A 53,258-nucleotide genomic window follows, 5' to 3' on the forward strand; every position below is an offset into this window, starting at 1 on the left:
GTGCTAAACTAACCTGTGCTGTACAGGCGCCTGTAGCTCAGGGGATAGAGCAACCGCCTTCTAAGCGGTTGGCCGCAGGTTCGAATCCTGCCAGGCGCACCACGGTTTTTTCGCTTGCAGGTTGGTCACACACGCTGACCGTAGCTCAGCTGGTTAGAGCGCCAGATTGTGGCTCTGGAGGTCACCGGTTCGAATCCGGTCGGTCAGCCCATACACTGGGGCGTAGCCAAGTTGGTAAGGCACGGGACTTTGACTCCCGGATTCGTAGGTTCGAGTCCTGCCGCCCCAGCCATAGCGGGAGGCTCCCGCCCTGGCGGGGGTCTTGCCCTGTCGGGCCATTAGCTCAGTGGCAGAGCACCCGCCTTTTAAGCGGGGTGTCGTTGGTTCGAATCCAACATGGCCCACCAAATCGCACCCTCCGCACCCGGCGGAGGGTGCGACTTCATTGTCGGGTACAGGTGTGATCCCATCACCTTGCTGCCGGCTGAAAAACTGTACGGCCCTGCAGCTGGCCCGGTCAGACGGAGACTGAGGAGACGCAGCGGATGTCCCCAAGCAGCCGCTTCAGGGCGGCCCTTCGATGCCACATGGTGAATAGAGCGTGCCATCGCCTGCACACCCTATGTGCGAGCAAAGGAGCGGTGGCGACGTGTTCATTGCGAGACTACTGGTGATCATCGGCGCCCTCAACTGGGGCCTGATCGGACTCTTCGGGTTCGACCTGGTTGCCTTTCTGTTCGGCGGCCAGATGTCGGTGGTATCCCGGATTGTCTACACGGCCGTGGGGATCGCCGGCGCCGTGCTCATCGGCGACCTGGTCGCGACCCGCCAGCGGACGTGACCCAACCGGGCTGCGCGCACCTCCGGTTCTCACCGGAGGTGCGCCTTGTCTTTGCTCACGGTACCGCCGCCCCTGTCGCTCCTCCCGCAGGCGCAGCGTTCCCGGGACCGGCCCCGGTGGCAGGGCAACGCCGAAAGAGAGAGAATTATATCAGTAATTCAACGCGCTTCGGGGAGGACAGCCCGCATGTCCGGTGGTCGTGCGCAGGTGATGGTTGTTGGAACCTATCACATGGACAACCCCAACCTTGACTACGTGAAAAGCAACTATAAGGACGTTTTGGATGAGAGGGTGCAGGAACAGATCCGGGACGTGGTGGCGCGGCTCTTGCGCTACCGGCCCACGCACGTGGCGGTGGAGGTCGAGCCCGGTCGGGTACAGGCGTTGCAGGCGCGCTACGAGGCGTACCGCGCCGGCCGCCTGGAACTGGGCCGCAACGAGATCGACCAGCTGGGCTTTCGCCTGGCCGAACGAATGGGCCACTCTCGCATCTACGGGATCGACTACAGCCTTGACCTGGACTTCGAGGCCGTTCTGTCAACGGCAGCCAGGCAGGGCATGACCCGATTTCTGGCCTCGTTCGAGCGCCTCACCGGCGAGGTGCGGGAGGCACAGGAGAGGGCGGAGTTGGAGGGAGGGGTTCTGGGGCTGCTCCGTTACCTCAACTCCGCCGATCACGACGCCCTGCACGGGGTGTACATGCAGATCGCCGCCGTGGGGGCGGGCGAGTCCTACGTGGGCGCACAGCTGGTTGCGGATTGGTACAGGCGGAACCTGTTCATGTTCAGCCATATCGCGGGCCTGCCCCAGCGCGACTCGGACCGGGTCCTGGTGCTGGTCGGTGCGGGTCACCGGCCGCTGCTCCGGCAGTTCATCATGCACTCGCCCGACCTGGAGTACGTGGACCCGCTTCCGTACCTGAGTTAGGGGGCCCGGAACCGCACCCGTGCCCGGGCCTGGCTTGCCGGTGACTGCCGGCCGGCGACAAGACCGCGAACAGCATGCAAATGGGCTGCAGGGATCGAACCCTGCAGCCCTTGTCTCTCCACGTGGTGCGAGAGAGGGGACTTGAACCCCTACGCCTTGCGGCACAAGATCCTAAGTCTTGCGCGTCTGCCAGTTCCGCCACTCTCGCAGGAAACAGACCGCAACTGTAATGTTACTGCACGGTCCGCAGCCCTGTAAAGGCCCACCCATGAGTAGTGCGAGTGGTGGAGACTGGCATGGCGTGGCGGCGGGATGGCGCAAGCTGCGCGGGCGACGCGGCTCACGGGTTAGATCGTCGCGTCCTTGTCCAGAATGGGCAACTGGGGCTTCAGGACGTCAGGATACTTGATGCCGGCGCCAGTGTTCAGCAGCACCACCCGGTCTTCGGGCTGCAGCCAGCCCTGCCGGCGGAGGATGCGGGCGGCGCCCACCAGCGATGCGCCCTCGGGGCAGATGAAGAGGCCTTCGCAACGGCTGATCTGCCGCAGGCCCCAGAGGGTGTCCTCGTCGGGAACGGCGACGCAGGTGCCGCCGGTCGCCCGGACGGCCTCCAGCACGAGGAAGTCGCCCAGCGCCTTGGGCACGCGGATGCCCTGGGCCACGGTGTGCGCGTCCTCCCACTTCTCCGAGACGTCTTTGCCCTCCTGATAGGCCTTGACGATCGGGGCGCACCCGGCCGCCTGGACGGCCACCAGGCGCGGCATCTTCACGTTCTCCGGCAGCCAGCCCATCTGGACCATCTCGCGGATGGCCTTGTAGATGCCGATGATGCCGACGCCGCCGCCGGTGGGATACAGGATCACGTCCGGCAGCGTCCAGCCCAGCTGCTCGGCGATCTCGTAGCCCATGGTCTTCTTGCCCTCGATGCGGTACGGCTCCTTGAGGGTGGCGGCCTCGAACCAGCCGTGGGCCCCGGCCGACCGGGCGATGATCGCGCCGGCGTCGGTGATCTGGCCGCGCACCATGTACGCGTCGGCGCCCACTGCGGCGGCTTCCAGTACGCTCATGGCCGGGGCGTCGACCGGCATGATGAGGGTGACCTCGACCCCGGCGCGGGCGCCGTAGGCGGCCCAGGCGCCGCCGGCGTTGCCGTTGGTCGGCATGGCGACCTTCCGGATGCCCAGCTCCTTCGCCCGGCTCATCCCGACGGCGGCGCCGCGCGCCTTGAAGGTGCCGGTGGGGTTCACCCCCTCGTCCTTCAGCATCAGGTTCGGCAGGCCCAGGGCCTCGCCCAGCCGGGGTACGGGAAGCAGCGGCGTCATGCCCTCGCCCAGGGTGACGATGTTCTCCGCGCTTCGGACGGGAAGGACTTCCCGGTAGCGCCACAGGCTGGAGACCCGGCCTGTGAGATTCTCGGGACGCACCGCAGCTCCGGCATTCTTCAGGTCGTAGCGGACCAGCAGGGGCCCCCCGCACTCGCAGAGGTTGATCACCTGGTCCGGATCGTAGGTCTTGTGGCAGCGGGAGCATTCCAGGTGCGTCATGTACGTCATGCCACTCGCCTCCAGTTTGGTGATTGGGCAGCTTTTCGCCCCTCATGCACACGCCTGTCTTCGCCGTCTGCCGTTTCCATACCTATGAACCTGAACGAATACCCACGGCGGTGCGACCTTCGCGTCGCCCCACCGAGTGGACCGGAGCGGCGGCAAGATCGCGGTCTGATGCGTCTGCACGACAGTTTTCGCCGCAAGCGACGCGGAGCCGGGCCAGAGGCGCACCGTCGCCCCGGCCGGAGGCGGTGGTGCAGCTCGTCCACCGGTTCCCGCCGGCCCGCGCGAGGACCTGCCGAACCTCGTCGCGGCCTGGGTGCGTCTTATAGTAGGCAGACGAGGTTCGTTGTCCCTGCGGCGGGCGCATGGTATAATAACCAAGTTGCAACCGTGCAACCTGACTGAAGACGAAGTATGTGGCCGACGGGGCCACGTACTGGATAATCGAGGGGGAAACCAGATGAAGGCGACCTGGGACAAGTTAGAAAACAACTGGATGCAGTTTGAAGTCGAGGTGGATGCCTCCGAATTCTCCAAGTCGATCGAGGCTGCGTTCAGGAAGCTGAACCAGCAGGTCACCATCCCCGGCTTCCGCCGTGGGAAGGCGCCACGGTTCATCTTCGAGCGCATGTACGGCAAGGAGGCGCTTGTCCAGGAAGCGGTCGAGCGGCTTCTCCCCCGGGCGTACAGCGAGGCGGTGGAGCAGGGGCAGATCGAGCCGATTGACCAGCCGGAGATCGAGGTGGTCCAGGCCGAGGAGGGCCAGCCCTTCATCTTCAGGGGGAAGGTGCAGGTCACCCCGGAGGTCACCCTGGGCCGGCTCTCAGGCTTCGGCATTGAGAAAACCGTGCCCGCAGTCACCGACGAGCAGGTAGAGGAGCAGATCAACGCCCTGCGGGAGCGCCTGGCCACCCTCGTTACCGATGAGGCCGGCGAGGTGGTTCAGGGCAGCTTCGCCGTCATCGACTTCGAGGGCTTCGTGGACGGCGAGCCCCTGGAGGGCGGCAAGGGCGAGGGCTATACCCTCGAGGTGGGCTCGAAGACGTTCATCCCCGGTTTCGAGGAGGGGCTGCTGGGGGCGAAGGTCGGCGAGACCCGCGAGGTGAACGTCACCTTCCCGGAGGACTACCGGCCGGAGCATCTGGCCGGCAAGCCGGCCGTCTTCAAGGTGACGGTGCACGAGGTCAAGAAGAAGGAACTGCCCGAGGTAAACGACGAGTTCGCCCAGCAGGTGAGCCCGTTCAAGACCGTGGAGGAACTTCGGGCTGACATCAAGAATCGTCTCACTGAGGCAGCGGAGGCCAGCGCGGAACAGGAGTTCCGGCAGCAGATCGTGGATGCCGTCACCGACGAAGCGGCGGTGGATGTGCCCGACGTGCTCGTGCACGACAAGATCCACGAGATGATCCGGGACTTCGAGATCCAGCTGGCGCAGCAGGGCTTCACGCTGGAGCAGTGGCATGCAGTGACGGGCAAGTCCCACGAAGACCTGCACACCGAGCTCCGGCCCCGGGCGGAGCGGTCCGTGAAGACCGCCCTCGTGCTGGCGGCCGTGGCGAAGAAGGAAGGGCTGACGGTCGCCGACGCCGAGATCGAGGCCGAGTTCGACCGGCTGCTGGCCCTCTACCCGAACCAGAAGGCCGAGGTGCAGAAGCTCCGCCGGAACGAGGCATACCGGGCCCGCGTGCGTGAGGACCTGCTGACCCAGAAGGCCATCGACCACCTGGTAGCGCTTAACACCGCTGCCTGATCCGGCCAGTTCCGGTATAGATGGTGGGTAGAGGAGGTCAGACTATGAGCTACCTGATTCCGTACGTGATCGAGCAGACCAATCGCGGCGAGCGGGCCTACGACATCTACAGCCGTCTGCTGAAGGATCGCATCATCTTCCTGGGTACGCCGATCGACGATCAGGTGGCCAACGTCGTGATCGCCCAGCTCCTCTTCCTGGAAAGCGACGATCCCGACAAGGACATCAACCTGTACATCAATTCGCCCGGCGGCTCGGTCAGCGCGGGCATGGGCATCTACGATGCAATGCAGCACATCAAGTCGCCGGTGAATACGACTGTCGTGGGGATGGCGGCATCCATGGGCGCACTGCTCCTGGCGGCCGGCACGGGGAAGCGTTACGCTCTGCCCAACGCCCGGGTGATGATCCATCAGCCTCACCTGGAAGGTGTGGGCGGACAGGTTACCGACATCGAGATTACCGCTCGGGAGGCTATCAAGACCAAGCAGATGATGGCCGAGATCCTCGCCTAGCACACGGGCCAGTCGGTGGAACGCATTCTGGCGGACACCGAGCGCGACCGGTGGATGTCGGCGCAGGAGGCGAAGGCCTACGGCCTGGTCGATGAGGTGCTACACCCCAGGGATAAGGCGAGCCGCTCCGCACGCTAACGAAAAGGGGTGGGGTAATGTTCAAGTTCACCGGTGAGGACAAGGGCCAGCTCAAGTGCTCGTTCTGCGGCAAGTTCCAGGACCAGGTGAAGCGGCTTGTCGCAGGGCCGGGTGTCTATATCTGCGACGAGTGCATTGAGCTCTGCAACGAGATCATCGAGGAAGAGCTCAGCGAAGAAGTCGATTTCGAACTCAAGGACGTTCCAAAGCCGGCCGAGATCAAAGCGATTCTCGACGAGTACGTCATCGGGCAGGAGCGCGCGAAGCGGACGCTGGCGGTTGCAGTGTACAACCACTACAAGCGCATCAACCTGGGGAACAAGCTGGACGACGTGGAACTGCAGAAGTCCAACATCGTCATGCTCGGCCCCACGGGCTCCGGCAAGACGCTGCTTGCGCAGACCCTGGCCAAGATCCTGAACGTGCCCTTCGCCATCGCCGATGCGACGTCACTCACCGAGGCAGGCTATGTGGGTGAGGATGTGGAGAACATCCTGCTCAAGCTGATCCAGGCCGCCGACTACGACATCGAGAAGGCCGAGCGGGGCATCGTCTATATCGACGAGGTCGACAAGATTGCCCGCAAGTCGGAGAACCCGTCGATCACCCGTGATGTGTCCGGCGAGGGTGTACAGCAGGCGCTGCTCAAGATCCTGGAGGGCACGATCGCCTCGGTGCCACCCCAGGGTGGCCGGAAGCACCCGCACCAGGAGTTCATCCAGATCAACACCACCAACATCCTCTTCATCTGCGGCGGCGCCTTCGAGGGCATCGAGAAGATCATCGCCAACCGCATCGGCAAGCGGGGCATGGGCTTCGGCGCCGATATCCGCTCCAAGAAAGAGGAGAACGTCGGCGAACTGCTGAAGCAGATTCTGCCCGAAGACCTCCTCAAGTTCGGGCTGATTCCGGAGTTCGTCGGCCGGCTGCCGGTTATCGTCACGCTGGATGCTCTGGACGAGGACGCACTGGTGCGCATCCTCCTCGAGCCGAAGAACGCCCTGGTCAAGCAGTATCAGAAGCTGCTGGCGATGGACAACATCGAGCTCGAGTTCAAGGAAGACGCCGTGCGGGCGATCGCCAAGGAGGCGCTGCGCCGGAACACCGGCGCCCGCGGCCTGAGGGCGATCATCGAGGACATCATGATGGACGTGATGTACGAGGTGCCCTCCCGCACCGACGTCACGAAGTGCATCATCACCAAGGACGTGGTGCTGAAGAAGGAGGAACCGCTCCTCGTCACCACCACCGAAGGCAAGGCGCGGCGCACGAAGAAGGAAGAGTCCGCCTGACGTTCAGCAAGACAGCGCCCCGGCGGTTGCACGGCCGGGGCGCTTTGCTGTCTGCCGCCCGGGGAGAATCCCCATGCCTGTCGCTCACCTCCTTCAAGTGCGGAACGTTCATCCAGCATTCTGACCCGCCGGCGGGCGGAATACTAGCCAGAGCAGCGGCAGCGCGCTGCGGCGAGATGCGGCTGAACGCGCCAAGACGGTGTAGGAGGAGGTTTCGCAGCATGGCCCTGGGCGGCATTCTCACGCTGATTCACCTGCTCTTCGCCATCGTGATCGGCCTCTACTTCTGGAACCTGCTCCGGAGCCAGCAGGGCAGCCGGCTCGCGGTGGAGCGCGAGTCCCGCAAGGAGCTGGAGAGGCTCAGGCGGATGAGGGCCATTCGGCTGACGGAGCCCCTGTCCGAACTGACCCGCCCCGCCAGCTTCGACGAGATCGTCGGCCAGCAGGAGGGGCTGAAGGCCCTGCGTGCGGCCCTCTGCGGGCCCAACCCGCAACACGTCATCATCTACGGGCCCCCTGGCGTGGGCAAGACGGCCGCCGCCCGGCTGGTGCTGGAGGAGGCCAAGCGTAACCCCGCGTCGCCCTTCCGGCCCGACGCGGCCTTCGTGGAGATCGACGCCACCTGTGCGCGCTTCGACGAGCGGGGAATCGCAGACCCGCTGATCGGTTCCGTGCATGACCCCATCTACCAGGGCGCGGGGCCGCTGGGGTTGGCGGGCATCCCGCAGCCCAAGCCCGGCGCCGTGACCCGGGCCCACGGGGGCGTGCTGTTCATCGACGAGATCGGGGAGCTCCACCCCGTGCAGCTCAACAAGCTCCTGAAGGTGCTGGAGGACCGCAAGGTCCACCTGGAGTCGGCCTACTTCAGCCCGGAGGACCCCAACATGCCCTCGCACATCAAGGACATCTTCGAGCACGGCCTGCCCGCGGACTTCCGCCTGGTGGGCGCGACCACCCGCCTGCCCCACGAGATCCCGGCGGCGATCCGCTCTCGCTGCATGGAGATCTTCTTCCGCCCGTTGCTTCCCGATGAGGTGGCCGAGGTGGCCCGGCGGGCGGCGGCCAAAATCGGGTTCAGCCTGGAGCCCGGCGCCGTGGACGTGATTCAGCGCTACGCCACCAACGGGCGGGAAGCGGTGAACATCGTGCAGATCGCCGCAGGCGTCCTGTGGGGCACGGGCCAGTTCACCATCCCCCGGTCCGAGGTGGAGTGGGTGATCAACTCCGGGCAACTCCAGCCCCGGCCCGACAGGCGGGTTCCTGCCAGGCCGCTGGTGGGCTGCGTGAACGGCCTCGCAGTGAGCGGTCCGAACATGGGGCACCTGCTCGAACTGGAGGCGGCCGTGCGCCCGGCCAAATCGCCCGGTCAGGGCGTGGTCACCGTGACCGGTGTGGTGGACGAGGAGGAGGTGGGCGGATACGGCCGCACCATCCGGCGCAAGTCGATGGCCAAGGGCTCGGTGGAGAACGTACTCACCGTGCTGAAGCAGTACCTGGACGTGGATCCCCGCGACTACGATATCCACGTGAACTTCCCGGGCGGGGTGCCGGTGGACGGGCCGAGCGCCGGCGTGGCCATCGCGACCGCAATCTACAGCGCGTTTATCGGCCGCCCGGTGGACAACCGCGTCGCCATGACGGGCGAGGTCTCCATCCGGGGCCTGGTGAAGCCGGTAGGCTCCGTGGTGGCCAAGGTGGAGGCGGCCCGCCAGGCCGGGTGCACCCGGGTGCTGATCCCGCAGGAAAACTGGCAGGAGGCATTCCGGGACCTGCCCGGCATCCGCGTGGTGCCGGTGTCGCACCTGGACGAGGTGTTCGCCCTCGCCTTCGCTGTTCAGGCCGAGCCCGAGGTGGCCGAGGCGGCGAAAGCGCTGCCGGAACCCCTGCCGGCGCCTGCGCTGGAACTTCCCATCCCGCAACCGGCCGTCTCGCTGTCGGGCGGCGAGTGCTGACGCAGCAGGGCCGCCGACCGGCTCACACCTGCGCATGCTCCGCCCTGTGCGGGTGAAAGCTAAGTCCCGTTCGGCTTCCGCCCCGAGAGGCGCACCTTTGGTGCGGAATGATCGTCTTAATATAGCATTACACTGACGCACGGGTGCCGCTACAGGGCGGAAGCCGGTGGCCGGCGTGGTTTGATATGATAGAATCGGAACGCGAGCTACTGCCAGGAGGTGAGACCGGTGGCCCAGAAACGCTCGGAGCAGCTGCTGAGCCTGCCCTTGCTGCCGCTCAAGGGGCAGATCGTCTTCCCGACCATGATCGTTCCGCTCGAGGTCGGCCGCGAGAAGTCCATGCGTGCGGTGGAGCAGGCGATGAACGAGGGCCGGCGGATGGTCCTCGCGATGCAGAAAGACGCCAAGAACGAGACGCCGACGCCCGACGACATCTACCTGGTGGGCACGCTTGTGGAGATCAAGCAGGTGGTCAAGGTTCCCGGCGGTACGTTCAAGGTCGTGTTCGAGGGCCTTTCCCGGGCGCGCATCGACCACTACGTCTTCGAAGATCCCTACTTCCGGGTGGCCGTGGTTGAGGTGCCCGACGAGGTCAGCCGGAGCGCAGAGGCCGAAGTGCTGATGCGCATGGTGATAAACCAGTATGAGCGATATGTGAAGTCCTCCAAGAAGGTGCCGCCGGAGTCGCTGGTGACGGCGGTCCAGATCGAGGAACCCGGCCGGCTGGCGGACACGGTGGCGGCTTACCTCACGACCCTGGACCTGAAGGACAAGCAGGCCGTGCTCGAGGCCTTCGACGTGGTGGAGCGGCTCGAGCGCGTCTCCGACATCCTCACCCGCGAGATGGAGGTCCTGGACCTCGAGCGGAAGATCAACGTGCGCGTGCGCAAGCAGATGGAGAAGTCGCAGCGCGAGTACTACCTGCGCGAGCAGATCAAGGCCATCCAGAAGGAGCTGGGCGAGCGCGACGACCGGGGCACCGAGGCGGAGATCTTCCGGCAGAAAATCGAGGAGCTGGGCCTGCCCGACGAGGTGAAGGAGAAGGCCCTCCGCGAGGTCGACCGGCTCGAGAAGATGCCTCCCATGGCCGCCGAGGCCGTGGTGGTGCGCAACTACCTCGAGTGGATCACCAGCCTGCCCTGGTCCGTCACCACCGAGGACCAGGTGGACCTGAAGAAGGCAGAGGAGATTCTCGAGAGCGAGCACTACGGCCTGAAGAAGCCGAAGGACCGCATCCTCGAGTACCTGGCCGTGCGCAAGCTGGTTTCCAAGATGAAGGGACCCATCCTCTGCCTGGCGGGACCGCCGGGCGTGGGCAAGACCTCCCTGGCCAAGAGCGTGGCCAACGCCCTGGGCCGCAAGTTCGTGCGAATGTCCCTGGGCGGCGTGCGCGACGAAGCCGAGATCCGGGGCCACCGGCGCACGTACGTGGGGGCGCTGCCCGGCCGCATCATCCAGGGTATGCGGCAGGCGGGCACGCGCAACCCGGTCTTCCTCCTGGACGAGATCGACAAGATGTCCTCCGACTTCCGGGGCGACCCCGCCTCGGCGCTCCTGGAGGTGCTCGATCCGGAGCAGAACCACGCCTTCGTGGACCACTACATGGAGGTTCCCTTCGACCTCTCCGACGTGCTCTTCATCACCACGGCCAACGTGGTCTGGAACATCCCCCGTCCGCTGCTCGACCGCATGGAACTGATCCAGCTTTCGGGCTATACCGAGGACGAGAAGGTGGAGATCGCCAAGCGGCACCTCCTGCCCAAGCAACGGCGTGACCACGGTCTCACCGAGGAGAACCTGGAGGTCTCCGAAAACGTGCTCCGCACCATCGTGCGGGAGTACACCCGGGAGGCCGGCGTGCGCAACCTGGAGCGGCAGCTGGCCACCATCTGCCGGAAGGTGGCCAGGGAGATCGCCACGGGCGATGCGCAGACGGTGCGGGTGACCACGCAGAACCTCCACTCCTTCCTGGGTGCCCCGCGCTACCAGTGGGGCCGCCGGGAGAAGGAGGACCAGGTCGGCGTGGCCACCGGGATGGTCTACACCGAGGTGGGCGGTGACATCCTGCCCATCGAGGTCTCGCTGATGAAGGGCAAGGGCCAGCTGATCCTCACCGGGAAGCTGGGCGAGGTGATGAAGGAGTCGGCCCAGGCGGGGCTCTCCTACATCCGCAGCCGGGCCCGCGACCTGGGGCTGGATGAGGACTTCCACTCGCAGTACGACATCCACATCCACGTGCCCGAGGGCGCGGTGCCGAAGGAAGGGCCGTCGGCCGGCATCGCCATGGCCACGGCCGTGGTCTCGGCGCTCACGCGGCGGCCGGTGCGGGCCGACGTGGCCATGACCGGCGAGATCACCCTGCGGGGGCGGGTGCTGCCCATTGGCGGCGTGAAGGAGAAGCTGCTCGGCGCCCACCGGGCCGGCATCACACACATCATCCTGCCGCGGGAGAATGAGAAGGATCTGGAGGAGGTCCCCGGCAACGTGCGCAAGAAGCTGCAGGTGCACCTGGTGGACCACATGGACGAGGTGCTGCGGCTGGCCCTGCTGGACGTGAAGGAGGGCGAGGAGCAGATCCTCCCGCCGCCCGACGCGCTGGGCATGGAGGACGCACATCCGAACAGCCCCGTGGTGTAAGAAGAGGCGGGAGGAACCGCGGCGTTCCTCCCGCTCCTTTGCGCTGATGGGGGCTCGCAAGGAGGGTTAGCGTGGCTGTCTTCGCTGAGTTTGTGCTGAGCGCCGCGTCGCCGGGGCAGTTTCCTGCGGACGGTCTGCCCGAGATCGCGCTGGTCGGCCGGTCCAACGTGGGTAAGTCGTCGCTCATCAACACCCTGGCGCAGAACCGCAAGCTGGCCCGCACGTCCAACACCCCGGGCCGCACGCAGACGCTCAACTACTACCGCATCTGGCCCGAGGGGAGGCAACGGGGCGGTGCCTTCTACCTGGTGGACATGCCGGGGTACGGGTACGCGCGCGTATCTGAGGCGCAGCGGCGCCAGTGGGCCAGGCTGATCGAAGGCTACCTGCTCACGCGGGAGACGCTGCGCGGGGTGGTCCAGGTGGTCGACATCCGCCACCCCCCCAGCAGGGACGACATCGCGATGCGGGAATGGCTGCGCCATCACGGCCGCGCGGCGCTCTGCGTCGCCACCAAGGCGGACAAGGTGGGACGCTCGGCCTGGCCGCGGCACCTGCAGGTGATCGCGCAGGACCTCACCCTGGCCCCGGAGGTCGAGCCGCTCGTTCTCTTCTCGGCCGAGACCGGGGCGGGGCGTGATGAGGTCTGGCGCTGGATCATGACGTGTGCCCGGTAGGCCCGGGCCCGGACAGGCGCATGTACTCCAATAAACTTCTTGGACATGGTACAATTAAACAGTGTTCGAAGGATCGGCAGAGTAGAGGAGTCTGGAGGAGAATAGCATGCGCCTGTCCCACCTCGTAAATCCCCTGCAGTGGAAATTCGGTATCCGGACCATCGCCACCCTCGTGACGTGGGCGTTCCTTCCGGTGGTGCTGGTCGTTTTTGTCGGGCTGCGCAGGCTCCAGGCCACCGCAGCGGCGGCGGGGTTGAGTGAGGCTCAGCTGAGCCTGCTGCAGTCGGAAGTGATCACCACCCTTCTCTGGGTTATGATCCCGGTGTTCGTCGTCGTCATCGGCGCGTCGATCCTGTTCGCCTGGGTCGTGGTCAGGCCCCTGAAACGCCTGCAGGACGCGATGGTCCGCATTGCGGCCGGCGACCTGTCGGTGACCGCCCTCCCCGTTACCAGCCGGGACGAGCTGGGGCAGGCTACGAAGGCGTTCAACACCATGGTCTCACAGCTGGCCGGCGTGGTGCGCACGATCGCTCAGGCGGCCGCCGACCTGGACGACGCGGCCCGGGGGCTCGATGAGAGCGCGCACCAGACCGGTGAGGCCACCGAGTCTTCCACCAAGGAAATCGAGGCCGTGCGGGCCATCGCGGCGAAGCAGGCTCAGTACGCCACCGACGGTGCGCAGGCCATCCGCGAGGTGGAAGAAGCGGCCACCCAGGTGGCTACCGCCGCTCAGTCGCAGGCCGGGGAGGTCGATCGGGCCGCCAACACGGTCCGGCAGATGGCAGAAGCCATCGAGCAGGTGGCCGAGAGCGCCGGGGTCGTGGCCGAGGCCGCCAGCCGGACCCGCGAGGCTGCGGAGCAGGGCGGGCAGGCGGTGCGCCTTTCCGCCGAGGGCATGAGCCAGGTGCGCGACCGCGTGCTGGACGCGTCCAATCAGGTGCGGGAGTTGAGCCAGTCGCTGCAGCAGGTGGATGAGATCCTGCAGCTCATCACGGAAATCGCCGGCCAGACCGACCTCCTGGCCCTGAACGCGGCCATCGAGGCGGCCCGCGTCGGCGAGCACGGCAAGGGCTTCGCTGTCGTCGCCGGCGAGGTGCGCCGCCTGGCCGAGCGGGTGCGCACGGCCGCCGGTGAGATTGCCGGCCGGGTGGAGGGCCTCCGGCAGAGCGCAGCGGCCGTCGTGGGTACGATGGAGGCCGGCACCCGGGAGGTCGAGCGGGGCGTGCAGCTCTCGGCGGAGGCCGGCGCCGCCCTGGAGCGGATCCTCGCCGCCGTGGCCGAGACCCTTAAGGAGGCGCAGTCCATCTCGGCCTCGGCCGAGGAGATCGCCGCAGCCAGCCAGGACGTGGTGAACGCCACCGTCCAGCTCTCGGCCATCGCCCAGGAGAATGCCGCCACCTCCGAGCAGATGCTGGCTAGCGCCCGGGCGGTCACCAACATCATCAGCGATCTGGAGGAGCAGTCGAAGGCCAGCCAGTCGGCCACGGAGTCGATGGCCGCCTCGGCGACGCAGGTCCGGTCCGAGGTGGAGAGGTTGGTCGGCTTGGCGGCGCGCACGGCGGAGATGGCGACCGTCCTGCGCAAGCAGGCGCAGCAGTTCCGGTTCTAGGCCAGCTGGCGCCGGCGACCGACGGGCAACTCGGCCAGGAGCATGCCGGCCAGCATCAGCGCCGCCCCGGCGTATCCGCGGGGCTCCAGCACCTCGCCGGCCAGCAGGTAGGCGAACACCGCTCCCCACACGGGTTCGGCGGCGTAGATGAGCGCCGCGTGGGTGGCGGTGGTGTAGGGCTGCAGCAGGTTCTGGAGCAGGAAGGCGGCGGCTGTGGCCAGCAGGCCGCAGACCACGATGGCGGGCACGACCCACGCGGGCGGCGCCCACCAGGAGACGCCCGGCACGCCCGGGCCGAGGGAGGCCCGCTCCCACAGGTGGAGCGCCGCGGCGAGGACGCCGGACGTACCCAGCTGGATCACGGCCAGTGCGATGGGATCGTGTCGGCCGGCAAAGCGGCTGACGCCCGCGACCTGCAGGCCGAAGGCGACGGCGCCCATGAGCACCAGCAGGTCGCCCCGGGAGGGCACCAGGCTGTCGTCCAGGGAAAGCAGGGCCAGCCCCGCCAGGGCGGTGACGACGCCGAGCCAGGCGCCCGGAGACGGCGGCTGCCGGAGCCAGATGACGGAGAGCACCGGGACGACGATCATTGAGAGACCGGTGATGAAGGCCGCCTTGGCGCTGGTGGTGTAGGCGAGGCCGAAGGTCTGGAACGCGTACCCGGCGAAGAGGAAGGCCCCCAGCAGGATTCCCGCCCACCAGGTGGATGCCGGCAGTCCGCGCAGCCGCCTCCGGAAGACGAGACCCAGCAGCGCCGTGGCCATCACGAAACGCACGGCGAGGAACCAATAAGTGGGCACGCCACCAACCGCCAGGTTGGTGGCGTTCTTGACCATCGGGAAAGTCGCCCCCCAGACGGCGGTGACTGCCAGAAGGATCAGATCGGCCTGCCACGAGTGGATGCGCAACCTGGTCAATCCTCCATTACACTGGATAGTTATCGTTCATATTAGCAAATACCGCGGTCCCAGTCCATCGACCGCAGCACGGCAGCCGGGCGCCACAGCACATTTTCCCTGGAGGGAGGCCGCCGTCGCCTGTCGAAGACCTGTGCCCTGAGACACCGAAACAGTTTAGATAGCAAGGGCGTGCGACAAACACCGATGGCGACGACGGACGGCTACCTGCCGGGTCCGTCCGCGGTGCGGCTGAGGCCCGTGGAGGCGGATGACCTGAGCCTGCTGCGCCGCTGGGACGAGGACCCGGTCATCGCGGCCCTGATGGGCAGGCGATTCGTGAACGTGGACCCCGCCGACTGGCTGCGCAACCTGCGTGGTGATCGGTCCGGCCGGATGTGGATGATCGAGTGGCAGGGCCAGCCGGTGGGGGAGGTGGAACTGGCGCAGGCCAACTACCGGGCGCGCACGGCAGAGATCCGCATCTGCGTGGGCGAGCGGGAGCTGTGGGGAAAGGGGATCGGCACGGCGGCGATGGCGTGCTCGCTGGACCACGCCTTCGGCCCGATGGCGCTGGAGATTGTCTACCTGCGTGTCTTCGCCACCAACCAGCGGGCGATCCGCCTGTACGAGCGGCTGGGGTTCCGCCCGGAAGGCGTGCTGGCGCCGAGCCGCCGGAGAGGTGACCCGGCCCCGGTCGTGCTGATGAAGCTTACCCGCCGGTGCTGGCAGCAGCGCCGCGAGCAGATCCTGGCTGGCTGAGCCGCCCCGGGCGAACGGAGTTGACAAGCGCTCCGCACAAACATATCATGGGCGTGTACCCACTGCTACCAGGCAAAGGCATTGACGCGGAGGAGTAACCGGCAGACCGCCCCCAGCGAGGGAACCCCGTCGGGTGCAAGGGTTCCCGGGTCAGGTTCCGGTGAAGTCGCCGCCGAAGCCGCATCCCCGAACCGGGCCGGGTGTCATCCCCGCCCGCTCAAGGGATGCCGGGTCCAGCCCGTTACAGCGCAAGAGCGCCCCCGCGTGCGGGGGAAGTAAGGTGGTACCGCGAGCCCCGGCTCGTCCTTATGGGACGGGCCGGGGCCTTTCACTTTGAGGAGGGAGATTTGGATGTCCAACCCGCAGACACCGGCCGCCGGCGAGTTGTCGCCGCGGTACGACCCCAAACAGGTGGAAGATGAGTACTACCGGTACTGGGAGGAGGGCGGTTTCTACCACGCACCGGTCGTGGAGGGGAGGCGGCCGTTCACCATCGTCATCCCGCCGCCCAACGTCACGGGCACCCTGCACCTGGGCCACGCCCTCAACAACACCATGATCGACATCTCCATCCGCTGGAAGCGGATGCAGGGGTACCCCACCCTGTACCTGCCCGGCACCGACCACGCCGGACTGGCCACGCAGATCCGGGTGGAGGAGGACCTGCGCAAGTCCGGGGGCCCCACCCGGCATGAGCTGGGCCGCGACGCCTTCGTGGCGAAGGTCTGGGACTGGAAGGAGCGGTACCACAACACCATCGTCACCCAGCTGCGCAAACTGGGCGTGTCGGTGGACTGGGACCGCGAGGCCTTCACCATGGACGAGCGGCTCTCCCGGGCGGTGCGCGCTTTCTTCGTGCAGCTCTACAAGAAGGGGCTGATCTACCAGGGTACCCGCATCACCCACTGGTGCCCGAAGGACCAGACCGCGCTTTCGGACATCGAGGTGGACTACCAGGAGCAGAACGGCCACATGTGGTACTTCCGCTACCCGCTGGCGGACGGCAGCGGCCACATCGTGGTCGCCACCACCCGGCCCGAGACGATGCTGGGCGACACCGCCGTGGCCGTGAACCCCGACGACGAGCGCTACCAGCACCTGGTGGGCAAGATGCTGCGGCACCCGGCCACCGGGCGTGAGATCCCCATCATCGCCGACAGCTACGTGGACAAGGAGTTCGGCACCGGCTGCGTCAAGATCACCCCCTTCCACGACCCCAACGACTTCGAGATCGGCCTGCGCCACGGCCTCGAGATGCCGCAGGTGATCGGCCCCCGGGGCGAGATGACCGAGGCCGCCGGCAAGTACGCGGGGCTCGACCGCTACGAGTGTCGGAAGCGCATCGTGGCCGACGCCGAGGCCGAGGGCTGGCTGGTAAAGGTGGAGGATCACCGTCACGCGGTGGGCTGCTGCGCCCGGTGCGGCACCGTCATCGAGCCGCTGATCTCCCGCCAGTGGTACGTGAAGATGAAGCCCCTCGCCGAACCCGCGATCCGCGCGGTGGAGAGCGGCGCGATCAAGATCGTGCCCGAGCGGTTTACCAAGGTCTACCTGCACTGGATGGAGAACATCCAGGACTGGTGCATTTCACGGCAGATCTGGTGGGGCCACCGCATCCCGGTCTGGTACTGCGACGACTGCGGCCACCTCACGGTGGCGGAGACCGACCCCACCCAGTGTGAAAAGTGCGGCTCGTCCCACATCCACCAGGACGAGGACGCCCTGGACACCTGGTTCTCGTCGGCCCTGTGGCCCTTCTCCACGCTGGGCTGGCCCGACGAGACGAAGGATCTGGCCTACTTCTTCCCCACCGACGTGCTGATCACGGGGTACGACATCCTGTTCTTCTGGGTCGCCCGGATGATCTTCAGCAGCCTCGAGCTCACGGGGAAGATTCCGTTCCACACGGTGGTGCTGCACGGCCTGGTCCGCGATGCCCAGGGGCGGAAGATGTCCAAGTCGCTGGGCAACGGCGTCGATCCGATTGATGTGATCAACCAGTACGGCACCGATGCGCTCCGGTTCATGCTGGTGACCGGCTCCAGCCCCGGCAACGACATCCGCTTCCACACCGAGCGGGTGGAGAACGCCCGGAACTTCGCCAACAAGCTCTGGAACGCCAGTCGGTTCGTGCTGATGAACCTGGCCGACTGGGATCCGCACGCCGACCGGTCCGGCCTCCAGTATGACATCGCCGACCGCTGGATCCGCCACCGCTTCAACGCGGCCGCACGGGCGGTGAACGAGCTTCTGGGCGAGTACCAGTACGGCGAGGCGGCCCGCACGATCTACGACTTCATCTGGAGCGAGTTCTGCGACTGGTACATCGAGCTGGTGAAGCCCCGGCTCTACAGCAAGGAGGACCCGACCCGGGCGGCGGCGCAGGAGACCCTCGCCCTCGTGCTCGAGGCCACGCTGCGGCTGCTCCACCCGTTCATGCCCTACATCACCGAGGCGATCTGGCAGCGGCTGCCGCTCCAGACGCAGCCCGTGGAGATCGCGTCCGAAATCGCCCGCCAGGCCGGCAAGGCGGCGCTGGGCCCGTCCATCTCCATCACCTCCTACCCGACTCCGCTGGAGGCCTGGGAGGACGCCGAGGCCGCAGCCCGCATGCAGCTCATCATCGACGCGATCCGGGCCCTGCGCTCGATCCGGGCCGAGTTCCGCCTGGGCGAGCACACGAAGATCGACGCCATCCTCATGGCCACATCGCCCGAGTCGCAGGCCATCCTGGAGGAGGGGCGCGCCTTCATCGCCAACCTGGCCAAGACGGCTGCGCTCACCATCCAGCCCGTGGCCGAGGAGAAGCCGCACCACGCCGCGACGGCGGTGCTGGCCGGCGCCGAGGTCTACGTCCCCGTCGGCGGCCTGATCGACGTGCCAAAGGAAATCGAGCGCATCACCAAGGAGCTGAAGACCACCGAGGCGGACCTCACCAAGCTGCAGAACAAGCTGAGCAACCCCGGCTTCCTGGCCAAGGCCCGGCCCGAGATCGTCGAGAAGACGCGGGAGGAGGCGGCCGCCCTGGCTGAGGTGAAGGCCGCCCTGGAGGCCCGCCTCGAGTTCCTGCACAAGCTGGAGGCGTAACGCGATGACCTACGGGGAGGCCATGGCCTTTCTCGAGGGGCTCCGGCGCTTTGGCATGAAGCCCGGACTGGAGCGGACGGCGGCCCTGCTCGAGCGGCTGGGCCGCCCCGACCGCCGGGTCGGCCGGGTGGTGCACATCACGGGCACCAGCGGCAAGGGTTCGGTCGCGGCCATGGTCGAGGCCGGCCTCCGGGCTGCCGGGCGCCGGGTGGGGCTCTTCACCTCCCCGCCGCTGGAGCGGTTCACGGAGCGCATGCAGGTGAACCGGCGCGAGATTGGCGCGGAGGATGTGGGCCGGCTGGGTGCAGCCGTGGCCGGGCACGTGAAAGCCATGGTGAATGCGGGGCTGGAGCCGCCCACCGAGTTCGAGGCGATCACCGCGCTGGCGCTGGCCTGGTTTGCCGAGCAGGGCGTGGACGACCTGGTGCTCGAGGCGGGAATGGGCGGAAGGTTTGATGCCACCACGGCGGTGGGGCAGGTCGCCGTCACGGCGATCACCAACGTGGGCCTCGACCATACCCGGTGGCTGGGCGACACCCATGAGCAGATCGCCTGGGACAAGGCCGGCGTGATCCGGCCCGGCGTACCCTGCGTCACCGCCACCGATCACCCCGGCGCCCTCGCGGTGATCGAGCGGGTGGCGCGGGAACAGGGCGCCCCGCTCATCCGGGTGCTGCCCGCAGACAGCCGGGTCGTGGCGGCCGGTCCCGAGGGCCAGGAGGTGGACCTGCGGGGAGGCCGCGGGTGGTATGGCGGCATCAGGCTCCGCCTGCTGGGGGCCCACCAGGCCGCCAACGCCGCTGTCGCCCTGCGGATTCTGGAGCTGCTTGGCGTGGATGAGGCGGCCATCCGGCAGGGGTTTGCCACGGTCGAGTGGCCCGGGCGGATGGAGCTGATCCAGCCGGATCAGGGACCGCAGGTGCTGCTGGACGGGGCGCACAACCCGGCCAAGGCCGCTGCCCTCGCCCGGGCGGTGCGGGAGATCTTCCCGAGCCGGCACCTTCACCTGTTCCTGGGCGTCCTGGCCGACAAGGACGTGGCCGACGTGGTGGCGCCCCTGCTGCCGCTGGCGGAACAGGTCTGGGCGACCACGCCCGAGAGCCCCCGCGCCCTGCCGGCTTCCGACCTGGCCGCGGTCTGCGCCGCACAGGGCCGGCCTGCCCGGGCCATTGCCGCACTCCCCGAGGCGCTCGCGTCCGCTCTGGCGGCCGCCGGGCCCGACGACCTTCTGCTCGTCACCGGCTCTTTCTACGTGATCGGACCCGTCCGGCGGATTCTTGTCCGGCGGTAGGTTATACAAGCTTTCCCCCCCGCATAGGCATGGTGGGGAAACGACCCGCACAGGCGAGCGGTCAGGGGCCGACACCATGGGCCGCCCCGAACCGTAAGCTCCACCGGCGGGCGAACCACCCAAGCGGGAGGGGACACCATGCATCGGTTTGGGCGATCCGTGCAGAAGAAAGCGAATGACCGGTGGGGCGGCGTGTTTATCCTGGCCGTCGTGCTGGCCGTGGTGGGTGCCTGGCAGCTCGGCGGCGTCCTGGGGAACCTCCTGGGCGAGGAGAGGCAGGCCGCCACTGAACCGGTGCCGGGGATGGAGGAAGTGACCAACCTGCCCAAGTCGCCGGCGCCGGTGAATCTGACGCCCAAGACGTTCCAGGTTCACTTCGTGCAGGTCGGTGCCTTCCGGTCCGAGGGGGCCGCCCGCAGCTTCGTGCAGGAGCTCGCCCGGCAGAACGTGGTGGCCGCGACGACCCAGCGGAACGCGCAGGGCCTGGTCAAGGTCTACGTCGGGCCGTTCATGTCGGGTGAGGAGGCCACCGAGGCCCAGGCCATGCTGGCGGAGGCCGGCACTGCCCCCAACTCCTTCACCGTGGCTATGGAGGTCGCCTACGCGCCGGATGCGGTGATGGCGATGACCGGCTCGGTCAACCCCGACCTCCAGATGGGTCTCGACGCCCTAAACAACTACCTGTACGAGGCCGGCGCCTGGTTTGCCAAGCGTGCGGCCGGTGAGCCGACCGATGGCGGCGTGCTGGTCACCCTGGGCGAGGAGATGCGCCGGGTGGCCACCCGACTGGCGGCCGGCGAGGAGAATCCCGCGGTCACCCGCTTCCTGGGGATGGCCGACGTGGCCACGGTGAATGCCGCCGACATCGAGGTGGCGGCCGCGGCCCCGCCCGGCAGCGAGGAGTTCCAGCGGGCCATGACCGGCTACGTGACGCTTCTGGAGCAGTACCATAACTTCTACGCCGAGGAAGCCTCCGGCCAGTGATGCGGAGGGGGATCATCGCCATGGGATGATCCCCCTTTTTTCGCGGGCACCAGTGCCCCTCCTCTATGGAAGAGATTGCCAATTCGGGACGCGTGTGCTATTCTGGTGACAGGCCCGCGGCCGCACGGAGGATTCTAGCAGCGAAACCCCGAAACTTTGCCTGTTTGATATCCGTCATATGATGAGCTTTGCGGCCAAAAGGGGGCAGGACCGTGAGTCGCGGCTGGTTGGCCTTCATGTGGGCCGTCATCGGCGCGGTGGTCGGGCAGCTTCTGGGCGCGGCCCTGGCCGATCACATCCCCTTCCTGAACTACCATCTCCAGCTGGGAATGGACCCGGCGACGCTTGACCTGAATTTCCTACGGGTGACCTTCGGGATTTCGTTCAAGCTAACGATAGCCGGCGCAGCGGGGCTGGTCCTCGCGCTGTGGCTGGCCCTGCGGTGACGGATCGAGGTGTTCTTCGATGCTGATCGTCCTGGCTTCGTCTTCGCCGCGCCGGCAGGAGCTGCTCCGCCAGGTGGGCATCCCCTTCGTCGTCGATGTCCCGGCCGTGGACGAGCACATCTCGGAACCGCTCCCGCCGGGGCAGTTCGTGGAGCAACTGGCCCTGCGCAAGGCGCGGGCGGTGGCCCCGCGGCACCCGGGCGAGCTGGTGCTGGCAGCGGATACCATTGTCGTCCTCGAGGGTGAGGTGCTGGGCAAGCCGGCGGACAGGGCAGAGGCGGTGCGCATGCTGGAGCGGCTGTCCGGCCGCAGCCACCAGGTGTTTACCGGCGTGGCGGTGGTGAAGGGCGGGCGCGAGCTGGTGGCCCACGAGGAGACCGTCGTCCGCTTTGCTCCCCTCACCCGGGAGCAGATTGAATGGTATGTCGCGACCGGAGAGCCCATGGACAAGGCCGGCGCCTACGGCATTCAGGGCCGGGCCGCTGCGCTGATCACGGCCATCTCCGGCGACTACTACAACGTGGTCGGGCTTCCCCTCTACCGCACCGTCCAGATGCTGTCGCAGTTCGGCCATCCCATCTTCTCGGGAGAGCCCGCGGAAGGGAGAGCATGGACCGGTGACTGCGTCCCTGAAAAGGCTGCCCGAGGCGGATCGGCCGCGGGAGCGGCTGCTGCGCCTGGGGCCTGAGCAGCTGTCGGACGTGGAACTCCTGGCGATTTTGCTAGGAACGGGTTCCAGAGGGCAATCCGTCATTGAAGTCGCCCGGGATTTACTGCATCATTGTGAGGCGAAAGACCCGGGCGGCGGGCTGCGGGCCCTGCTGCATCTGCGGGACGTGGACAAGAAGGAGCTGGTGAAGGGACTCGGCCCGGCCAAGGTCTGCACGATCCTGGCGGGGCTGCACCTCGGCCTGCGGGCCGCGGCGGCGCCCATCCGGCAGGTGGAGCTCTCCAATCCGAGGGCGGTCTACGAGTACCTCGCCCCCCGGCTGGCACACCTCACCCGGGAAGAATTCCATGTGATCCTGCTGACCGCCAAGAACCACGTCATCGCCGTCGAATGTGTTTCGGAAGGGACGCTCACGGCCTCGCTGGTGCACCCCCGCGAGGTCTTCAAGGCTGCGATTCGCAGGAGCGCCCACGCGGTGATCCTCGCCCACAACCACCCCAGCGGCGACCCGACGCCCAGCCGGGAGGACCGGGAGATCACCCGCCGGTTGGTCCAGGCGGGGCGGGTCATCGGCATCGAGGTGCTGGATCACGTGGTGGTGGGCAAGGGGCGGTACATCAGTTTTCGTGAGCGGGGCCTTCTGACCGGATAACCGGCTGGTTTTCAGTTTGCCGCTCGCAGAAGAAAGGGGAACAGTGCGGTGTCCTTTTTGCAGTTTTTCGCACGCGACGTTGGGATTGACCTCGGTACCGCGAATACCCTCGTCTACGTCAAAGGCCGCGGCATTCTGATCGACGAGCCGTCTGTGGTGGCGGTGGACCGCGACCGGAAGACCCCGCTGGCGGTGGGCCTGGAGGCCAAGCAGATGCTGGGTCGCACGCCGGGCAACATCGTCGCCATCCGGCCCATGAAAGACGGCGTCATCGCCGACTTCGACACGACGCAGACGATGCTGAAGTACTTCATTAACAAGGCCTCCAGCCGCAGGGCACCGTTCCGTCCCCGCATCATCATCTCGATTCCCTCCGGCGTGACCGGCGTGGAGCGGCGGGCCGTGCAAGACGCGGCGCTGCAGGCCGGCGCCCGGGAGGCGCACGTCATCGAGGAGCCGATGGCCGCGGCGATTGGTGCCGGCCTGCCGGTGGACGAGCCCACCGGCTCGATGGTGGTGGATATCGGCGGTGGCACCACGGAGGTGGCCATCATCTCCCTCGGCGGCCTCGTCACCGCCAAGTCGATCCGGGTGGCCGGCGACGAGCTGGACGAGGCGATCGTCCAATATGTAAAGCGTAACTACAACCTGCTCATCGGCGAGCGCACCGGCGAGGAGATCAAGATCGCCATCGGCTCCGCCTACCCGGTGGGGGACGAGGAGTCGATGGAGATCCGCGGGCGCGATCTGGTGACGGGCCTGCCCCGAACCCTGCGGATTACCTCCGAAGAGATCCGTAAGGCCATCAGCGAGCCGGTCGCCGCCATCCTCGACGCCATCAAGATCACCCTGGAGAACACGCCGCCTGAGCTGGCGGCCGACATCATGGACCGGGGTATCGTGATGACCGGCGGCGGTGCGCTGCTCAAGGGGCTCGACGTGCTGATCTCCAAGGAGACCGGCATGCCGGTGCACGTGGCCGACGAGCCGTTGCTTTGCGTCGTGAAGGGTTGCGGGAAGTGCCTGGACAACCTGGATATTTTGAAGCGGGTGGCGCGCAACTCGTAGCCGGCGCGCCGGCCGTCAAGAGGGCGGGAAGCAGTCTCCTATGTCGAATAAGCACCTGCGCCTCCTTGGCGTCGCCCTGGGCACGCTGGTCGTGATCTTTATTATCATGGCCTTGACAGCGCACGAGCGTTCGACGCTCACCCCCATTGAGAAGGGCGTCGCCACGCTGCTCTATCCGTTTCAGGTCGCCACTGACTGGGTGGGCGACCGGGCCCGGGACGTTGCCGATTCCGTCCGTGAACTCGCCCGCCTCCGCGAAGAGAACGCCGCCCTGCGGCAGCAAGTCGAGGAGATGGCCCAGGACCGGGCGCTGGTTCTCCAACTGCAAGCAGAGAACCAGCGGCTGCGCGCGGAGCTAGGCCTTCGGGCGCGCACGCCCCATCCCATGAAGACGGCCGAGGTGATCAGCCGCTCGAGCCAGAACTGGTACCAGACCATCACCATCGACCAGGGCAGCCGGGACGGCATCCGGCAGGGCATGGCGGTGGTCAACTGGCAGGGGCTCGTGGGGAAGGTCGCGTACACCACGCCGTACACCTCCACGGTGCAGCTGATCAGCGACTCCGGCTTTGGCCAGGCCGGTTTCGGCCTGGCGGCCAAGCTGCCCAACGGGGAGATGGGCGTGCTGGAAACCGTGGAAGGCGGCTACCTCCGCATGCGCTTCTGGTCCACTGACCCGTCGGTGGAGGTGGGCCAGCCGGTCTTCACCTCCGGGCAAGGGGTCCTGCCCGCCGACCTGTTCGTCGGGTGGGTGGACAGCGTCGAACGCGGCTCCTCCTTCATCACGTACGCCTACGTCCGTCCGGCGGCGGACGTGCACCAGCTGGAAGTGGTCCAGGTCGTCCTCACCCCCACGGACGGCGACAGGGGGTCGAACGCGCCATGAGGTACTGGGCGGTGGCGGGCATCGTGCTTGCGGCATACCTGGTGCAGACAGTGCTCGGCCCCTACCTGGCCGTCGGGGGCGTCGTACCGAACGTAGTGCTGATGGCTGCCGTCAGCCTGGGCCTGCTCTTCGGCTGGCCGGTGGGGCTGGCGGCCGGCTTTTGCGGCGGGCTGCTGGTCGACCTGACGATCGGCATCCTGATCGGCAGCAACGCGCTGGCCCTGGGCATCGTGGGCTTCCTGGCGGGCCTGATCGAGCCGCACGTGTTCAAGGACAACCTGCTGCTGGCGCTGATCGGGGGTTCGGCGGGTTCCGTGGTCGGCCAGAGCATCATCCTGCTCTTTCAGCTCATCTTCATCCAGGGGGCCTCGCTTGCCGATTTCCAGAGCAAGCTGCTCACCTCGGTGATCTACGACACCCTGCTCTGCCTGCTGATCTACTGGCGAATCTACCGCCACTACGCCTTCCTGAAGCCCGATCCGCGGGGCGTGATCGTCCTTAGGCGCCGGTGAATCCTGCCGCAGGAGCCGGGGGATGGGGCTTTCAATGTCGGAGGTAACCGCCTCCGACATTATTTGTAAATCGCAGGAGGAGATTCGGTGCCGGGGGCCGAACTAGACGGAAAGGACAAGACTACCGCCAGGGTCGTGAAGAGAGGATGCGACAGGAGATCGCCATTCGCGGTACGACCAGAACCGGGCTCGTGCTGCTGCTGCCGGATGAAGGGGATTTCGACGCGGTGCTCGAGCGGCTCGCCGAGCGGCTGGCCGGGAGTGGTCGCTTCTTCGCCGGCGGCAGGGTGACGGTCCACGTCGGCAACCGCCAGCTTTCGCCAGCAGACCGGGAAAAGCTCGCCGAGACCCTGCAGCGGGCAGGACTGGTGCTCCTCACCGTGAAGGAGGGGGGAGATCCGGTGGCAGCAGAGGAGCTTCGCCGGCCGGTCGGGCCGTCGGCGGCACAGTCGCACTCTGGATCTGCACTGGTGATCACCAGAACCGTGCGCTCGGGGCAGGAGATTCGCCATGACGGAGACATCATCATCCTCGGGGACGTGAACCCGGGCGCAGTGGTGGTGGCCAGCGGCCACATCGTGGTGATGGGGGCCCTGCGGGGGGTGGCGCATGCCGGCTGCACGGGCAACCGGGACGCCATCGTGGCGGCAACCAAGCTCCGACCCACGCAGTTGCGCATCGCCGACGTCATCGGGCGGGCGCCTGATGGCGATGCGCCGCAATCCTACCCCGAGGTGGCGCGAATCCGGGGCGAGCTGATCGTGGTGGAGGCATCCGCGGATAGACGCCAGGTGGGTGCGCTGGAGGCTGTCAGCGCGAAGGAGGATCGTTGATGGGACAGGTCATCGTGGTGACTTCCGGCAAAGGCGGCGTGGGCAAGACGACGACCACGGCGAATCTGGGCACGGCGTTGGCTCAGCAGGGGAACAAGGTCGTGCTGGTGGATGCCGATATCGGCCTGCGCAACCTCGACGTGGTCATGGGGCTGGAGAACCGCATCGTGTATGACCTCGTGGACGTGGTGGAGGGAAACGCCCGGCTGAAGCAGGCCCTGATCAAGGACAAGCGGGTGGAGAACCTCTACCTGCTCGCCGCGGCGCAGACGCGCGAGAAGAAGGATGTCACGGCGGAGCAGATGAGGGACCTCTGCGAGCAGCTGGCGCGGGAGTTCGATTTCGTGCTGATCGACTGTCCGGCGGGCATTGAGGACGGCTTCAAGAACGCGATCGCCGGGGCGCAGAAGGCGATCATCGTGGCCAACCCCGAGGTCTCGTCGGTGCGGGACGCTGATCGCGTCATCGGCCTCTGGGATGCACAGGACGGCGACCGCAGCCCGGCCATGCTCATCGTGAACCGCGTGCGCCCGCGCATGGTCGCCCGCGGTGACATGCTGGAGATCGACGACATGCTGGAGATGCTGGCCGTGGACCTCCTGGGCGTGGTGCCGGAAGACGACCACATCATCGTCTCCACCAACCGGGGCGAGCCGGCCGTGTTCTCCAAGGACAGCAAGGCCGGCAAGGCGTTCCAGAACATCGCCCGCCGCCTCATGGGCGAGTCGGTGCCAATCATGGACCTGGAAGCGGACGAGTCGATCTGGGCCAAGTTCAAGCGCATCGTCGGGCTCGGCCGGAGCTAGAAGGGGGGGCGCGACATGCTGGATCTCATTTCCCGGGTCTTCGGACGTGATCACGCGAGTGCCGACATCGCCAGGGAGCGGCTGCGCCTTGTGCTCGTCCACGACCGGACGAACGTGTCGCCGCAGTTCCTCGAGACGCTGAAGGAAGAACTCATCGAGGTCATCACTCGCTACATGGAAATCGAGGAAGAAGGTATGGACGTCACCCTCCAGACGGCCGAGAACCAGGTGGCCCTCGTGGCGAACATCCCCATTCGCCGTATGAAGCGGGCCGCCGTGAAGCGCTGACCGGGACGACAAAGCAAGACCACCGGACCCTCCGTCCGGTGGTTTCTTCGCGATTGGGCTGGCCACACCATCCGAAGGCATCAGGAGCCGGTCTCTTCGACCTCGCAGAGGAACTCCATCCCGTCGATGGCGACGCGGTACCGGCGGGGCCGGGCTGCATCCGGCTGCCCGGTGGCGCCGGCCAGACCGGGTTGGGCCGCCGCGGCGGATGAGGGAGTGCCCGCGGGGACCGCAGAGGCGAGATCGGGTCCGGGGTGCGAGGCGACGGAAGCCGGCCGCAACGGCAGTCCCACCCCCCGCTCCAGGAAGCGCCGGATCTGGCCCAGACGACGGCGCTCCTGCCAGGCGATCGCGTGGCCGTCGGCCGTCTCCACCCGCTCGAAGCGGAGGCTGTCCCCCGGCTTCAGCTGGGCCGCGGCCCAGAGGTCCGTGTAGACCGCCACGGCCACCTTGGGGTAGCCGCCCGCGGTCGGCCGGTTGCTGAGCAGCAGGATCGCCCGGCCGTCGGGCATCACCTGCACGGCGCCCGGCGGGATCGGCTCGGTGAGCATCTCTCCGGCGTCCGCCGCCGGCAGTGTCGGCCCTTCCAGCCAGAGCCCCTGCCGGTCGGCGCGCACACCGACCCGGAACGTGGCGCTGAAGAGGCAGGAGAGGGCCTCCTCGGGGAACCGGTCCGCCTGCGGCCCCACCGTCACCCGGACCAGCGCCTTCCCTTCGAACGGGGGGATGGCGTCCGGGGGCAGGCTGCGCCCGGCCAGGTCGGCCGGCGGGTGGAGCGGCAGCCCCAGGGGCAGCCAGTCTCCCGCCTGGAGCGGGCGGCCGAGGGGGCCGATGCGGCCGAAGAGATCCTCCGAGAGGCTGCCCAGGACCGGCGGGAGATCGAACCCGCCCGCCACGCAGAGGTAGGCCCGGCAGCCGGCCGTCACCGTCCCCAGCCGCAGCCGGTCGCCGGCTGCGGCCAGCACCGAGGTCCAGCCCGGCACCGGCCGCGCCGGTCCGCCGCCGGCGGGAAGGAGTTCCGCGGGGATCGGCGCCCCCGTGAGTGCGAACGCGGCCGGGCCGGTGAACTCCACCTCCGGGCCGGCGAGGGTGATCTCCAGCGCCGCCGTGCGGGCGCGGTTGCCCAGCAGCCAGTTGCCGATCATCAGGGACTGCGGGTCGGCAGCCCCGGCCACCGGAACGCCGAAGGCCGTGTAGCCCCGGCGGCCCAGGTCCTGGAGGGTGGTGTGCAGTCCCGGCCGCAGCACCCGCAGTCCGGTGCGGCCGGGAACGAAGGCGGGCGACGCGGGACGGGCCTGCTCAGGTTCCCGCTCTGCGTCGTCAAAGGCGTCGGGCCGGACGGGCACGAAGCGCACCCGGTCGCCCGGCTCCAGCCAGGCGGGCGGCGTGCGGCCCGGGTCAAAGAGCCGGAGGGGTGTGCGCCCGATCAGCCGCTGGCCGCCGGGTGAGGCGACGGGGTAGATGCCCGTCAGGGCCCCGCCGATGCCGATGGAGCCCGCCGGAACCCGTGGGCGGGGGGTCTCCAGCCGCGGCGTCGCCAGTGCCGGGTCCAGCTCGCCCAGGCAGGGGAAGCCGGGGCCGAACCCGAGGCAGTAGACGCGGTACGTGCCGCCCGCGTGCCGGGCGATCACCTCCTCCGGGGTCAGGCCCGTGTGGGCGGCCACCGCCGCGAGGTCGGGGCCGTAGGCGCCGCCGTACACCACCGGGATCATGACCTCGCGTCCCCCGGCCCCGGGGGTGGCCGCGCTCTCCCGGGCGGCGTCCGCCACCAGGCCCAGCAGCTGTTCCAGACGGATGCGAACCGGGTCGTACTCCACCATCACGGCGTGGCACCCGGGCGTCACCTCGACCACCGCCGGGTGGATGCCGGTGAGGGCCCGGGCGAGCGCATGCACACGCCTGGACGTGGCATCGTCCAGGGTGTCGCCCAGGTAGCATAGGAGCGCGCGGTCGCCGCAGGGAACGATTCGGAGGCCGTCCACAACCATCACCTTCAGCTAGTGTGTTCCACCAGGAGACATCTCCGCCGGGGCGCGAGGGGCGGCCCGGCACGGAACCGCATTGACCAGAGGCCCCCTCTCCCGTGTGGAAGAGGGGGTCTCGCTCACTGTATGGGGCCGATCCGGCTCAGCGGCCAGATGCGGTAGACGGCCCGGGCGATGATGCGGTCACGGCTCAGCAGCCCCCACTCGTGGCTGTCGTTGGACAGGTTGCGGTTGTCGCCGAGCACGAAGTACTGGTCGGCCGGGATCTCGACTGGCCCGTAGGTGTACCGCGGGGCCTCCGCGATGTAGGGCTCGTCCAGCGGCTCGCCGTTGATGAAGACCTTTCCGTCCCGCACCTCCACGGTCTCTCCCGGCAGGCCGATCACCCGCTTGATGTAGGGGTACGAGGTAGGAAAGGGCGGGTCAAAGACGACGATGTCACCCCGGGAGATCGTGCCGAAGCGCAGGAAGAGCTTGTCGGTCCAGAACCGGTCGCCCACCAGGATGGTGGGCTCCATCGAGCCGGTCGGAACCTCCCGTACCTGCCCCACAAAGGTGATGATCAGCAGCCAGAGCAGGACGCCGTACAAGACGTCTTTGAGCAAGCCGAGCCAGGGACGCCATCTTTCGGCCAATCCGGTTGCCTCCTGATCCTGTGCGTCCCTCTTCAATTCCACCCGGATCACTCCGCCTCCTGCCTGCCCCGCGGATTCAGCGTGCTCACCAGATCGTGCGCCACCTGCACCAGATCGCGCACCAGCGGTGTGGCCGGCGCGTTGAACACCTCGGCCGGCGTGCCGATCTGGAGCATCTTGCCTTCGGCCAGCACGGCCACCCGGTCGGCCAGCGGCGGAATTTCGGTGAAGTCGTGCGTCACGAAGAACGCCGCCGTGCCGGATGCCGTGAGGATGCGCCGCAGGTCCTTGAGGAGGTGCGACCGGGCCAGTACGTCCAGGGAGGCCATCGGCTCGTCCAGGTAGAGCAGGCGCGGGGAGGTGGCGAGGGCCCGGGCGATGGAGACGCGCTGGGCCTCGCCGCCCGAGAGCTGGCGGGAGGAGCGGTTCGCCAGGTGGGGGATGCGCAGTTGCTCGAGCATCTCCATGGCGATCTGGCGGCGCCGTACAGCCGGCACGCCCCGGAGGCGCAGCCCGAGTTCCACGTTCTGCAGCACCGTGCCCGCCAGGAGCAGCGATTCCTGGAAGACCACGCCCATCTGCCGCCGCAGGGCGAGCGCCTCCTGGGGCAGCGCCACCTGCCGGCCCTCCCAGCGGTAGGAGCCGAAAGAGGCCGGGTGCAGCAGGGCCAGGGCGTGCAGCAGGCTCGACTTGCCGGAGCCGTTGGGCCCGACCACCGCCAGTACCTCGCCGGGGGCGATCGAGAGGTGGGGGATGTCCACGACCACGCGGCCACCCCGCACCACCTTGAGGTTGGTCACTTCAAGCAGCGGCGTCATCGCACCCGCGCCCCTCCTTGCTGGAGCCTGGTGAGAGCGTACGTGACGAGCCAGATGAGCAGCATGAGGATGATCGAGAGCGCGATGGCGGTGTCGAAGTTGCCCTTGCTGACCTCCATCACCGTAGCCGTCGTGAGCACACGCGTCTTGCCGAGGATGTTGCCGCCCACCATGGTGGAGGCGCCGACCTCGGAGATGACGCCGCCGAACCCGCCGATCACCGCGGCCAGCAGCGAGAGCCTGGCCTCGCGGATGAGCAGCCAGAAGAGCTGCCAGCGGGAGGCACCCAGGGCCGTGATCTGGTCCTGAAGCTTCGGATTGAGCTGGCCGATGCCGGCCAGCGTGAAGCCGGTCACCAGAGGCAGGGCGATGATGAACTGGGCGATGATCATCGCGGTGGGGGTGTAGATCAGCCGGAGCCGGCCGAGCGGACCGGAGCGCCAGAGCAGGATCGAGACCACCAGGCCGGCGACCACGGGCGGCGTGCCCATGCCCATGTTCACCAGGCTGATGACGAAGTTGCGCCCCGGGAAGCGGACCAGCGCCAGCAGCACGCCCAGGGGAATCCCCACCAAAACGCTGAGCAGGGTCGCCGTACCGGCGACCCTGAGCGTCAGCAGTGTTACGCGCACCAGTTCCGCATCGCCGGACGAAAGCATCTTGAGCGCAGCAACGATGCCCTGTCCGATCATCTCCATGCGGAATCCCTACTTTCCTGTAAGCCTAGTTTCCGCCGGTGAGTTCTTCCTCAGCCTTGCCGGCGTCCGGGAAGAAGAGCGGCTCGCCGTACTGGTCAACGCCGTAAGTCCGGATGATCTCCTGAACCTCGTCGGACACCATGAACTCCACGAACGCCTTGGCGCCATCGCCATTGACCATCGGGTACTTCTCGGGGTTGACCTGCATGACGTGGTAGATGTTCAGGAGCGGCGCGTCGCCTTCCAGCACGATCTCCAGGTCAATGTTCTTCTTCTGGGCGAGGTAGGTGCCCCGGTCGCTCAGCGTGTAGGCCATCTTCTCGTTGGCCACCGTGATCGTGGCGCCCATGCCCTGGCCGGTCTCCTGGTACCACTCCTGGCCCTTGGGATCGACGCCGGCCTCCTTCCAGAGGGCCTTCTCCTTCTTGTCGGTGCCCGAGTCGTCGCCGCGGGAGATGAAGGTGGCGCCGGCGTCGGCGATCTTCTTCAGGCCCTCGGCGGCCGTGGTGGCGCTCTTCACGCCGGCCGGGTCGTCAGCAGGGCCGATGATGACGAAGTCGTTATGCATCACCAGCTGGCGGTTGACGACGACGCCGCTCTCCACCAGCGGAATCTCGGACTCGGGAGCGTGCACCAGGAGCACGTCGGCCTCGCCGTTCTCACCCAGCTTCAGGGCCTGGCCGGTGCCCACCGCGACGGCCTTGACGCTGTAGCCGGTCCTCTCCTCGAACATCGGGACCAGTACGTCCAGCAGGCCGGTGTCCACGGTCGAGGTGGTAGTGGCCAGGATCAGCTCGGGGTTCTCCGGCGCAGCCGGCTGCTGGGGTTCAGCCGCCGTTTCGGGTTCAGACGATGTCTCGGTTGACGGGGTCTGCTGCGTCTGCTCCTGCGCAGCCTGCTGGGTCTCGGGCTGCTGGCTCTGCTGCTGTGCGCCGCCGCACCCGCCCACCAGGGCCGTGATGGCGGCCAGTACCACGAACCGTTGGAACCACTTCATCATTGAAGCCCCTCCTACTCGCGATCTGCCTGCGTGTGCATAACGGCGGCGGAAGCATGGCGGCCTCGCGGGCCGCCGTTATGTTCAGTCTTAGCATAGCGCACCAGTTTGAGGGTTGGCAATCCGGCTTCCTATCTAACGCTATGGCACCTGAAACAGGGGGGCGCCATACTTTTCGGCTCCAAAGGATGCCACGATCGCCCGCCCGGCCGGCCCGGTGGCCCACTCGCAGAAGCGGCGGGCGCCCTCGTAGTTGACGGCGGGGAAGACCTCGGAGTTGACGGGGATCAGGTTGAAGCGGTTGACCAGCAGCGGGTCATCGCGGAAGAGGCCGGCGTAGCCCTCGGGGCAGGCCAGCGTGAGGGTGGCGGTGTCCACGAGGGTGTAGGCGCCGGTGGACGCCGCGTGGCGCAGCGTGGCGATGCTGCCCTGGCCGCCCAGGGGCCACGGCTCGTACCAGGGCGCGGCAGGCGTTACCCCGGCGGCCTCCCAGAGGGCGAGTTCGCGCACGTGCGTGCCGGACCGGTCGTTCCGGCTCACGAATCGGAAGCCGCCGGCCGCAATGCGGCGCATCGCCTCGGCGGCCGACCCCGCACTGGCCACCGCCGCGGGGTCGTCGGCCGGTCCGCAGATCACGAAGGCGTCCACGGCGAGCGGGTACCGCCGGGTGCCGAAGCCATCCGCCAGGAACTGCTCCTCCAGGTTCGGCGCGTGCACCAGCACCAGGTCGACCCTTCCTGCCCGGGCCATGTCCAGGGCCTGTCCGCTGCCGGACGCGATGTACCGCACCCACTCCCCGGTCTCCGCACGGTAGGCGGAGACCAGCGCGTCGACCAGGCCCACCTCCACCGGGCCGATGGTCGACGACATGAGCAGGGGCCGGTTTTCGGGCGGAACGCCGGGGCCGGGACCGAGGATCGACTCAGCCTCCCGGGTCAGCAGCCGATGACGGCGCAGAAGATCCCGGGCGGCCTGGGTCAGCTCGGCGCCGCCGCCGGCCGCACCGCCCACCTTTCGAATCAGGAGCGGGGTGCCGATTTCCTCCTCCGCCCGGCGGATCAGGCCCCACGCGTGCCGGTACGAGACGCCCAGCGCCTCGGTGGCCCGGCGGAGCGAGCCGAGCTCGGCCACGGCGGAGAGCAGGGCGCAGAGGCGGTCAAATTGATCCTCACGGGAGAGCAGCCTGCGATAGTCGGCGGGCATGGTCTCACCTCTCTCGTTGTCTACCATTCGAGCCCCGAAACGATAATTCCTGTCAGGAACAAGGCTGTTTGCGAACTTTTCTGCAAGGACAATTGCCACACCCCACTTGCGCGGCCGGGCAGGGGCTGGTAGAATAGGGGCAGGAAATAACTGGGTGACATGGGAGGAAGATACAATGTCTCCGTCTCCCACATGGAACCCGCCGAACCCCCGCGACGGCGCCGTCATCTGGACGCGCGCCTGGCGCATCGTCACCTACGGGGATGCATTCCCTCAGGCAGCCCGCCTCTATGTGGCGCTGGGCCCGGAATCACTGGTTGAGGGGTACGAACTGCTCTTTCCGCTGCTGGACGAGCGGCAACTCTGCCACCGCCACGTCCGCTCGCCGGAGCTGCTGCGGGCCATGGAGGGACTGGCCGCCTGGGCCGGAAAGTCGGTGGTCATCGACCCATCTCCCGAAGCCGATCCCGAGGAGGTGGCCCGGGCACTGGACGCGCAGTTGGCCGGGAGGGGGCTGATCGGCCCGTCGCTGATCGCCGGTGCGCAGCCCTTCGGGGGGCGGACCGGCCTGGTCTTCCTCAAGCGGCAGGAGCCCCGGGCCGAGCAGGGCGGGGCGCGACAGTGGCTGGCCCGACTGCTGGGCGAGGGGAGGGCAGCGCATGAGCCTCGCAGCGCTGGCGTGCACGGGTGACCCGCTGCTGGACCGGCTGCTGAGCGAGTGCAGCAGCTTCCGCCTGACGCAGACCCACTGCGAGCGGGCGGTGGATGCCGTGCCCGAAGTGGAGGCCCGGAACCCCGCACTGGTCTTCGTCAGCCCCGCCCTGGGGGACATCACCCCCTTGCTGCAGGTGCAGGGAGTTCGTATCTGCTGGCTCGCCGAGGGGCCGGGCCCCGAGCCACCTGCGGGGGTGGAAGTGATACGGGCCGAAAGGCTCACACCCCAGCTGATCGACGCCTGGGTTCGCCGGCCCCGGCAGCCGGCCACACCCGCTGCAGCCGAAACGGCCCGGCGAACGCCGCCGCTGCCACCGCCGCCGCAGGAGCCGGCCTCCAACAGGCAGCCTCCTGACCGAGCGGAGCCAGTCCCCGCTGCGCAGGGCGCTCCGCCGTTCCGGCCACACGGACCGGACGCGGCGGCACCGCCTGGCGGGCGCGTGATCCGGCCGGTGCCGCCACCGGCGGGGGGAAGGGGGCCTGTCAGCAAGCCGGGGCCGGTGCCAACGCTGCAGCCTCTGCAGGCGCCCGCTCCCTCCGCAGCGGCGGTTCGGAGACCGCCGTCCGCGGTTCGGCCCGAGCGGCTGGCCCCACCCACCCCGAGGCCGGTCATCCGCGTGCTGCGCCAGCAGGTGATCACGTTCTGGGGCGGCAAGCCCGGCGGCGGGCGGTCCACCCTCGCCGTGGCCCTGGCCGACCTCCTCGTCCGGTGCGGAGACGTGCGGGTCTGCACGGTCGATCTGAATCCCTACAACTCCTCCTTGGCTCCGTTGCTCAGGCGGGAGCAGGAGGTGAGCAGCTGGCTCCAGCTGGCGGAAGCCCTCGCGGAGGGGCAGCCACCGCCTCCTGACGCCCTGCGGTGGATCGCCGACAACTGGGCCATGGTCAGCGGTCCCGACGGCCGGGCCGACCTGGTGGCCCACCTCACGCCGGAGGCTATCGCCTGGCTGGTGGACGGGCTTCGCAATCACTTCGATTGTATCATTCTCGACCCCGAAGCCCGGCCGGGGCCCATTCGCGACACGGCTGCCCGCCTGGCGCATCTGGTGTTGGTCACCGTGACCAGCGACTACCCCGACGTGCTCGACACGGCGCGCACCTTCGAAGCGGCGGTGGAAGAGGGGTGGCTGAACCGGAGCCGGTGCAGGCTGATCCTGAGCCGGTGGCTGGACAGCCCGCACCTGACGCAGGCGGAGGTGGCCGAGTGTTTCGGGATGCCGGTCAGCGCCGTGGTGCCCCTCAGCCCCGAGGCCGCACTCCACGCTTCCGGCCAGGGGCTGCCGGTAACCCGGCTGTCGGAAAAGGAAGCGGGGCCGCTCAGGCGGGCCGTGGAGGATCTCCTGGCTGTGGTGGCGCCGGCGGTGGCCGGCGTGGTGTCGGCAGGGTCGCGACAGGGCCCGGCTGGCTCGCTTCTGGGCTGGCTGAACCGTTAACCGGGGAGGGAGAGAGATGCGGGGAAACGTGGGGCGCCTCGCCCTGGCCGGAGCCTTCGTCTGCGCTCTGCTGGCCGCCTGGTTCAACCTGCGGTTCCTTGAGATGCAGCAGGAGCGGGTGGAGGTACTCACCGTGGCCACCGAGGTGCAGCCGTACACGGCCATCGGGGAGCAGGCGGTGCGCACGGCGCTTGTGCCGCGGGATGCCGTCCCGCCCGACGCCATCACCGACCCTGCGGCGCTCGCGGGTCGCTACACCCGTGCGCTGCTCGTGCCGGGCACGATCCTGCGTGAGGGGCACCTGGTTCCCGGCGGCGGCTCGAACCTCGCTGCCCGCCTCGCAGCAGCCTCGTCGCCGGACGTCCGGGCGATGGCGCTGCAGGTGGACGAGGCCACCGGCGTGGCCGGCACGCTGCGGGAGGGCGACCCGGTGGACATCCTGGTGGCCATCCACGCGGACGTGGCCGAGTCTGCGGGGCCCGGCCTCGGCCGGACGCCCCAGGGCACGTGGGCCCGGATCATCGCTCACCGAGTGCCGGTGCTGTACGTGCGGCGTGACGACATGGGCGGGCCCGCCGCGGTGGTCTTGCAGGTCACGCCGCAGACGGCCGAGGAGATCGCCTTCGCCCAGGCGAATGGAAAAATCTGGCTCCTGACCGGTCCGTACGGCTCGGACGTGGCACCGGCAGCTACCACCGGCGTCGACCGGCAGGTGTTTTTCGAGCGATATGGGATCGGTCAGAACGGGGAGGGAGCCGGGCAGCAGATCGGCGCATCCCGCCCCGAGGTATCCGGGGATGCGGCCGGATCCCAGGTCCTGGGCAACCCGGCTGACCTGGCCGCTCCCATCGCGGGCCTAGTTGGGGGGGAGTGAAGCATGGCGCGGGGCATGGTGATCGCCTTCTGGAGCCCGAAGGGCGGAGTGGGCAAGACGCTCCTCTCGGTGGCGGTCGCACTGCGGATGAGCGAGCGCCAGCGCACGGTCATCATTGACGGCAACGCCGACAACCCCGACCTGGTCACCCTCTTCCAGGCGCCCGGACTGCCCAACATCGGATCGTGGCCGGGCCGCGTGGAGGCGGAGGAAGCGGAGAGGCACCTGGTCCGCTGGACCAGCCGTCTCTTCCTCCTGCCGGGTCCGACCCGTTTCATCGACGAGGCCGTGCTCTCCGGCGACGCGATGGAGGCCGCCATCTCGTCGCTGGCCGGGGCCGGGTTCCACGTGGTGGTGGACCTGCCCTGCGGGCTCAGGGATTCCACCCTGGTGGCCCTCGACCTGGCCGACTGGATCATGCTGCCTGTCACCCCCGACCTGCTCGCGCTGACCCCGCTCAAACGGGTGGCCAGAGAGCTGGACTTCCTGAAGCTGCCGGCCAGCAAGTTCCGGGTGGTGGTGAACCGCGCGGTGGAGAGCCGGGAGATCACCGTCGACGACATCCGCGAGCTCAGTCCCTTCCCCGTGCTGGGTGCAGTGCCGTCCAGCCGGCAGGCGGCGCAGGCCGTAAGCCGCGGGGACCTCCAGGCGGCAGTCGGCCCGACCTCTCCCGTGGGCGGGGCGGTGGCGGCCCTGCTCAGGGGCATCGTGGAGACCGGCGAGGAGGCGCGCCCGACGGTGCCTGCCCAGGGAGCCCGGTTCCTCACCCGCTTCTTCCCCATCGCCGGCAGGGAGGGGGCATAAATGGGCAGCCGCACGCTGTTGCAGCGGCGCGTCGGCGCCGCACTGGTACGTGACCCGGCGGCACAGGTGCAGTATGAGCGGCTGCGGGACTACGTGCGCGACCGGCTCCTGCAGGAGATCAGCGGCGACCTGCTCCTCCGGCCGTCGGACAGTTCGCTCCGGCTGCTGGCCAGGGAGCGGATCGCGACCATCCTGGAGCAGGAGGGGTCCGTCCCCGCTGCCGTGCGGGACACCATGGTGACACGGCTGGTGCAGGACCTGGTCGGGTTTGGCATCCTCCAGCCGCTCATAGACGACCCCGAGGTCACGGAGATCCTGGTCAACCGCCACGACGACATCTGGGTGGAGCGGCAGGGCCGGCTTGAGCGGGTCGACGGGCTGGCTTTCGAGAGCGATCAGGCCGTGCGCCACCTGGCCGAGCGCATCGCACAGCCCATCCGCCGGCGCATCGACGAGCGCCATCCCATCCTCGACGCCCGCCTGGCCGACGGCAGCCGTGTCTGTGCCACGCTCTCCCCACCGGCGCTGGACGGCTGCGCCATCGCCATTCGCAAGTTCAACCCGCGGATGCTGGGATGGCAGGCGCTGGTGGAGAACGGCACCCTGACGCCGGAGGCGGTCGACTTCCTGCGGCGTGCGGTGCGGGCCCGTTGCAACCTCCTGGTGACGGGCAGCACCTCAAGCGGCAAGACGACGGTACTGGGCGCCCTCTCGGCCTTCATCCCCCCTGAGGAGCGGGTGATCACCATTGAGGACGCGGCCGAGTTGCAGCTGCAGCAGCCGCACGTGCTGCGTTACGAGACCCGCAGCGGGAACGCCGAGGGTCAGGGTGCGATCACCATCCGTGACCTGGTGCGCACGTCGCTCCGCCTCCGCCCCGACCGCATCATCGTGGGGGAGGTGCGGGGGCCGGAGGCGCTGGACATGGTCCAGGCCTGTAACACGGGCCACGACGGCAGCTTCTCCACGCTCCACGCCAACAGTGCGCAGGACGGCCTCGCACGCCTCGAGACCATGGTGCTCATGGCGGACAGCGGGCTGCCCATCCGGGCGATCCGCCAGCAGATCGCCTCCGCGTTCGAGCTCGTGGTTCACTGCGCCCGCCTGCGCTCGGGCCAGCGCCGGGTGGTGGAGATTGCCGAGGTCGGCCTGACCGAGGACGACGCCTACCGGCTGCGGCCGCTGTTCGTCTGGAACCCGCGGGCCGACCGGCTCGAGCCGACGGGCCTCCAGCCCGAGCGGGTGGTGCGCCGCTACCTGTGGGAGGAGGGGTAGCCGGTGCAGTATCTGGCCGCACTCTCGACCTTCCTGGCGGTGGCGCTCTCGCTGGGCGGGCTGGCGGGACTGCTCCGGCGGCGGAGCCGGCTGGCGGAGCGCCTGCGGGCGGAGGGTGACCGGTACGAGCCGGATGCCGGCGTGCGCCTGGTCTTTCCCGACTGGCTGGAGCGTCTGGAGCGAGAGGCGAAGCAGGCCGGGCTGAGCCTGACCCGGCGCCAGCTGGCGCTGGCGATGGGTGCGGCCGGCGGCGTGGCGCTGCTCCTGGCCCTGGCTGGCGAGTGGACCAGCGCGGCCGTCTCGCTCTTACTCGGTCTGGTCGGCCCGCTGCTCCTGATCCGCCACCGTGCCCGGGTCCGGGCCGCCACGTTCGCCCAGCAGCTGCCCGAGACGCTCTTCCTGATGGCCAACGTCATCCGGGCCGGCGGAACGCTGTACCAGGCGGTCCAGACCGTCGTGCAGCAGGCGCCCCAGCCCATCAGCGGTGAGTTCCTGCGGGTCGAGCGGGCGATGCAGCTGCAGGCCCCGGCGGGAGACGCCCTGGCCCTGATCCAGGACCGCGTGGGGCTGCCGGAGTTTACCAGCGTGGTGATCGCCTGTAAGGTGGCCGGCGAGGCCGGGGCCGAGCTGGACGCGGTCCTCGAATCCATCGGGCGGGAACTGGTGGAGGACCGCCAGTTCCTGAAGGCGATGGAAGCGGCCAGCGCCGAGGGCAAGGCCAGCGCACGCCTGGTCACCGCCATCCCGCTCGTGGTGATGGCCTTCGTGGGGTACCGGAACCCGGCCTATTTCGGCGAGGCCCTGCAGGAGCCCGCGGGAAGGCTCTTGATCCTCGGCAGCCTGGCTGCGATCGGGTTGGGCTGGGTCCTGATCCGGCGCATCACCGACGTCCGCAACTGGTAAGGGGGGAGACGGATGCCGGCCACCTGGACCTTCCTGACGGTGCTGCTTTTCGGGCTGGGTGCGTACGACCTCGCCACCGCCCGGCGCCGCCGCCTGCGGGCGATGGTCGAACGGGCGGGGACGGTCCTGCCCGGACGGGACGGCCCGGACCAACTGAAGCAGTGGCTGCGGGAGCGGCTCCTGCCCCGCCTGCCCCTGCTTCCCGGTACAGGTTCGCTGGAGGAACTGCGCCAGCTCCTCATCTGGGCCGGGCGCCCGGCCGGCTTGGGGGCCGAGGAGTTCTACTTCCTGCAACTGGTTCTGGCTCTCTCGCTGGCCCTGCTCCTGCTGGGGGTCCACGGGTGGGCAGGCGCCGCAGCCGGCTTCCTCCTGGGGCTCTGGGCGCCGCGGGCGTGGCTCCGGCGGCGGGTCGCGGAGATCACTCTGCGCATCCGGCGGGAGCTGCCCCAGTTCGTCCACCTGCTCGCCACCTGCCTGGAGTCGGGTCTGAGCCTGACGGAGGCTATCCGGCGGGTCGCCGGCGAGAGCCCGGGACTGCTCGCCGCCGAGATGCTGCACACCGTTCACGAGATGGCGGCCGGCAAACCGGCACAGAAAGCCTGGCGCGACCTGATGGACCGGCATGAGTGCCCGGAGCTGAAGGAGGTCGTCTCGGCGCTCTTGCAGAGCCACCAGTGGGGGGTCTCCATCGCCTCTCAGCTCCGCTTCACGATGCGCAGCATCCGGCAGCGCAAGCAGCAACAGGCGCAGCAGAAGGCCCAGGAGGCTTCCGTGCGGATGCGGGTGCCTATGGTGCTGTTCATCCTCATGCCGACCATCGCCATCATCCTGGGCCCGGCCGTGCTTCGCATCATCAGCCAGTTTGCGGAGGGATGAGCAGTGCCGTTCAGGCGTCTCCTGCGCAGCCAGAGGGGCAGCCAGATGGTGGAGTTCGCACTGCTGGCCCCGATCCTCCTCTACCTCGTGCTCTGCATCCCCGTCTTCGGGATGTTCGTGCACAGCTGGATGGTGGTCTCGGGAGCGGCCCGGGCCGGGGCCAGGGCGGCGAGTCTCCTGACGGTGCAGGGAAGCCGGGAGGCGGTGGCGCGGGCGGCGGCTGACCGGAACCTCTACCTCACCCGGCAGGGGGAAGACGGCGTGATCTACTTCGACCCCGCCCGCGACGTCAAGGTACAGATCAGCGGGGGGAACGTCACCGTCTGGGTGACGTACCACCAGCCCTCTTTCCTGCCGCTGCTGAGCGACCTCTTGGGCGGCTCCGCCCAGGTTGGGGGCGACACCGTGCCGCTGACGGCCGCCGCCACCTTCCCGATCGAGCAGGGGGTGACGCTGCGGTGAGCCCGGTCGTGCGCGACGCACGGGGTTCGACGTCGGCGCTGTTTATCTTCGTCTGGTCTGTGGCGCTGGTGGCGCTGGGAATCGCCCTGGATGTCGGAAGAGTCTTCGTGCTCCGGGAGCAGCTCCGCACCGCCGAGGAGGCCGCCGCACTGGCCGGCGTGCTGCAGGCCCGCTTCATGGTCGAGGCCCGCTTCCCCCGGGAGGAGAACCGGCCGGTTCCGGTCTGTGTCCCGGGGCCGGACGGGCTGCCGGAGTGCCGCCTTGTGGACAACTGGGTTCCGATTGAGCCCGCCGTCATCAGCGGGCCGGAGGCGGAGGTCTGGCCTGACGCCCACCGCCTCTGGGCCGACCAGTGCGTCCGCCCGGGCGTGCGCTGCGACCGGAGGTACAAGTCGGGGACGTGCTGGATTGCGCCCCGATCTGACTGGGCGGCGGTGCGGGCTGCGGCCCGCGATGCGTTCGAGGCGAACGCTCGCTGGAACGGCCAGGCCCGCCTGGCCGGACCGGTCACGGTGGAGATTGAGACGGATGCAAGCAGCAGGCCCAGGCAGCTGCGGGTCGGCGTCACCGCCGCGCTGGAGATGGACACCCTCCTGCTGCCGATCCTCGGGGTCGACGCCCTCACCGTGAAGACTCCCGGGGAGCCGACCACGGCGGAGCTTGTCCGCCGGGAGTGGCCGGGGCAGGTCGCCTGGATCGGCGGCGTGCAGGTGCCGTCCCCCTGCCTGATGCCATAGATATAAGTTTCTAAAATAACGACTAGAACGAAAGGAAGGGTTCGCGATGAGCAGGATCGCCAAGGGTTTCCGTCGTCTGGTGTCTCGCCAGGAGGGGCAGGGAATGACCGAGTACGGGCTGATCATCGCGTTGATCGCCGTGGTGCTGATCACCACCCTGACTGGCCTGAACAAGGCGCTGGACAAGACCTTTGACAAGGTGACGAAGCAGCTGGAAACCGCGGTGAAGAAGTAGGCGCGGGCCAGGCCCCCTGAGGCCAGGGGGCCTGGCTCAGAATCCCAGTTGCGTCAGGAATGCGTAGATTGCTGGGCCGGCCGCCATGGCCAGCACCGCGGGCAGGACGAAGAGGACCAGCGGCAGGAGCAGCTTCACGCTGGCCCGAGCGCCCAGTTCCTGAGCCAGCCGGCGCCGCCGGTCCCACGCCGCTTCGGCCTGGTGGCGGAGGGCGGTGGCGAGCCCGTCGGTGCCCTTCTCCAGCGTCTGCACCAGGGCGCCCACGAAGCGGGTCAGGTCCCGCACATCCAGCCGGTGGGCCATCTCGTGGAAGGCGAGGGCTGGCGGCCGTCCCAGTTGGATCTCGGCCAGCGCCGCCTGGATCGCTCGACCCAGCGCCGTCGGGCTGTTGCGGGCATAGTGGTCGAGGGCGGGCAGGAGTTGGAGGCCCGACTCGGCGAGGACGGCGAGCGTGAACAGGAAGTACGGCAGGTCCCGCTGGATGGCCGCCCGGTGCGCGTCGGCCGCGCGGCGCACCTCCAGGTCCGGAACCTGGAACGCCCAGACAGTGCCCACCAGGGATAGGACGGCCAGAAAGCCATGTCCCAGGAGCGACAGGAGCAGGGCTGCGGCCAGGGTGAGCCCCGCCAGGCGGAGCTTGCGGCTGGCCAGTTCTTCCAGCGAAACGTCCATGCCGGCCACTGCCAGATCCCTGGCTACCCGGGTGGAGGCCAGGAGGTGGGCCAACCGGAGGGTCAGCCGCCCGTGAGGGCCGGCGGACCACCGGGGCTGCGGAGGCCGGGCGCCCCGGGACGGGCGGGCCTCCGGCATCAGCAGCAGGAAGCAGCAAGCGGCCGCGAGGAGGCCGATGAAGAACGGCATCCGCACCCCTCCTCAGATGTCGATGCGGGCAATCCGCTGGGCCATCCAGTAACCGCCCGCCACGAACAGGAAGATCAGCCCAAGGGCCACCTGCCCCCACCGGGTCGCATGGAAGACGCCCAGGTAGACTGGGTTGGTCAGCCGTACCACCAGGTAGATCCCCAGGGGAATCATGGCCAGAATGGCCGCCTCCGTCCGCTTCTGGGCCGTCATCACCTGAATCTCCCGTTCCACCGCCAGCCGGTCGGCCACCATCTGCGACACGTTCCCCATCACCTCGACGATGTTCCCGCCCCGCCGGCGGGTGGTGACGAGGGCGTCCACCAGCGCTTCCACCTCCTCCAGCGGCACCCGTTTCCGCAGACCGAGGAGCGTCTCGTCCACCGGCGCCCCCAGCTCCACCTCCCGGGCGGCCACCTCCACTTCGTGGACCAGTTCCCCGCCGGCCGGGTGAAGCCGCCTCAGGTCCGTGGCGCATCGCTGCAGGGCAGTGGGAAGCGACTGGCCGGCCTTCAGGGAGGTCGCCAGGGAGAGCAGCGCCTCCTGCAGCTGGTCGCGCAGGGCCTGGGTCCGGCGATGGCGCAGCGCATCCTGCAGGGTGCTCTTGAGCAGCAGGCCCGCCGGCAGAGTGATGACGGCCGTGATCCAGGAGCCGGTCAGGAGGCGGACCAGCACGACGAGGGCCGGTGGAACGAGTCGGAGCAGGCTCCGGTCGTCTGCGGGCCATGCCGCCCTCCAGGCCGGAGCGGTCCAGCCCGCGGGGGCGGCGGGGGCCAGGGCGAGGAAGACCGCCCCCGCGAAAAGCACACCGATGAGGTAGGCCATCAGAATCCCTCCGGCAGGCTGACCCCGGCCATCTGGAACTTCTCCCGGCGCGCCACCGGTCGGCCCGCAGGCAGCAGCTCCCCTGCCTCCAGGTCATACTGGAAGACGGGTTCCGTGGCGATCTCGCCCGCGTGGACGCCCACGACTTCCAGCACCTGCAGCAGCTTGCGGGAGCCGTCGGCCAGACGCTCCAGGTGCAGCACAAAATCGACGGCCGAGGCGATCTGCTGGCGGATGGCGGAGGAGGGCAGGTCCACACCCGACATCAGCACCATGGTCTCAATACGGGCGAGGGCGTCCCGGGCGGAGTTGGCGTGGACCGTGGTCAGCGACCCGTCGTGGCCGGTGTTCATGGCCTGCAGCATGTCCAGGGCCTCCCCGCCGCGGCACTCGCCCACCACGATGCGGTCAGGCCGCATCCGGAGCGAGGCCCGCACCAGGTCCCGGATCGTCAGCGCACCCTTGCCTTCCACGTTGGGCGGGCGGGCCTCGAGGCTGACCAGGTTGGGGATGCCCGTGAGCTGCAGTTCGGCCGAGTCCTCGATGGTGATCACCCGCTCGTGCGGGGGAATCTTCAGCGATAGCGCGTTGAGGAACGTGGTCTTGCCGGTGGAGGTGCCCCCCGAGATGACCAGGTTGCAGCGGGCCAGGACGAGCCGGGTGAGGAAGTCTGCAACCAACGGGGTGAGGGTGCCCCGCTCGGCCAATTGCTCGAGGCTGAGGGGCCGCTGCGGGAACTTGCGGATGGTGAGCACGGGTCCGATCAGCGAGACCGGGGGCAGCACCACGTGCACCCGGGCGCCGCCGGGAAGACGGGCGTCGACAATGGGCGTGGCCTCGTCGACCTTGCGGTTCACCCGTGCGACGATGCGCTCGATCAGGTTGAGAAGTTCGGCCTCGCTGCCGAAGGCGAGGGGCCGGCCGTCCTCCGTCAGCGCCGGCTCGGGGTGGCCGCTCCGCTCCACGAAGATGCGCTGCGGACCGTTCACCATGATCTCCTTCACCGTGTCGTCCTGAAGGAGCGGGTCCAGCAGGCCGAAGCCGAAGATCTGGTGCTGCAGCCGGTCTACCAGGGCCGATTTCTCCTGGTGCGTGAGCTGGAGGTAAGAGAACTGCTCGGCGAGCACGTCTTCCAGGAGGGCCCAGATCTGATCCCGCAGGTCCCGCTCGGCGATTCCGGTCAGGGGGGCGGAGGCGTTCCGCAGGCGCTCCCGCACGGCCTCCACCACGGGGCGCAGCCGGTCGTGGCTGCGGGTGGGCGCCGCGCCGCCGGCCTCCTTCTGCCGTCGCTCGATCAGCTGCCGCAACCCGCCGTTCATCCGTCGCTCACCTCCTGCGTGAGGGCCTCCAGCAGCCGGTCCAGGGCCCGGGCGACGACCCCGCCGGGCCGGAAGCCGCCGAATCGCCCCTGCGGCTCGCCGCCCGCCCGAGCCTCTTCGGGGATGCGCAGCACCGGCTGGTACGGGAGGAAGCGCAGCACCTCCTCCATCGGCTGGGGCACCGCATCGCGCACCCGGTTCAATACCAGGCGGACGCGGTCGGGCGGAACCTGCAGGTCGGCGAAGAGGCCTTCCACCTGGACCAGGCGGTAGGCGGAGACGGTGTCGGGAAGGGCGATCAGGCATACCGCGTCCGCCGCCGCCAGCGCAGCACCTGCGAGCGCCGTCATCTGGGCCGGTGTGTCCACCAGGGCGTAGGCGCAGCCGCAGGCACCGAGGAGGCGGAGTACGGCCTCGACCAGGTCCGGGCGCAGATCGTCCATCACCGCCGGGCTGGCGCTGGGAAGCAGATGGAGCCCCGGCTCCGCCGGAACCAGGGCCCCACCGATGCGGGCGGGGGCCTCGGGGTCGGCCGTGAGTTCCTCCGGCGACAGGTCGCAGAGTTCCGCCCATCCGCCTCCGGTGCGCACGCCGAGGAGGGGCGCAGCGCCCCCGCCGCCCAACTCCACCACGGCCACCGCACTGCCGCGGGCGCAGAGCGCCCGCCCCCGGTGGGGCACCCCCCCCCCCCGGGGCGGGGGGCGCCCCCCCCCCGCGCCAGGTGGAGCACCACCGAGGTGGTTCCGGCGCCGCCCCGGGGCGAATGGAAGGCGAGGATCCTGCCTGCCGCCGTTGCCCCGTTCGCCAGCCCCAGGAGCTGGCGGAGGGTGGCCGCCAGGCGGGCCGGGTCGGGATCGGGGCAGAAGAGGATGCCGCGCTCGGCGGCCCGGCGGCTGAGCAGGGGTGGGTGCGGCCCGCTGGCGGTACAGAGGACGGCGTAGCCCGCGGCGGCCAGCTCCTGCCCCAGCGAGAGCCCCTCCAGCCCGAGGCCGGCGTCGAACACCACGGCGTGCACCGGCGTGGCCGCGAGTCGTTCCAGCAACGCCTCGCCGTCCGGCGCCTCGAAGGCCACGGCCAGTTGCTGTGCCGGATGCGCCTCCAGCCACTGCCGGAGCCGGAGGGCAGGGGACGACGGCAGGCCGCACAGGGCGACAAGGAAGGATGCCGTCATGGCCGGAGCCCCTCCGGCCGGCGCACGACCTTCACCGCCAGCCCGTCGGCGGCCGCCAGCACCGGGGAGACCTGCTCCTCGGGGACCAGAACCGTCACCCAGTCCCCATCGGCGTGGACCACTCGGGTGGCCGACAGGATGCGCAACGCCTCGCTCCCCTCGGCCGGCACGACGTAGAGGTCCACTTCCTCGCCGGCCTGCAGCGCCGGCGCGACGGGGACTTCCGCCCTGAGGCTGACCACCCGCAGTTCCTCCGGCCAGGCGGTACCGCCTCCGAGCGGCGGTTCGAGACCGACGTTCACGCCGGGGACCAGGGGCTCTCCGGGAAGGATCGCGCGCGTGGCGTACCATGCCTCCGGCGTGTCGGCGGGGGACTGCGGCAGCGCTGCTCGGGCGAGCAGGCGCCGGGTGGGGCCGTCCACCTCGACGCGCTGGAGCAGTCCGGCGGAGAGGCGCACCCCGGGAACAATCTCCTGCCCGGCCACCCAGACGATGTCCGCCTCGGACGCCGCGGCGGCGCCGATGCCGGCCAGGTAGACGGCGGTGAGCAGGCCGGCGGCCACGGCGCAGGCGGTTGCCAGAAGATAGCGGAGCCGGGGATTCATGCCATCCACCTCCTGCTCCTAATCACGGAGGAGGAGGCCTAATGGTTCAACAGATCATGGCGGTTCTGTTCCACGATAAAGCGTTTGTGCTTTGCCCGGTAAACGGGACGGAGGGGAGAGCGGGGCGAGGGCCGGCGCACCGCGCACGACGGCTCCCCGGGGAGAGCGGGCGGCTGCGCGCCCAGCGGGGCGGCGTGGCCGTCGAGACGGCCCTGGTGCTGCCCATGCTCTGCCTGCTGGTGATCGGTGGCTGGATTTTGGGGTACATGGCCTTTGCCAAGGTGGCACTGACCATGACGGCCAATCGGGCCGCCCGCGATTTCGCCGCGGCGACAGCGCTGCACGACAGGCTGAAAGAGACCAACAGGGCCTATCGCTATGACGGCGGATTTGCGGAGAGCTTCGGTCTGCCCCGCTGGGCGGTCCACGCCCTGATCATGCGCACGCCTGCCGGGGACGGAAGGGACGTTTCGGATCAGGCCGTGGTGGTGGCCACGTGTTACCGCATTCCCCTGACCATGCCCCCGGCCTTGTCAGGCGGCTCCCGGGAGGCGGCCGCAGCCGCTCCGGCGGAAGCGTTGGGGGGCCTGCCGGACGCCGGCGCACCGGCAGGCCTGGATTGGACCGGCCTGCTCGAGGCGGCAGGGCCCAACTACCGCGACGCATGGCGCACACTCCAGGCCGAGCGGGACGAGTGGGGGCGGCTGGGAGAGGAGGCCCGCGCACTGTACGAGCGGCTCACCCGGCTGACCGGGCAGGGAAGGTGGGCGGCCGAGTTGTGGCGGCAGGCGCTGGAGGGGCCTCCCGCGGATTTCACGCCCTTCGGCGGAGCGACGGTAAGCGGCCCGGATGACCTGGAGCGGGCGGTGCGCCAGCTGTGCGAGCCCCCGGCAGAGGCGGGCGGGCGCGCACTCGTCATGACGGGCCGGGCGGCGTACCTGCTCCAGACCGTCTTTGAACCTTGAGGGAGGCTTGGCGGATGAGGAGGTTGCGCGCGGAAGAGTGCGGCGGCATCACGGTGGAGACGGCTCTCACCCTGCCCCTTGTCCTGCTGCTCACCGTCGGCGGAGTCCTCGTGCTCCTGTGGCTCCACCACAAGACCTGGCTGCAGGTGCTGGTCGCGGAGACCGCGCGGGAACGGGCGGCCGACGCCACGTGGACGGGCTACTACAAGGACATCCGCGACAGCGTGCGGGCGCCCGACTCGTCCCTGGTGCTGGCGGACGCCCGCCTCGTGAGCTTCCACCTGCCCACCACGCCGCCCGCCGTCGTGGTGGGGGGCTGCGCCACCCCGGCCGGCCGCGTCCCGGACCTGGCGTGGGCTACTGGCGCATCTTCGGTGGACGCCCCGGGAGGCGACGGCGCGGACGCTGACTCCCTGGCCGATGACTGGCTCCAGCCCGTGCGGGCGCTGCGCGCCGAACTGGCCCGGCTGCTGCGGCGGGCTGAGACGTGGGTGGACGGGCTGGAGGAGGTCGCCGACGCCGGGGTGACGCTGGGCGAGCAGGCGGTGTGGTACCGGCGGGTCGGCGACAACCTGTTGAGCGGCGAACCGGCCCGGCAGCGGCTGGCCGCGGAGTACCTCGCCGGCGGGGTGATGGCGGAGGTGGCGCGCCTGCGCTGCCAGGGCGAGGGTGGAGCGGTGCTCACGGCGAAGGTGGTGATCCGGGGTGAGCAGACGTACGGGCAGCGCTAGGCGTTGTCAGGCGGGCTACGTTTCGGTCTACGTCGCTCTGGTGACCAGCCTGGTGCTGGTGCCGCTGGTCATGATGGTGGTCGACTTCACGCTCATCGCTTACTGGCGCACCAAGCTGCGCAGCATCGCCGATGCCCTGGCCATCGGCGCCGTTCTGGAGTCCAGGGAGTTCCACATCCCCATTCCCACGGATTTCGTGAGCGGCTTTCCCGTGAACGGCTACCTGCTGAATGCCATCCACCTCAGCAACCTGGAGCCCGGCGGCTTCCGCACGGGCCTCGAGCCGAAGCTCAGGCGGCTGGCTGAGCTGAACCGGGACCGGGTCGGCCCACAGTTGGAGGTCCGGCTGGGGGAGGCCCAGGTGCTGCCGCTGGGCAACTTCATTTCGCCGTTCATGTACGTGCGGATCCCGGTGGAAGCGGAGGTGCCGCTGCTTACGCCCTTCCTGGGTCGGCTCCTGGGCAGCGACAAGCCGGCGGCCGTTACGGTGCGGGCGGAGAGCTGCGCCGCCGCGTGGTACCGCCCGGACGCCTGGGTTCACCGCTGGTGGGACGCGGATCCGGACACGCTGACCAAAACGCTGGACGCCGTGATCAACGTGACGGACGAGCCGCAGAAATACTACCGGCTGGTGAACTGCGTTGATGAGGCCTCGGACTTCTTCTCCCTGGCGGAGGCCGTCCTGGCCAAGCACCTGAAGCTGCACCCGGAGGTGCAGGAGATCCTGCTCGAATGGATGGGCAAGCGGGCAGAGAGCAGGGAGGTCCGCCGCGCGCGGGAGGGTATGCAACAGCTGCCGGAGCGCTGCGGCCCGGGAGACCCGTGCATCGAGGGGGACCGGGCCTCGGTCGAGCGGTGGGCCCGGGAGGTGGAGGAGCGTCGCCGGGCGGAGGAGGAAGAGGAGAGAAGACGCGCAGAAGCCGCCCGGAGGGCGGCTGAGGTGGATGAGCAGCACAACGCACACGAAGGCGGGCCGTGACCAGGGCCTGGCACCCGATCGCAATCAGCTGTGCCCCGGTGCCCGCACCTTAGCGGAGGTAACGGAGCCCCTCCGCGAGCGGCGTCAGCCTCAGCCCCAGGTCCCGCAGCACCCCAGTGTTATCCACCGGCTCTTCCATCAGCACGAAATCCACGGCAGCGGGTGAGAGCGGCGGTGCGGGCAGGAACTGGAGCGGCCAGGCGGCCAGCTTCACCAAGCCGGCCGGGGCGTGGAGCAGCGGCCTGCGCCGGCCCATCACCCGCAGCATGGTGCGGATGATCTCGTCCATCGTGAGCTCTTCCGGCCCGCCAATCTCATAGACCTGGTTCACCGCCTTCTCACTGGCGAGGCTGGCCGCCACCGCCTCCGCCAGATCGTCCACGTAGAGCGGCTGCACGCGGGTGCGGCCGCTGCCGATCACCGGCACGAAGGGCAGCACCCGGGCGAAGGTGGCGAACTTGTTCAGGCTGCGGTCTTCGGGGCCGTAGACCCAGGACGGGCGGAAGATGGTGTAGGGAATGCCGCTCTCCCGCACCGCCTTCTCGGCCATGAGCTTGGCGACGAACCAAGGTTTCGTCTGCCCCTCGCGGGTGCCGGCCCCGGACACGTAGATGAACCGGCGCACGCCGGCGCGGCGGGCGGCCCTGACCAGCCGCACCGTTCCCTCCCCGTCCACCTCCACGTACGTGTAGCCCCGGCGCGGGTTCTCCACGGGGTGGTTCGGGAACTGCACCGCGGAGACGACGACATCCACTCCTTCCAGGGCCGGCCCCAGCGTCGCTTCGTCCCGGATGTCGCCGCTGCGCAACGTGACGCCCTCGGGCAGGCGGCCCCTGGCCCGCTCCGGATTCCGGGACAGGGCAATCACCTGGTGGCCGTCCGCGGCCAGGCACCGCACCACATGGGAGCCGATGAACCCGGTTCCGCCGGCGACGAGGATCATGGCCATGACCTCTCCCTCCTCTGCGTTCCCCTGCAGTCCATCTCTTATCGTACAGAGATTTGCGCATCAGAGACAGGGGGGCCCGCTTCCTGGCCGGTTTTGGCCACGATCCGGCGGGCCGTCCGGTCTTGCCAGTAGGATACCCCGTAAGGTATAATTGCGGCAAAGACCGGACCGACGATTGAGCGTGGGGGTGTGTGCATGGATTTCGCCTACGAAGTGAAGACGGAGCGGGGCGTGGAGGAGGCGGTCGTCGCCGTGCAGGCGGCGCTGGCCGAGCGGGGGTTCAGCGTGCTCTGGGAACTGAACGTGAACCAGACGCTGCAGTCGAAAGGATTCGCCCTGGAGCACGAGGTGCGCATCCTGGAGGTCTGCAGCGCGCCCCGGGCGGAGCGCGCCCTCGGGAACAACCCGGCGGCGGCCTATTTCCTGCCGTGCAAGGTCGTGGTGAAGCGCGTGGAGGGACAGACCACCATCGGCCTCACCCGCCCCGGCGCCCTGATGGGGCTGATGGGCGACGAGTCGATGTGCGCCCTGGCGCGCGAGGTCGAGGCGGAGCTCGTCGCCGCGGTGGATGCCGCCCGCTAGCCTGCCTGGGCCGCACGCGACGCGTTCCCGGCGCGGCGCCCACCTCCGCGGCCACCGGTTCCCGGGGGTGGGCACCGCGGCCAGGCCGCCGCAGGGGCGAGGGCAGCGCATGAGCTGGCGGGCGGCCCGGTCGGCTATCCGGCGCGCGCATCTGCCCCCGAAAAGGACAGCGATCCGCCTGCGCAGAATCTTCCGCCGTGGGAGGTGCAGAGCGGGTCATGTTCCTGTTGAAAATGAAGCAGATTGGCGTACTCGCCCTTGCAGCGGTCAACCTGGTCCTGCTCGTGATGGCGGTGGTGGCGGCCCGGCAGCGGCGACCGGTGCCCGCGGTCTACTACAAGGTGTTGCCGGCCTCGCTGGCGATTGCCCTGCTGCAGCTGAGCGTAGGGGTGTACTTCGTGCTGGAGGGGCGGCAGCCGCACCTGCAGCATGTGCTCTATGGAATCCTGGTGGGCGTGGGGGGCACGCTGCAGTTCCTGCTGCGGCCGGGCAGCGCCTCCGGGCAGCGGTACCGGAACCGGCCGCTGGTCCATGCGGTGCTGGCCCTCTTCGTCGTGCTGGTGGGCCTCCGGTCGTGGATGACCGGCTAGGCGCGCCGAAGCAGGGCGCGCACCAGCCGGCCGGCGAGGGCACCGCCCAGGAGCCAAGCCGCAGCCACGGCCAGCAGGACGCGGCCCACGGGGAGCATGACGGCGAAGTGCTTCCAGAGGAACTCCAGCAGCCGGAAGAACAGGTAGTAGAGAAACGCCACGATGGCCCATCCGGTGAGGGTGAGCCGCGACAGGTGGATCAGGTGCTTCAGCAGACCGTGCACCAGCGGGCTGGCGGTGAGGGTCTCCGCCAGTTGCTCCTCGGCCTCCAGGAGGCCGGGATTCTGCTGCAGGGCGGCCCGAAGCGCCCGGCGGGCCTCCGGCACGCGCCTCGCCTTCCGGTGCAGCGCCGCCTCGTTCAGATAGGCCTCGGGCTCCCGGGGAGCGGCCTGTTGTGCCCGGACGAACTGCTCCAGGGCGCCGGCCTCGTCACCTGACGCCGCGAGGGCCAGGCCCAGCTGGTTCAGCGCCCCGGCGTGGGTGGGCGCCCCGACCAGCGCCCGGCGAGCCGTGGCGGCTGCCGCAACGGCGTCGCCGCTCTCCCGCTGGCAGGCGGCCAGCGTGGCCAGGTAGTCCGGGTGTCCGGGCAGCAGCCGGCAGGCGGTGTCGGCCGCCTCCAGTGCGGGGCCTTTCTCGCCACGGCCCAGTTCGGCCTGGCTGAGCACGTGGTGCAGCCAGGCCGTGCGGGGCGCCTGCCGCACCGCGCCCCGGGCGGCGGTGGCGGCCTCTTCATAGCGCTGCAGCGCGACGAGGCTGGCCGCGGCGAGCCCTAGCACGTCCGGAGGGAGCGGGCCGGAGCGGGACAGATGGTCCACCTCGGCCAGCAGCGCGTGGTGCTCCCCTTTCTGGTAGAGCTCCAGCAGGGGCTGCGCCCCGGCGGCGAGCTGTTCGACTTCAGTGCGAGACATGACCATTGGTAAAATGTCACCCTTCCCGTAACATCTGGGGAGTCTGATTCGTCGCGAGGGTGCGGCAACCCTCTCGTTCTCGTTCGGCCACCGGCCGGAAACGTGAGGCGCCCCGGGAGCGGTTTTCCCGGGGCGTCTGGATATCACGGTTCCGGATGGCCGGCCGTGTGCTTCTCATCGGGCGGCCGGTGATGCTGCAGGCAGTAGACCAGCATGCCGAAGCCGGCGAGGATCAGCAGCGCGGCTGTGAGCTGCGCCACGCGAATCGAGCCGAAGATGAAGGTGGAATCCTGGCGGATCCCTTCGATCATGAAGCGGCCGGTGTTGTAGAGGATGAAGTAGAGGCTGAAGACCACGCCGGGGTTCTTCCAGCGCCGCCAGAAGAGCAGGAGCGCCCCGAAGGTGAGCAGGTTCCACACCGACTCGTAAAGGAACGTGGGGTGCATCACGGTGCCGCCGATGGTCATGCCCTCGCGCAGCCACCCCGGCATCAGGCGGATGAGCCAGTCGGGTGCCGGATCGCCATAGGCCTCCTGGTTGAAGAAGTTGCCCCAGCGGCCGATGGCCTGGGCCAGCGGCAGGACCGCCCCGCCCACGTCGGCCCAGCGCCAGAACGACTGGCGCCGAATGCAGATGAAGATGGCGCCGGCGAGCAAGCCGCCCAGCACCGCACCGTGAATCGCCAGGCCGCCCTTCCAGATGGCCAGGATTTCCCCGGGGTGCTCCCGGTAGTAGGGCCACTGCAGGATGAAGACCTCGTACAGGCGCGCCCCGAGGATGCCTGCGGGGACCACCACCATCGCCAGGTCGGGCACGAAGTTGACGTCCAGCCCCCGCTGCTGGGCGAGGCGGGTGGCCAGCCAGATGGCGATCATGATCGCAGTGACGATGATGATGCCGTACCAGCGGATTGACAGCGGGCCGATCTGAACGGCCACGGGGTCGATGAATGTGAGCAAGTCCACGGCCTCCTCATGCGGCACGAGTCCTGACGCTCCCCATTATGACAGGGATTGGCGGCAGAGGGAAGACCGGATGCCCGCAGGCATCCGGTC

The 53,258-nt window shown here is 68.9% G+C and carries 53 protein-coding genes, 5 tRNA genes and 1 pseudogene; 41 read left to right on the plus strand and 18 right to left on the minus strand.

Annotated features, from left to right (window positions below; all coding sequences use genetic code 11):
* Positions 1 to 26: 26 nt before the first annotated feature.
* The 6 genes from AB2385_RS08540 (at position 27) to AB2385_RS08565 (ending at position 1,768) form a co-directional block, all read left to right on the plus strand.
* Positions 27 to 102 (plus strand) — tRNA-Arg (locus AB2385_RS08540).
* Between the two features lie 32 nt (positions 103 to 134).
* Positions 135 to 211: transfer RNA gene (locus AB2385_RS08545), tRNA-His, on the plus strand.
* 5 nt (positions 212 to 216) lie between these two features.
* Positions 217 to 292: transfer RNA gene (locus tag AB2385_RS08550), tRNA-Gln, on the plus strand.
* A 40-nt stretch (positions 293 to 332) separates the two neighbouring features.
* Positions 333 to 407: transfer RNA gene (locus AB2385_RS08555), tRNA-Lys, on the plus strand.
* A 215-nt stretch (positions 408 to 622) separates the two neighbouring features.
* Positions 623 to 841: a DUF378 domain-containing protein gene (locus AB2385_RS08560; RefSeq protein WP_367654597.1), complete on the plus strand. Its 219-nt coding sequence runs from the start codon at positions 623 to 625 to the stop codon at positions 839 to 841.
* A 186-nt stretch (positions 842 to 1,027) separates the two neighbouring features.
* Positions 1,028 to 1,768: a DUF5694 domain-containing protein gene (locus AB2385_RS08565; protein ID WP_367654543.1), complete on the plus strand. Its 741-nt coding sequence runs from the start codon at positions 1,028 to 1,030 to the stop codon at positions 1,766 to 1,768.
* 123 nt (positions 1,769 to 1,891) lie between these two features.
* Here AB2385_RS08565 and AB2385_RS08570 read toward each other — a convergent pair.
* Together AB2385_RS08570 and AB2385_RS08575 are read right to left on the minus strand one after the other, a co-directional pair.
* Positions 1,892 to 1,976 (minus strand) — tRNA-Leu (locus tag AB2385_RS08570).
* A 139-nt stretch (positions 1,977 to 2,115) separates the two neighbouring features.
* Positions 2,116 to 3,321, minus strand: coding sequence for a threonine synthase (locus tag AB2385_RS08575; protein ID WP_367654544.1), 1,206 nt, complete (start codon positions 3,319 to 3,321; stop codon positions 2,116 to 2,118).
* 457 nt (positions 3,322 to 3,778) lie between these two features.
* On the opposite strand from AB2385_RS08575, the gene tig reads away from it, so the two are divergent.
* The 7 genes and pseudogenes from tig to AB2385_RS08610 all read left to right on the plus strand — a co-directional run bounded on the left by tig (position 3,779) and on the right by AB2385_RS08610 (position 13,888).
* Positions 3,779 to 5,068 carry a trigger factor gene (tig, locus tag AB2385_RS08580; protein WP_367654545.1) on the plus strand — a complete coding sequence of 430 codons (1,290 nt, stop codon included), beginning with the start codon at positions 3,779 to 3,781 and terminating at the stop codon, positions 5,066 to 5,068.
* Between the two features lie 44 nt (positions 5,069 to 5,112).
* Positions 5,113 to 5,721, plus strand: a pseudogene (locus AB2385_RS08585) (ATP-dependent Clp protease proteolytic subunit).
* 17 nt (positions 5,722 to 5,738) lie between these two features.
* Entirely contained in the window at positions 5,739 to 7,013 is a 1,275-nt protein-coding gene (gene clpX, locus AB2385_RS08590) for an ATP-dependent Clp protease ATP-binding subunit ClpX (RefSeq protein WP_367654546.1), read from the plus strand.
* 221 nt (positions 7,014 to 7,234) lie between these two features.
* Complete coding sequence (gene lonB, locus AB2385_RS08595) at positions 7,235 to 8,965, plus strand: ATP-dependent protease LonB (protein WP_367654547.1); 1,731 nt, start codon at positions 7,235 to 7,237, stop codon at positions 8,963 to 8,965.
* Positions 8,966 to 9,193: 228 nt separating this feature from the next.
* On the plus strand, positions 9,194 to 11,602 hold the full coding sequence (lon, locus tag AB2385_RS08600) for an endopeptidase La (protein WP_367654548.1): 2,409 nt from the start codon (positions 9,194 to 9,196) through the stop codon (positions 11,600 to 11,602).
* 71 nt (positions 11,603 to 11,673) lie between these two features.
* Entirely contained in the window at positions 11,674 to 12,279 is a 606-nt protein-coding gene (yihA, locus tag AB2385_RS08605) for a ribosome biogenesis GTP-binding protein YihA/YsxC (RefSeq protein ID WP_367654549.1), read from the plus strand.
* A 106-nt stretch (positions 12,280 to 12,385) separates the two neighbouring features.
* Positions 12,386 to 13,888 carry a methyl-accepting chemotaxis protein gene (locus tag AB2385_RS08610; protein WP_367654550.1) on the plus strand — a complete coding sequence of 501 codons (1,503 nt, stop codon included), beginning with the start codon at positions 12,386 to 12,388 and terminating at the stop codon, positions 13,886 to 13,888.
* Here the strand turns inward: AB2385_RS08610 and AB2385_RS08615 are convergent.
* On the minus strand, positions 13,885 to 14,796 hold the full coding sequence (locus AB2385_RS08615) for a DMT family transporter (RefSeq protein WP_367654551.1): 912 nt from the start codon (positions 14,794 to 14,796) through the stop codon (positions 13,885 to 13,887). The two genes, AB2385_RS08610 and AB2385_RS08615, sit on opposite strands and share 4 nt — an antisense overlap.
* A 195-nt stretch (positions 14,797 to 14,991) precedes the next feature.
* On the opposite strand from AB2385_RS08615, the gene AB2385_RS08620 reads away from it, so the two are divergent.
* The 13 genes from AB2385_RS08620 to minE all read left to right on the plus strand — a co-directional run bounded on the left by AB2385_RS08620 (position 14,992) and on the right by minE (position 27,069).
* Positions 14,992 to 15,546, plus strand: coding sequence for a GNAT family N-acetyltransferase (locus AB2385_RS08620; protein WP_367654552.1), 555 nt, complete (start codon positions 14,992 to 14,994; stop codon positions 15,544 to 15,546).
* Between the two features lie 351 nt (positions 15,547 to 15,897).
* Entirely contained in the window at positions 15,898 to 18,633 is a 2,736-nt protein-coding gene (locus AB2385_RS08625) for a valine--tRNA ligase (protein WP_367654553.1), read from the plus strand.
* A 4-nt stretch (positions 18,634 to 18,637) separates the two neighbouring features.
* Positions 18,638 to 19,924 (plus strand): folylpolyglutamate synthase/dihydrofolate synthase family protein, encoded by a 1,287-nt coding sequence (locus tag AB2385_RS08630; RefSeq protein WP_367654554.1) that lies wholly within the window; start codon positions 18,638 to 18,640, stop codon positions 19,922 to 19,924.
* Between the two features lie 138 nt (positions 19,925 to 20,062).
* The gene (locus tag AB2385_RS08635; protein ID WP_367654555.1) at positions 20,063 to 20,908 is read left to right on the plus strand and encodes an SPOR domain-containing protein; all 846 of its coding nucleotides are present in this window, start codon (positions 20,063 to 20,065) and stop codon (positions 20,906 to 20,908) included.
* A gap of 212 nt (positions 20,909 to 21,120) precedes the next feature.
* Positions 21,121 to 21,354, plus strand: coding sequence for a DUF4321 domain-containing protein (locus tag AB2385_RS08640; RefSeq protein ID WP_367654556.1), 234 nt, complete (start codon positions 21,121 to 21,123; stop codon positions 21,352 to 21,354).
* Between the two features lie 19 nt (positions 21,355 to 21,373).
* Positions 21,374 to 22,042, plus strand: a complete 669-nt coding sequence (locus AB2385_RS08645) for a nucleoside triphosphate pyrophosphatase (protein ID WP_367654557.1) — start codon at positions 21,374 to 21,376, stop codon at positions 22,040 to 22,042.
* Positions 21,972 to 22,676 carry a DNA repair protein RadC gene (gene radC / locus AB2385_RS08650; protein ID WP_367654558.1) on the plus strand — a complete coding sequence of 235 codons (705 nt, stop codon included), beginning with the start codon at positions 21,972 to 21,974 and terminating at the stop codon, positions 22,674 to 22,676. Before AB2385_RS08645 ends, radC begins: the two co-directional genes overlap by 71 nt.
* Positions 22,677 to 22,724: 48 nt before the next feature.
* Positions 22,725 to 23,744, plus strand: coding sequence for a rod shape-determining protein (locus AB2385_RS08655; protein WP_367654559.1), 1,020 nt, complete (start codon positions 22,725 to 22,727; stop codon positions 23,742 to 23,744).
* Between the two features lie 40 nt (positions 23,745 to 23,784).
* Positions 23,785 to 24,630: a rod shape-determining protein MreC gene (gene mreC / locus AB2385_RS08660; RefSeq protein WP_367654560.1), complete on the plus strand. Its 846-nt coding sequence runs from the start codon at positions 23,785 to 23,787 to the stop codon at positions 24,628 to 24,630.
* Positions 24,627 to 25,142 carry a rod shape-determining protein MreD gene (gene mreD / locus AB2385_RS08665; protein WP_367654561.1) on the plus strand — a complete coding sequence of 172 codons (516 nt, stop codon included), beginning with the start codon at positions 24,627 to 24,629 and terminating at the stop codon, positions 25,140 to 25,142. Before mreC ends, mreD begins: the two co-directional genes overlap by 4 nt.
* Before the next feature lie 146 nt (positions 25,143 to 25,288).
* Positions 25,289 to 25,975 carry a septum site-determining protein MinC gene (gene minC / locus AB2385_RS08670; protein ID WP_367654562.1) on the plus strand — a complete coding sequence of 229 codons (687 nt, stop codon included), beginning with the start codon at positions 25,289 to 25,291 and terminating at the stop codon, positions 25,973 to 25,975.
* On the plus strand, positions 25,975 to 26,781 hold the full coding sequence (gene minD, locus AB2385_RS08675) for a septum site-determining protein MinD (protein WP_367654563.1): 807 nt from the start codon (positions 25,975 to 25,977) through the stop codon (positions 26,779 to 26,781). Before minC ends, minD begins: the two co-directional genes overlap by 1 nt.
* Before the next feature lie 15 nt (positions 26,782 to 26,796).
* On the plus strand, positions 26,797 to 27,069 hold the full coding sequence (gene minE, locus AB2385_RS08680) for a cell division topological specificity factor MinE (protein WP_367654564.1): 273 nt from the start codon (positions 26,797 to 26,799) through the stop codon (positions 27,067 to 27,069).
* 80 nt (positions 27,070 to 27,149) lie between these two features.
* On the opposite strand, the gene pxpB is transcribed toward minE, so the two are convergent.
* The 6 genes from pxpB to AB2385_RS08710 all read right to left on the minus strand — a co-directional run bounded on the left by pxpB (position 27,150) and on the right by AB2385_RS08710 (position 33,405).
* Positions 27,150 to 29,051, minus strand: a complete 1,902-nt coding sequence (pxpB, locus tag AB2385_RS08685) for a 5-oxoprolinase subunit PxpB (protein ID WP_367654565.1) — start codon at positions 29,049 to 29,051, stop codon at positions 27,150 to 27,152.
* A gap of 122 nt (positions 29,052 to 29,173) precedes the next feature.
* Complete coding sequence (gene lepB / locus AB2385_RS08690; protein ID WP_367654566.1) at positions 29,174 to 29,689, minus strand: signal peptidase I; 516 nt, start codon at positions 29,687 to 29,689, stop codon at positions 29,174 to 29,176.
* A gap of 47 nt (positions 29,690 to 29,736) precedes the next feature.
* On the minus strand, positions 29,737 to 30,507 hold the full coding sequence (locus AB2385_RS08695; protein WP_367654567.1) for an ABC transporter ATP-binding protein: 771 nt from the start codon (positions 30,505 to 30,507) through the stop codon (positions 29,737 to 29,739).
* A complete protein-coding gene (locus AB2385_RS08700) occupies positions 30,504 to 31,205 on the minus strand; it encodes an ABC transporter permease (protein ID WP_367654568.1) in 702 nt (233 codons plus the stop codon). The genes AB2385_RS08695 and AB2385_RS08700 overlap by 4 nt, the downstream gene beginning before the upstream one ends.
* Before the next feature lie 25 nt (positions 31,206 to 31,230).
* Entirely contained in the window at positions 31,231 to 32,205 is a 975-nt protein-coding gene (locus AB2385_RS08705; protein WP_367654569.1) for a substrate-binding domain-containing protein, read from the minus strand.
* 138 nt (positions 32,206 to 32,343) lie between these two features.
* Positions 32,344 to 33,405: a substrate-binding domain-containing protein gene (locus AB2385_RS08710; protein WP_367654570.1), complete on the minus strand. Its 1,062-nt coding sequence runs from the start codon at positions 33,403 to 33,405 to the stop codon at positions 32,344 to 32,346.
* A gap of 175 nt (positions 33,406 to 33,580) precedes the next feature.
* On the opposite strand from AB2385_RS08710, the gene AB2385_RS08715 reads away from it, so the two are divergent.
* The 10 genes from AB2385_RS08715 to AB2385_RS08760 are packed head-to-tail and all read left to right on the plus strand — an operon-like array spanning position 33,581 to position 41,718.
* Positions 33,581 to 34,096 (plus strand): hypothetical protein, encoded by a 516-nt coding sequence (locus tag AB2385_RS08715; RefSeq protein ID WP_367654571.1) that lies wholly within the window; start codon positions 33,581 to 33,583, stop codon positions 34,094 to 34,096.
* On the plus strand, positions 34,065 to 35,552 hold the full coding sequence (locus tag AB2385_RS08720) for a hypothetical protein (RefSeq protein WP_367654573.1): 1,488 nt from the start codon (positions 34,065 to 34,067) through the stop codon (positions 35,550 to 35,552). The genes AB2385_RS08715 and AB2385_RS08720 overlap by 32 nt, the downstream gene beginning before the upstream one ends.
* Positions 35,553 to 35,568: 16 nt before the next feature.
* Complete coding sequence (cpaB, locus tag AB2385_RS08725) at positions 35,569 to 36,426, plus strand: Flp pilus assembly protein CpaB (RefSeq protein WP_367654574.1); 858 nt, start codon at positions 35,569 to 35,571, stop codon at positions 36,424 to 36,426.
* Between the two features lie 3 nt (positions 36,427 to 36,429).
* Positions 36,430 to 37,230 carry a CpaE family protein gene (locus AB2385_RS08730; protein WP_367654575.1) on the plus strand — a complete coding sequence of 267 codons (801 nt, stop codon included), beginning with the start codon at positions 36,430 to 36,432 and terminating at the stop codon, positions 37,228 to 37,230.
* A complete protein-coding gene (locus AB2385_RS08735) occupies positions 37,231 to 38,505 on the plus strand; it encodes a CpaF family protein (protein WP_367654576.1) in 1,275 nt (424 codons plus the stop codon).
* Between the two features lie 3 nt (positions 38,506 to 38,508).
* Complete coding sequence (locus tag AB2385_RS08740) at positions 38,509 to 39,408, plus strand: type II secretion system F family protein (protein ID WP_367654577.1); 900 nt, start codon at positions 38,509 to 38,511, stop codon at positions 39,406 to 39,408.
* 12 nt (positions 39,409 to 39,420) lie between these two features.
* Positions 39,421 to 40,284, plus strand: coding sequence for a type II secretion system F family protein (locus tag AB2385_RS08745; protein ID WP_367654578.1), 864 nt, complete (start codon positions 39,421 to 39,423; stop codon positions 40,282 to 40,284).
* Between the two features lie 3 nt (positions 40,285 to 40,287).
* The gene (locus tag AB2385_RS08750) at positions 40,288 to 40,746 is read left to right on the plus strand and encodes a TadE/TadG family type IV pilus assembly protein (RefSeq protein ID WP_367654579.1); all 459 of its coding nucleotides are present in this window, start codon (positions 40,288 to 40,290) and stop codon (positions 40,744 to 40,746) included.
* Positions 40,743 to 41,483 carry a pilus assembly protein TadG-related protein gene (locus tag AB2385_RS08755; protein WP_367654580.1) on the plus strand — a complete coding sequence of 247 codons (741 nt, stop codon included), beginning with the start codon at positions 40,743 to 40,745 and terminating at the stop codon, positions 41,481 to 41,483. The genes AB2385_RS08750 and AB2385_RS08755 overlap by 4 nt, the downstream gene beginning before the upstream one ends.
* Positions 41,484 to 41,529: 46 nt before the next feature.
* Positions 41,530 to 41,718, plus strand: coding sequence for a Flp family type IVb pilin (locus AB2385_RS08760; protein ID WP_367654581.1), 189 nt, complete (start codon positions 41,530 to 41,532; stop codon positions 41,716 to 41,718).
* Between the two features lie 36 nt (positions 41,719 to 41,754).
* On the opposite strand, the gene AB2385_RS08765 is transcribed toward AB2385_RS08760, so the two are convergent.
* Genes AB2385_RS08765 through AB2385_RS08790 form a run of 6 tightly spaced genes read right to left on the minus strand, consistent with a single transcriptional unit; the run spans position 41,755 to position 46,499 of the window.
* Positions 41,755 to 42,579: a type II secretion system F family protein gene (locus AB2385_RS08765; RefSeq protein ID WP_367654582.1), complete on the minus strand. Its 825-nt coding sequence runs from the start codon at positions 42,577 to 42,579 to the stop codon at positions 41,755 to 41,757.
* A gap of 12 nt (positions 42,580 to 42,591) precedes the next feature.
* Positions 42,592 to 43,404 carry a type II secretion system F family protein gene (locus tag AB2385_RS08770; protein ID WP_367654583.1) on the minus strand — a complete coding sequence of 271 codons (813 nt, stop codon included), beginning with the start codon at positions 43,402 to 43,404 and terminating at the stop codon, positions 42,592 to 42,594.
* Positions 43,404 to 44,723 (minus strand): CpaF family protein, encoded by a 1,320-nt coding sequence (locus AB2385_RS08775; protein ID WP_367654585.1) that lies wholly within the window; start codon positions 44,721 to 44,723, stop codon positions 43,404 to 43,406. The genes AB2385_RS08770 and AB2385_RS08775 overlap by 1 nt, the downstream gene beginning before the upstream one ends.
* The gene (locus AB2385_RS08780; RefSeq protein ID WP_367654586.1) at positions 44,720 to 45,166 is read right to left on the minus strand and encodes a hypothetical protein; all 447 of its coding nucleotides are present in this window, start codon (positions 45,164 to 45,166) and stop codon (positions 44,720 to 44,722) included. Before AB2385_RS08780 ends, AB2385_RS08775 begins: the two co-directional genes overlap by 4 nt.
* On the minus strand, positions 45,166 to 45,894 hold the full coding sequence (locus AB2385_RS08785; protein ID WP_367654587.1) for a hypothetical protein: 729 nt from the start codon (positions 45,892 to 45,894) through the stop codon (positions 45,166 to 45,168). Before AB2385_RS08785 ends, AB2385_RS08780 begins: the two co-directional genes overlap by 1 nt.
* Positions 45,891 to 46,499, minus strand: coding sequence for a hypothetical protein (locus tag AB2385_RS08790; RefSeq protein WP_367654588.1), 609 nt, complete (start codon positions 46,497 to 46,499; stop codon positions 45,891 to 45,893). Before AB2385_RS08790 ends, AB2385_RS08785 begins: the two co-directional genes overlap by 4 nt.
* A 41-nt stretch (positions 46,500 to 46,540) precedes the next feature.
* Here AB2385_RS08790 and AB2385_RS08795 point away from each other — a divergent pair, with 41 nt between their 5' ends.
* From AB2385_RS08795 to AB2385_RS08805, 3 genes are read left to right on the plus strand one after another with little or no spacing between them, the layout of a single operon-like run.
* Complete coding sequence (locus AB2385_RS08795; RefSeq protein ID WP_367654589.1) at positions 46,541 to 47,464, plus strand: TadE/TadG family type IV pilus assembly protein; 924 nt, start codon at positions 46,541 to 46,543, stop codon at positions 47,462 to 47,464.
* 14 nt (positions 47,465 to 47,478) lie between these two features.
* Positions 47,479 to 48,195: a TadE/TadG family type IV pilus assembly protein gene (locus tag AB2385_RS08800; RefSeq protein WP_367654590.1), complete on the plus strand. Its 717-nt coding sequence runs from the start codon at positions 47,479 to 47,481 to the stop codon at positions 48,193 to 48,195.
* Entirely contained in the window at positions 48,170 to 49,174 is a 1,005-nt protein-coding gene (locus AB2385_RS08805) for a hypothetical protein (RefSeq protein ID WP_367654591.1), read from the plus strand. Before AB2385_RS08800 ends, AB2385_RS08805 begins: the two co-directional genes overlap by 26 nt.
* A 49-nt stretch (positions 49,175 to 49,223) precedes the next feature.
* Here AB2385_RS08805 and AB2385_RS08810 read toward each other — a convergent pair whose 3' ends face one another.
* The gene (locus AB2385_RS08810; protein ID WP_367654592.1) at positions 49,224 to 50,123 is read right to left on the minus strand and encodes a complex I NDUFA9 subunit family protein; all 900 of its coding nucleotides are present in this window, start codon (positions 50,121 to 50,123) and stop codon (positions 49,224 to 49,226) included.
* Between the two features lie 195 nt (positions 50,124 to 50,318).
* Between AB2385_RS08810 and AB2385_RS08815 the strand changes: the two genes are divergently transcribed.
* Together AB2385_RS08815 and AB2385_RS08820 are read left to right on the plus strand one after the other, a co-directional pair.
* Positions 50,319 to 50,705, plus strand: a complete 387-nt coding sequence (locus AB2385_RS08815) for a DUF302 domain-containing protein (protein WP_367654593.1) — start codon at positions 50,319 to 50,321, stop codon at positions 50,703 to 50,705.
* Positions 50,706 to 50,923: 218 nt separating this feature from the next.
* Positions 50,924 to 51,295, plus strand: a complete 372-nt coding sequence (locus tag AB2385_RS08820) for a hypothetical protein (protein WP_367654594.1) — start codon at positions 50,924 to 50,926, stop codon at positions 51,293 to 51,295.
* On the opposite strand, the gene AB2385_RS08825 is transcribed toward AB2385_RS08820, so the two are convergent.
* Positions 51,292 to 52,209, minus strand: coding sequence for a hypothetical protein (locus tag AB2385_RS08825; RefSeq protein WP_367654595.1), 918 nt, complete (start codon positions 52,207 to 52,209; stop codon positions 51,292 to 51,294). The genes AB2385_RS08820 and AB2385_RS08825 overlap by 4 nt on opposite strands.
* Before the next feature lie 137 nt (positions 52,210 to 52,346).
* Complete coding sequence (gene lgt, locus AB2385_RS08830; RefSeq protein WP_367654596.1) at positions 52,347 to 53,162, minus strand: prolipoprotein diacylglyceryl transferase; 816 nt, start codon at positions 53,160 to 53,162, stop codon at positions 52,347 to 52,349.
* Between the last annotated feature and the right edge of the window lie 96 nt (positions 53,163 to 53,258).

Source organism: Symbiobacterium sp. (assembly GCF_040797425.1).
Classification (GTDB): Bacteria; Bacillota; Sulfobacillia; order Symbiobacteriales; family Symbiobacteriaceae; genus Symbiobacterium.

Coding starts and splice junctions, on each gene's coding strand:
- AB2385_RS08560 (WP_367654597.1), top strand. CDS start 623: ATGTGCGAGCAAAGGAGCGGTGGCGACGTGTTCATTGCGAGACTACTG.
- AB2385_RS08565 (WP_367654543.1), top strand. CDS start 1,028: ATGTCCGGTGGTCGTGCGCAGGTGATGGTTGTTGGAACCTATCACATG.
- AB2385_RS08575 (WP_367654544.1), bottom strand. CDS start 3,321: ATGACGTACATGACGCACCTGGAATGCTCCCGCTGCCACAAGACCTAC.
- tig (WP_367654545.1), top strand. CDS start 3,779: ATGAAGGCGACCTGGGACAAGTTAGAAAACAACTGGATGCAGTTTGAA.
- clpX (WP_367654546.1), top strand. CDS start 5,739: ATGTTCAAGTTCACCGGTGAGGACAAGGGCCAGCTCAAGTGCTCGTTC.
- lonB (WP_367654547.1), top strand. CDS start 7,235: ATGGCCCTGGGCGGCATTCTCACGCTGATTCACCTGCTCTTCGCCATC.
- AB2385_RS08610 (WP_367654550.1), top strand. CDS start 12,386: ATGCGCCTGTCCCACCTCGTAAATCCCCTGCAGTGGAAATTCGGTATC.
- AB2385_RS08620 (WP_367654552.1), top strand. CDS start 14,992: ATGGCGACGACGGACGGCTACCTGCCGGGTCCGTCCGCGGTGCGGCTG.
- AB2385_RS08625 (WP_367654553.1), top strand. CDS start 15,898: ATGTCCAACCCGCAGACACCGGCCGCCGGCGAGTTGTCGCCGCGGTAC.
- AB2385_RS08630 (WP_367654554.1), top strand. CDS start 18,638: ATGACCTACGGGGAGGCCATGGCCTTTCTCGAGGGGCTCCGGCGCTTT.
- AB2385_RS08635 (WP_367654555.1), top strand. CDS start 20,063: ATGCATCGGTTTGGGCGATCCGTGCAGAAGAAAGCGAATGACCGGTGG.
- AB2385_RS08645 (WP_367654557.1), top strand. CDS start 21,374: ATGCTGATCGTCCTGGCTTCGTCTTCGCCGCGCCGGCAGGAGCTGCTC.
- mreC (WP_367654560.1), top strand. CDS start 23,785: ATGTCGAATAAGCACCTGCGCCTCCTTGGCGTCGCCCTGGGCACGCTG.
- mreD (WP_367654561.1), top strand. CDS start 24,627: ATGAGGTACTGGGCGGTGGCGGGCATCGTGCTTGCGGCATACCTGGTG.
- minC (WP_367654562.1), top strand. CDS start 25,289: ATGCGACAGGAGATCGCCATTCGCGGTACGACCAGAACCGGGCTCGTG.
- minD (WP_367654563.1), top strand. CDS start 25,975: ATGGGACAGGTCATCGTGGTGACTTCCGGCAAAGGCGGCGTGGGCAAG.
- minE (WP_367654564.1), top strand. CDS start 26,797: ATGCTGGATCTCATTTCCCGGGTCTTCGGACGTGATCACGCGAGTGCC.
- AB2385_RS08695 (WP_367654567.1), bottom strand. CDS start 30,507: ATGACGCCGCTGCTTGAAGTGACCAACCTCAAGGTGGTGCGGGGTGGC.
- AB2385_RS08700 (WP_367654568.1), bottom strand. CDS start 31,205: ATGGAGATGATCGGACAGGGCATCGTTGCTGCGCTCAAGATGCTTTCG.
- AB2385_RS08705 (WP_367654569.1), bottom strand. CDS start 32,205: ATGATGAAGTGGTTCCAACGGTTCGTGGTACTGGCCGCCATCACGGCC.
- AB2385_RS08710 (WP_367654570.1), bottom strand. CDS start 33,405: ATGCCCGCCGACTATCGCAGGCTGCTCTCCCGTGAGGATCAATTTGAC.
- AB2385_RS08715 (WP_367654571.1), top strand. CDS start 33,581: ATGTCTCCGTCTCCCACATGGAACCCGCCGAACCCCCGCGACGGCGCC.
- AB2385_RS08720 (WP_367654573.1), top strand. CDS start 34,065: ATGAGCCTCGCAGCGCTGGCGTGCACGGGTGACCCGCTGCTGGACCGG.
- cpaB (WP_367654574.1), top strand. CDS start 35,569: ATGCGGGGAAACGTGGGGCGCCTCGCCCTGGCCGGAGCCTTCGTCTGC.
- AB2385_RS08730 (WP_367654575.1), top strand. CDS start 36,430: ATGGCGCGGGGCATGGTGATCGCCTTCTGGAGCCCGAAGGGCGGAGTG.
- AB2385_RS08735 (WP_367654576.1), top strand. CDS start 37,231: ATGGGCAGCCGCACGCTGTTGCAGCGGCGCGTCGGCGCCGCACTGGTA.
- AB2385_RS08745 (WP_367654578.1), top strand. CDS start 39,421: ATGCCGGCCACCTGGACCTTCCTGACGGTGCTGCTTTTCGGGCTGGGT.
- AB2385_RS08760 (WP_367654581.1), top strand. CDS start 41,530: ATGAGCAGGATCGCCAAGGGTTTCCGTCGTCTGGTGTCTCGCCAGGAG.
- AB2385_RS08765 (WP_367654582.1), bottom strand. CDS start 42,579: ATGCCGTTCTTCATCGGCCTCCTCGCGGCCGCTTGCTGCTTCCTGCTG.
- AB2385_RS08770 (WP_367654583.1), bottom strand. CDS start 43,404: ATGGCCTACCTCATCGGTGTGCTTTTCGCGGGGGCGGTCTTCCTCGCC.
- AB2385_RS08775 (WP_367654585.1), bottom strand. CDS start 44,723: ATGAACGGCGGGTTGCGGCAGCTGATCGAGCGACGGCAGAAGGAGGCC.
- AB2385_RS08780 (WP_367654586.1), bottom strand. CDS start 45,166: ATGGACGATCTGCGCCCGGACCTGGTCGAGGCCGTACTCCGCCTCCTC.
- AB2385_RS08785 (WP_367654587.1), bottom strand. CDS start 45,894: ATGACGGCATCCTTCCTTGTCGCCCTGTGCGGCCTGCCGTCGTCCCCT.
- AB2385_RS08790 (WP_367654588.1), bottom strand. CDS start 46,499: ATGAATCCCCGGCTCCGCTATCTTCTGGCAACCGCCTGCGCCGTGGCC.
- AB2385_RS08795 (WP_367654589.1), top strand. CDS start 46,541: ATGGTTCAACAGATCATGGCGGTTCTGTTCCACGATAAAGCGTTTGTG.
- AB2385_RS08800 (WP_367654590.1), top strand. CDS start 47,479: ATGAGGAGGTTGCGCGCGGAAGAGTGCGGCGGCATCACGGTGGAGACG.
- AB2385_RS08810 (WP_367654592.1), bottom strand. CDS start 50,123: ATGGCCATGATCCTCGTCGCCGGCGGAACCGGGTTCATCGGCTCCCAT.
- AB2385_RS08815 (WP_367654593.1), top strand. CDS start 50,319: ATGGATTTCGCCTACGAAGTGAAGACGGAGCGGGGCGTGGAGGAGGCG.
- AB2385_RS08820 (WP_367654594.1), top strand. CDS start 50,924: ATGTTCCTGTTGAAAATGAAGCAGATTGGCGTACTCGCCCTTGCAGCG.
- AB2385_RS08825 (WP_367654595.1), bottom strand. CDS start 52,209: ATGGTCATGTCTCGCACTGAAGTCGAACAGCTCGCCGCCGGGGCGCAG.